At 68.1% G+C, this 41,625-nt stretch carries 40 protein-coding genes and 1 tRNA gene (1 of these 41 cut by a window edge); 24 read left to right on the forward strand and 17 right to left on the reverse strand.

The genetic code is table 11. The annotated features are described in order from the left end of the window. Both mltA and apaG read right to left on the reverse strand, forming a co-directional pair. Positions 1-545, reverse strand: partial view of a murein transglycosylase A gene (gene mltA, locus A7V84_RS04675; protein WP_025515136.1) — the 5' end (the start) only. Its footprint begins 742 nt before the window's first position; the window shows 545 of its 1,287 coding nt (coding positions 1-545); it begins with the start codon at positions 543-545; its stop codon lies beyond the left edge, outside the window. Positions 546-564: 19 nt separating this feature from the next. Further along, a complete protein-coding gene (gene apaG / locus A7V84_RS04680; protein ID WP_025515135.1) occupies positions 565-939 on the reverse strand; it encodes a Co2+/Mg2+ efflux protein ApaG in 375 nt (124 codons plus the stop codon). 92 nt (positions 940-1,031) lie between these two features. Between apaG and rpe the strand changes: the two genes are divergently transcribed. The 7 genes from rpe to adhP all read left to right on the forward strand — a co-directional run bounded on the left by rpe (position 1,032) and on the right by adhP (position 7,841). Then, the gene (gene rpe, locus A7V84_RS04685) at positions 1,032-1,757 is read left to right on the forward strand and encodes a ribulose-phosphate 3-epimerase (RefSeq protein WP_033534375.1); all 726 of its coding nucleotides are present in this window, start codon (positions 1,032-1,034) and stop codon (positions 1,755-1,757) included. A 13-nt stretch (positions 1,758-1,770) separates the two neighbouring features. Next, on the forward strand, positions 1,771-2,448 hold the full coding sequence (locus A7V84_RS04690) for a phosphoglycolate phosphatase (RefSeq protein ID WP_025515132.1): 678 nt from the start codon (positions 1,771-1,773) through the stop codon (positions 2,446-2,448). A 248-nt stretch (positions 2,449-2,696) separates the two neighbouring features. Continuing rightward, positions 2,697-4,217 (forward strand): anthranilate synthase component I family protein, encoded by a 1,521-nt coding sequence (locus tag A7V84_RS04695; RefSeq protein ID WP_025515131.1) that lies wholly within the window; start codon positions 2,697-2,699, stop codon positions 4,215-4,217. 44 nt (positions 4,218-4,261) lie between these two features. After that, positions 4,262-4,825, forward strand: a complete 564-nt coding sequence (locus A7V84_RS04700) for an aminodeoxychorismate/anthranilate synthase component II (protein WP_025515130.1) — start codon at positions 4,262-4,264, stop codon at positions 4,823-4,825. A gap of 16 nt (positions 4,826-4,841) precedes the next feature. Further along, positions 4,842-5,873, forward strand: a complete 1,032-nt coding sequence (gene trpD, locus A7V84_RS04705; protein ID WP_025515129.1) for an anthranilate phosphoribosyltransferase — start codon at positions 4,842-4,844, stop codon at positions 5,871-5,873. Then, positions 5,870-6,658: an indole-3-glycerol phosphate synthase TrpC gene (gene trpC / locus A7V84_RS04710; RefSeq protein ID WP_025515128.1), complete on the forward strand. Its 789-nt coding sequence runs from the start codon at positions 5,870-5,872 to the stop codon at positions 6,656-6,658. Before trpD ends, trpC begins: the two co-directional genes overlap by 4 nt. 148 nt (positions 6,659-6,806) lie before the next feature. After that, complete coding sequence (gene adhP / locus A7V84_RS04715; RefSeq protein ID WP_025515127.1) at positions 6,807-7,841, forward strand: alcohol dehydrogenase AdhP; 1,035 nt, start codon at positions 6,807-6,809, stop codon at positions 7,839-7,841. A gap of 2 nt (positions 7,842-7,843) precedes the next feature. Here adhP and A7V84_RS21415 read toward each other — a convergent pair whose 3' ends face one another. After that, positions 7,844-7,999: a hypothetical protein gene (locus A7V84_RS21415; RefSeq protein ID WP_162835203.1), complete on the reverse strand. Its 156-nt coding sequence runs from the start codon at positions 7,997-7,999 to the stop codon at positions 7,844-7,846. Positions 8,000-8,066: 67 nt separating this feature from the next. Next, positions 8,067-8,681 (reverse strand): 2-hydroxychromene-2-carboxylate isomerase, encoded by a 615-nt coding sequence (locus A7V84_RS04720; protein ID WP_025515126.1) that lies wholly within the window; start codon positions 8,679-8,681, stop codon positions 8,067-8,069. 140 nt (positions 8,682-8,821) lie between these two features. Here A7V84_RS04720 and A7V84_RS04725 point away from each other — a divergent pair, with 140 nt between their 5' ends. Beyond that, complete coding sequence (locus A7V84_RS04725) at positions 8,822-9,727, forward strand: LysR substrate-binding domain-containing protein (protein WP_025515125.1); 906 nt, start codon at positions 8,822-8,824, stop codon at positions 9,725-9,727. A 9-nt stretch (positions 9,728-9,736) separates the two neighbouring features. On the opposite strand, the gene selD is transcribed toward A7V84_RS04725, so the two are convergent. The 8 genes from selD to fdnG form a co-directional block, all read right to left on the reverse strand. Continuing rightward, the gene (selD, locus tag A7V84_RS04730) at positions 9,737-10,792 is read right to left on the reverse strand and encodes a selenide, water dikinase SelD (RefSeq protein ID WP_063491626.1); all 1,056 of its coding nucleotides are present in this window, start codon (positions 10,790-10,792) and stop codon (positions 9,737-9,739) included. A 44-nt stretch (positions 10,793-10,836) separates the two neighbouring features. Further along, positions 10,837-10,932 (reverse strand) — tRNA-Sec (locus A7V84_RS04735). A gap of 30 nt (positions 10,933-10,962) precedes the next feature. After that, the gene (gene selB, locus A7V84_RS04740) at positions 10,963-12,885 is read right to left on the reverse strand and encodes a selenocysteine-specific translation elongation factor (RefSeq protein ID WP_063491627.1); all 1,923 of its coding nucleotides are present in this window, start codon (positions 12,883-12,885) and stop codon (positions 10,963-10,965) included. Beyond that, positions 12,882-14,297 carry an L-seryl-tRNA(Sec) selenium transferase gene (gene selA / locus A7V84_RS04745; RefSeq protein WP_025515122.1) on the reverse strand — a complete coding sequence of 472 codons (1,416 nt, stop codon included), beginning with the start codon at positions 14,295-14,297 and terminating at the stop codon, positions 12,882-12,884. The genes selB and selA overlap by 4 nt, the downstream gene beginning before the upstream one ends. Next, positions 14,294-15,232 carry a formate dehydrogenase accessory protein FdhE gene (fdhE, locus tag A7V84_RS04750; protein ID WP_033534373.1) on the reverse strand — a complete coding sequence of 313 codons (939 nt, stop codon included), beginning with the start codon at positions 15,230-15,232 and terminating at the stop codon, positions 14,294-14,296. The genes selA and fdhE overlap by 4 nt, the downstream gene beginning before the upstream one ends. 98 nt (positions 15,233-15,330) lie before the next feature. Continuing rightward, positions 15,331-15,978, reverse strand: a complete 648-nt coding sequence (locus tag A7V84_RS04755; RefSeq protein ID WP_025515120.1) for a formate dehydrogenase subunit gamma — start codon at positions 15,976-15,978, stop codon at positions 15,331-15,333. Further along, entirely contained in the window at positions 15,971-16,870 is a 900-nt protein-coding gene (gene fdxH / locus A7V84_RS04760) for a formate dehydrogenase subunit beta (RefSeq protein WP_025515119.1), read from the reverse strand. The genes A7V84_RS04755 and fdxH overlap by 8 nt, the downstream gene beginning before the upstream one ends. Before the next feature lie 10 nt (positions 16,871-16,880). Further along, positions 16,881-19,946 carry a formate dehydrogenase-N subunit alpha gene (fdnG, locus tag A7V84_RS04765; protein WP_147297401.1) on the reverse strand — a complete coding sequence of 1,022 codons (3,066 nt, stop codon included), beginning with the start codon at positions 19,944-19,946 and terminating at the stop codon, positions 16,881-16,883. Between the two features lie 282 nt (positions 19,947-20,228). Between fdnG and A7V84_RS04775 the strand changes: the two genes are divergently transcribed. Next, on the forward strand, positions 20,229-21,629 hold the full coding sequence (locus A7V84_RS04775) for a DUF1254 domain-containing protein (RefSeq protein WP_033534371.1): 1,401 nt from the start codon (positions 20,229-20,231) through the stop codon (positions 21,627-21,629). 43 nt (positions 21,630-21,672) lie between these two features. Continuing rightward, positions 21,673-22,185: an acyl-CoA thioesterase gene (locus A7V84_RS04780; RefSeq protein WP_025515115.1), complete on the forward strand. Its 513-nt coding sequence runs from the start codon at positions 21,673-21,675 to the stop codon at positions 22,183-22,185. Here A7V84_RS04780 and A7V84_RS04785 read toward each other — a convergent pair. Genes A7V84_RS04785 through A7V84_RS04795 form a run of 3 tightly spaced genes read right to left on the reverse strand, consistent with a single transcriptional unit; the run spans position 22,142 to position 24,968 of the window. Beyond that, on the reverse strand, positions 22,142-23,161 hold the full coding sequence (locus A7V84_RS04785; RefSeq protein WP_025515114.1) for a sterol desaturase family protein: 1,020 nt from the start codon (positions 23,159-23,161) through the stop codon (positions 22,142-22,144). The genes A7V84_RS04780 and A7V84_RS04785 overlap by 44 nt on opposite strands. Positions 23,162-23,167: 6 nt before the next feature. Beyond that, entirely contained in the window at positions 23,168-23,983 is an 816-nt protein-coding gene (locus A7V84_RS04790; RefSeq protein WP_025515113.1) for a polysaccharide deacetylase family protein, read from the reverse strand. Further along, on the reverse strand, positions 23,967-24,968 hold the full coding sequence (locus tag A7V84_RS04795) for a YVTN family beta-propeller repeat protein (protein WP_101605323.1): 1,002 nt from the start codon (positions 24,966-24,968) through the stop codon (positions 23,967-23,969). The genes A7V84_RS04790 and A7V84_RS04795 overlap by 17 nt, the downstream gene beginning before the upstream one ends. 237 nt (positions 24,969-25,205) lie before the next feature. On the opposite strand from A7V84_RS04795, the gene A7V84_RS04800 reads away from it, so the two are divergent. The 8 genes from A7V84_RS04800 (at position 25,206) to A7V84_RS04835 (ending at position 36,096) form a co-directional block, all read left to right on the forward strand. Beyond that, positions 25,206-25,718 carry a sigma-70 family RNA polymerase sigma factor gene (locus tag A7V84_RS04800; protein WP_025515111.1) on the forward strand — a complete coding sequence of 171 codons (513 nt, stop codon included), beginning with the start codon at positions 25,206-25,208 and terminating at the stop codon, positions 25,716-25,718. Then, positions 25,715-26,644, forward strand: a complete 930-nt coding sequence (locus A7V84_RS04805) for a DUF4880 domain-containing protein (protein ID WP_063491628.1) — start codon at positions 25,715-25,717, stop codon at positions 26,642-26,644. The genes A7V84_RS04800 and A7V84_RS04805 overlap by 4 nt, the downstream gene beginning before the upstream one ends. Before the next feature lie 102 nt (positions 26,645-26,746). Beyond that, complete coding sequence (locus A7V84_RS04810; RefSeq protein ID WP_025515109.1) at positions 26,747-29,305, forward strand: TonB-dependent receptor; 2,559 nt, start codon at positions 26,747-26,749, stop codon at positions 29,303-29,305. Between the two features lie 55 nt (positions 29,306-29,360). Continuing rightward, a complete protein-coding gene (locus tag A7V84_RS04815; protein WP_033534368.1) occupies positions 29,361-30,407 on the forward strand; it encodes a hemin-degrading factor in 1,047 nt (348 codons plus the stop codon). Between the two features lie 7 nt (positions 30,408-30,414). After that, complete coding sequence (locus tag A7V84_RS04820; RefSeq protein ID WP_025515107.1) at positions 30,415-31,248, forward strand: heme/hemin ABC transporter substrate-binding protein; 834 nt, start codon at positions 30,415-30,417, stop codon at positions 31,246-31,248. Then, complete coding sequence (locus A7V84_RS04825) at positions 31,232-32,242, forward strand: FecCD family ABC transporter permease (protein WP_033534367.1); 1,011 nt, start codon at positions 31,232-31,234, stop codon at positions 32,240-32,242. The genes A7V84_RS04820 and A7V84_RS04825 overlap by 17 nt, the downstream gene beginning before the upstream one ends. Then, positions 32,239-33,024, forward strand: coding sequence for a heme ABC transporter ATP-binding protein (locus A7V84_RS04830; protein WP_063491629.1), 786 nt, complete (start codon positions 32,239-32,241; stop codon positions 33,022-33,024). Before A7V84_RS04825 ends, A7V84_RS04830 begins: the two co-directional genes overlap by 4 nt. A gap of 366 nt (positions 33,025-33,390) precedes the next feature. Beyond that, positions 33,391-36,096: an autotransporter family protein gene (locus tag A7V84_RS04835; protein ID WP_063491630.1), complete on the forward strand. Its 2,706-nt coding sequence runs from the start codon at positions 33,391-33,393 to the stop codon at positions 36,094-36,096. Between the two features lie 9 nt (positions 36,097-36,105). Here A7V84_RS04835 and A7V84_RS04840 read toward each other — a convergent pair whose 3' ends face one another. After that, on the reverse strand, positions 36,106-36,597 hold the full coding sequence (locus A7V84_RS04840; RefSeq protein ID WP_063491631.1) for a 2-thiouracil desulfurase family protein: 492 nt from the start codon (positions 36,595-36,597) through the stop codon (positions 36,106-36,108). Between the two features lie 291 nt (positions 36,598-36,888). On the opposite strand from A7V84_RS04840, the gene A7V84_RS04845 reads away from it, so the two are divergent. Genes A7V84_RS04845 through A7V84_RS04870 form a run of 6 tightly spaced genes read left to right on the forward strand, consistent with a single transcriptional unit; the run spans position 36,889 to position 40,649 of the window. Beyond that, entirely contained in the window at positions 36,889-37,617 is a 729-nt protein-coding gene (locus tag A7V84_RS04845; protein ID WP_063491632.1) for a 2OG-Fe(II) oxygenase, read from the forward strand. Position 37,618: 1 nt separating this feature from the next. Beyond that, complete coding sequence (alkB, locus tag A7V84_RS04850) at positions 37,619-38,260, forward strand: DNA oxidative demethylase AlkB (protein WP_025515101.1); 642 nt, start codon at positions 37,619-37,621, stop codon at positions 38,258-38,260. A gap of 1 nt (position 38,261) precedes the next feature. Beyond that, complete coding sequence (locus A7V84_RS04855; RefSeq protein ID WP_063491633.1) at positions 38,262-38,831, forward strand: methylated-DNA--[protein]-cysteine S-methyltransferase; 570 nt, start codon at positions 38,262-38,264, stop codon at positions 38,829-38,831. Continuing rightward, positions 38,828-39,883, forward strand: a complete 1,056-nt coding sequence (gene ada, locus A7V84_RS04860; protein WP_033534366.1) for a bifunctional DNA-binding transcriptional regulator/O6-methylguanine-DNA methyltransferase Ada — start codon at positions 38,828-38,830, stop codon at positions 39,881-39,883. The genes A7V84_RS04855 and ada overlap by 4 nt, the downstream gene beginning before the upstream one ends. Before the next feature lie 3 nt (positions 39,884-39,886). Next, positions 39,887-40,393, forward strand: coding sequence for a 2OG-Fe(II) oxygenase (locus A7V84_RS04865; RefSeq protein ID WP_025515098.1), 507 nt, complete (start codon positions 39,887-39,889; stop codon positions 40,391-40,393). Then, entirely contained in the window at positions 40,386-40,649 is a 264-nt protein-coding gene (locus tag A7V84_RS04870) for an Ada metal-binding domain-containing protein (protein WP_025515097.1), read from the forward strand. Before A7V84_RS04865 ends, A7V84_RS04870 begins: the two co-directional genes overlap by 8 nt. A gap of 15 nt (positions 40,650-40,664) precedes the next feature. Here A7V84_RS04870 and panB read toward each other — a convergent pair whose 3' ends face one another. Continuing rightward, on the reverse strand, positions 40,665-41,528 hold the full coding sequence (gene panB, locus A7V84_RS04875) for a 3-methyl-2-oxobutanoate hydroxymethyltransferase (protein WP_063491634.1): 864 nt from the start codon (positions 41,526-41,528) through the stop codon (positions 40,665-40,667). Positions 41,529-41,625 lie beyond the last annotated feature (97 nt).

Raw genomic sequence — 41,625 nt, forward strand, 5'->3', positions numbered from 1 at the left:
TCCGGCACGGCGTACAGGGGCCATTGATAGCGCCCGCCGCGTTCGCGCGAGCCGCGCACCAGCGGCTCGTAGTAGCCGGTGACGGTATTGGAGGCCGGCCGTGCATCGGCGCCATTCAGGCGCCAGGGCTGCAGATGAGTCTGCAGAAAGCGGCGGACGGCCGCGGCGTCGCCGGGGGCCGGCGCGCGCGCCGGATCGGCGGCGGCCGCACAGACCGGCTGCCAGGCGCGCGGCGTGGCGCGCGCCGGGGCGGCCAGATTGCCCGAGGTCGGGCGCATCAGGCCCTTGCAGTTGCGCAGCACCAGCGGCCACAGGCGCGACAGGTCGTCGCTTTCCCAGCCCGGCAGCTCCGACCAGGCGGCGCGTTGATAGCGCCCGGCCAGCGCACGCGGCGCCGTGTCGGGCAGCGAGGCCAGCGCGGGCACCCGCAGCGGGCCTTCTGGCAGGCTCGCGGCCGGGCCCTCGCCGGCAGGCGGCGCCATGTCGGGCGTGGAGCATGCCGCCAGCAGCGCCGACAGCAGGGTCAGGGTAAGAAGGCGTTTCATGGTGGCGAAAGACATCCGTTCAGTGCAGCGTGCGCGGCATGGCCAGCACGAACTCGGCGATCGGCACCTCGAAGGGGATGCCGTTCTCGCCGACACAATGGTAGGTACCGCGCATCGTGCCTACCGGGGTCGGCAGGGGACAGCCGCTGGTGTATTCGAAGGTTTCGCCCGGCGCCAGCAGGGGCTGCTGACCGACCACACCCAGGCCGCGCACTTCCTGCACCTGCTGGTTGCCGTCGCTGATGATCCAGTGGCGGCTGATGACCTGGGCCGGCTGCGCACCCGTGTTGGTGATGCGCACCGTGTAGGCGAAGACATATTGCTGCTGACTGGGATCGGACTGCTCCGGCACAAAACGCGGGGTCACGGATACGGTCAGATCGTAAGGTTTCACAGGCCTTTCCCGGAATTGGACATTCAAGATTGGCGGGCGCGGCCGGCAGCCGTCACACAGTTCTGCACGCCAAACTACAATAATTGCACATTATGCCCCCGGAAATCCCCAACATCATGTCCTCCCAGGCCCGCTGCCGCATCGCTCCCAGCATTCTATCCGCCGACTTCGCCCGCCTGGGCGAAGAAGTGCGCAACGTCGTCGACGCCGGCGCCGACTGGATCCACTTCGACGTCATGGACAACCATTACGTCCCCAACCTGACCATCGGCCCCATGGTCTGTGCCGCCATCCGGCCCCACGTGAGCGTGCCCATCGACGTGCATCTCATGGTCGAGCCGGTCGACGAACTGATCCCCATGTTCGCCAAGGCCGGCGCCGACATCATCACGTTCCACCCCGACGCCAGCCGCCACGTGGACCGCACGCTGTCGCTGATCCGCGACCACGGCTGCAAGGCCGGCCTGGTGTTCAACCCGGCCGAATCGCTCAGCCACATGGATTACGTGATGGACAAGCTGGACCTGGTGCTGCTGATGTCGGTCAACCCCGGCTTTGGCGGCCAGTCCTTCCTGCCCGCCACGCTGACCAAGCTGCGTCAGGCGCGTGCGCGCATCGACGCCTGGACGGCCAGCGGCGGCCAGCCCATCCTGCTGGAAGTCGACGGCGGCGTGAAGCCCGACAACATCGCCGAAATCCGCCGCGCCGGCGCCGACACCTTCGTGGCCGGCTCGGCTATCTTCGGCCAGCCCGACTACAAGCAGGTCATCGAAGCCCTGCGCAGCGAAATCGCCAAAGGCGAATCGCTGCAGGCCTGAACGGAGACCGCCCATGACGTCATACCGCGCCGCGCTGCTGGACCTGGACGGCACGCTGCTGGACTCCATTCCCGATCTGGCCATGGCCGCCAACGCCATGCGTGTCGAGCTGGGCATGCCGCCCCTGCGCGAAGACGTGCTGGCCACCTTCGTGGGCAAAGGGGTCGACAACCTGGTGCGCCGCACGCTTGCCGCCAACCTCGATGCCGACACCCTGGACGAAGCGGTGTTCGCGCGTGGCCGGGCCTCGTTTCATCGCCACTATCACCTGGTCAACGGCGACCGCGCCCGGGTCTATGACGGCGTGATCGATGGCCTCAAGCGCATGCGCGAGACAGGCCTGCGCCTGGCCGTCGTCACCAACAAGCCGACCGAGTTCACCCTGCCGCTGCTGCAGCGCACCGGCCTGGCGGGCTTCTTCGAACTGGTGGTCTGCGGCGACACCTGCGCACGCCGCAAGCCCGACCCCGACCAGGTGCTGCATGCCTGCGAACAAATGGGCATCGACCCGGCGCAAGCCGTCATGATCGGCGACTCGGTCAACGACACGGTGGCCGGCCGGCGGGCGGGCACGGCGGTGCTGGCCGTGCCTTATGGCTACAACGAAGGGATGGACGTGCGTTCGCTCGAAGTCGATGGTATAGTGGATTCACTTGTCGAGGCCGCCGACTGGATCGGCCGGCAAGCCTGATACCCGATACCTCGTATCCGACCACCCAAAGAACGCTGCTTTCATGATCGCCATCTCCCTGACCCAAATGCGCAACGCCTCGTGGCGTTGGTGGCGTTTGTCTTCCGGGTGGCGATAAATCCTTCCCGGCCCTAGACGCGTGCACCGCGCCGCGCTAGAGCCAGCAGCCAAAGCCCGGAACCTTCAAAGGACCGGGCTTTTTTGTTTGTGTGTCTGGTCCTTCGGCAACCCTGATCCCGAGACCCGACATGACCGAACTTGAATTCAAAGCCCTCGCCGCCCAAGGTTACAACCGCATCCCGCTGGTGGCCGAGACCTACGCCGACCTGGACACGCCGCTGGCGATCTACCTGAAGCTGGCCCACAGCGGCCCGCAGAACGGCCGCATGAGCTGCCTGATGGAGTCGGTGGTGGGTGGCGAACGCTTCGGCCGCTACTCCTTCATCGGCCTGCCGGCGCGCACCGTGATCCGCGCCAGCGGCACCCTCACCGAAGTGCTGCGCGACGGCGTGGTGGTCGAGACCCACGAAGGCGACCCGCTGAGTTTCATCGAGCAATACCAGGCCCGCTTCCGGGTGGCCCTGCGCCCCGGCATGCCGCGTTTCTGCGGCGGGCTGGCTGGCTACTTCGGCTACGACACCGTGCGCCACATCGAACCGCGCCTGGGCCCGGCCACCAAACCGTTCCCCACCGGCATGGAAGAAGGCACGCCCGACATCATGCTGCTGCACGTCGATGAGCTGGTCATCGTGGACAACCTGGCCGGACGCACCTATCTGATGGTCTACGCCGACCCGGCCGAGCCCGAGGCGTACACCCGCGCCCAGGAACGCCTGCTGGCGCTGCGCACGCGCCTGCGCAAGCCGGTCGACATCCCCTACAGCCATCCCAGCCTGCAGACCGAGGAGCGACGCGACTTCGCCAAGGAAGACTATCTGGCGGCCGTACGCCGCGCCAAGGAGTACATCGCCGCCGGCGACCTGATGCAGGTGCAGGTCGGCCAGGTGATCGCCAAGCCGTTCCGCGATGCGCCGCTGTCGCTGTACCGCGCACTGCGCTCGCTCAATCCCTCGCCCTACATGTACTTCTGGAACTTCGGCGACTTCCAGGTCGTGGGCGCCTCGCCCGAGATTCTGGTGCGTCAGGAGCAGATCCAGGAAGATGGCCAGGCCAAATCGCAGATCACCATCCGACCGCTGGCCGGCACCCGCAAGCGCGGCGCCACGCCCGAGCAGGATCAGGCCCTGGCCGCCGAACTGCGCGCCGACCCCAAGGAAGTGGCCGAACACGTCATGCTGATCGACCTGGCCCGCAACGACGTGGGCCGCGTGGCCGAGACCGGCTCGGTGCGCGTGAGCGACACCATGGCCATCGAGCGCTACTCGCATGTCATGCACCTGGTGTCCAACGTGACCGGCAACCTCAACCCCGGCATGAGCAGCATGGATGTGCTGCGCGCCGCCTTCCCCGCCGGCACCCTGACCGGCGCGCCCAAGGTGCGCGCCATGGAAATCATCGATGAACTCGAGCCGGTGCGCCGCGGCATCTATGGCGGCGCGGCCGGTTACCTGAGCTATGGCGGCGAAATGGACGTGGCCATCGCCATCCGCACCGGCGTCATCAAGAATGGCACGCTCTACGTGCAGGCGGCCGCCGGCGTGGTGGCCGACTCCAGCCCCGAGCTGGAATGGGCCGAAACCGAAGCCAAGGCGCGCGCGGTGCTGCGCGCCGCCGAGCAGGTCCAGCACGGCCTGGACGAGCCCATCTGAGCCCCGACCCGAACCGCCCCCTCATTTTTCAAGGTTGCACTCCCATGCTGCTGATGATCGACAACTACGATTCCTTCACCTACAACCTGGTGCAATACTTCGGCGAGCTCGGCGAAGACGTGCGCGTGGCGCGCAACGACCAGATCACGCTGGAAGAGATCGCCGCCCTGGCGCCGGATCGCATCTGCGTCTCGCCCGGCCCCTGCTCGCCGGCCGAGGCCGGCATCTCGGTGCCGCTGATCCGCGAATTCGCCGGCAAGCTGCCCATCCTGGGCGTGTGCCTGGGCCACCAGGCCATCGGCGCGGCCTATGGCGGGCGCATCGTGCGGGCCCAGCAGATCATGCACGGCAAGACCGTCACCCTCAGCCATCGCGGCACCGATATCTTCCGCGATCTGCCGTCCCCGTATACCGTGATCCGCTACAACTCCCTGACCATCGACCCGGCCACCCTGCCCGAGGAGCTGGAGGTCACCGCCACCGCGCAGGACGGCGACATCATGGGCGTGCGTCACAAAACCCTGCCGCTGTATGGCGTACAGTTCCACCCGGAATCGGTGCTGAGCGAGCATGGCCATGCCCTGCTGCGCAACTTCCTGACCCTCTAAGAACAAGGCAACCACCATGACGATTACCCCCACCGAAGCGCTGACCCGCTGCATCGAGCACCGGGAAATATTCCACGACGAAATGCTGCATCTGATGCGCATGCTGATGCGTGGCGAAATGTCGCCGCAGATCTCCAGTGCCTTGCTCATGGGGCTGCGCGTCAAAAAAGAGACGGTGGGCGAGATCACCGCGGCGGCCGAAGTGATGCGCGAGTTCGCCACGCCGGTGGTCACGCCCAACCCCGATGAGTTGCTCGACATGTGCGGCACCGGCGGCGACGGCAGCCACACCTTCAACATATCCACCACCGCCATGTTCGTGGCCGCCGCTGCCGGCGTGCCGATTGCCAAGCACGGCAACCGCAGCGCCTCCTCGTCCAGCGGCAGCGCCGATGTCCTGGAGGCGCTGGGCGCCAACCTCGTGCTCTCGCCCGAGCAGGTGGCCGAATGCATCCAGGCCACCGGCATCGGCTTCATGTTCGCGCCGGCCCATCACGGCGCCATGAAAAACGTCATGCCGGTGCGCAAGGAGCTGGGCGTGCGCACCATCTTCAACATCCTGGGGCCGCTGACCAACCCGGCCAATGCGGCCAACCAGTTGATGGGCGTGTTCCACCCCGACCTGGTGGGCATCCAGGTGCGCGTGCTGCAGCGCCTGGGCTCGCGCCACGTGCTGGTGGTGCACGGCAAGGACGGCATGGACGAGGCCTCGCTGGGCGCCTCCACGCTGGTGGGCGAGCTCAAGGACGGCGAAGTGCGCGAGTACGAGATCCATCCCGAGGACTTCGGGCTATCCATGATGTCCAACCGGACCATCAAGGTGTCCAATCGCGAGCAGTCACGCGAGCTGGTAATCGAGGCATTGGAGAATGTCGAGGGCACCGCCCGTGATATCGTCGCCCTGAACGCGGGCCTGGCCATCTATGCCGGCAACAAGGCCGCAAGCATCGAGGCCGCGCTGGCGCTGGCGTTCGAAACCATTGCTAACGGCTCGGCACGCGCCAAGCTGGAAGAATTCTGCGCCTATACCCGGAAATTTTCGACATGAACGATATTCTCGCGAAGATCCTCGCCATCAAGGCCGAGGAGGTCGCCACCGCCCGTCAGTTGCGCAGCGAAGCCGAGCTGCTGCGCGAAGCCCAGGCCCGCCAGGACGTGCGTGGCTTCGCCCAGGCCATCGAAGACAAGATCTCGCAGGGCAAGCCCGGCATCATCGCCGAAATCAAGAAGGCCTCGCCCTCCAAGGGCGTGCTGCGCGAAAACTTCGACGCCTCCGAAATTGCCTCGTCCTATGCAGTCAATGGCGCGGCCTGCCTGTCGGTGCTGACCGACGTGCAGTTCTTCCAGGGCTCGCATGACAACCTGCGCCGCGCGCGCGCGGCCTGCGCGCTGCCCGTGCTGCGCAAGGACTTCATCATCGATCCTTATCAGATCATCTCGGCGCGCGCCATGGGTGCCGACTGCGTGCTGCTGATCGTGGCCGCGCTGGCGCCGGCCCAGCTGCGCGATCTCGAAGCCCTGGCCATGGGCCTGGGCATGGACGTGCTGGTCGAGGTCCACGATGAGGCCGAGCTGGACACGGCCCTGGCGCTCAAGACGCCGCTGCTGGGAATCAACAACCGCAACCTGCGCACCTTCGAAACCAGCCTGGAGACCACGCTGCGCCTGCTGCCGCGCATCCCGGCCGGCAAACGGGTGATCACCGAGAGCGGCATCGTCGCGCCCGAGGACGTCAAGCGCATGCGCGACAACGGCGTGCAGGGCTTTCTGGTCGGCGAGGCGTTCATGCGCGCCCCAGACCCCGGCGTCGAGCTCGCGCGCCTGATGGGTTGACCCGCCGGCGCTTGCGATCAAGGCCCTCTCCGGAGGGCCTTTATTTTGTCTGAGCGCAAGCGCTGCGACAGCTTCCTGGGTTAATTTGTCAGATCCCGCGCTATGCGTATTTCCCTTCTTCGCGCGGGCCTACTCAGGAGGTCATCGCATGGCAACCACGATGAAAGCCGCTGTCGTCCGCGAGTTTGGCAAACCCCTCGTGATCGAAGACGCGCCCATTCCCCAGCCCGGGCCGGGCCAGATCCAGGTCGCCGTGCAGGCCTGCGGCGTCTGCCACACCGACCTGCATGCCGCCGAAGGCGACTGGCCGGTCAAACCCAACCCCCCTTTCATTCCCGGCCATGAAGGCGTGGGTTTCGTCTCGGCCGTGGGTGCCGGGGTCAAGCACATCAAGGAGGGCGACCGGGTCGGCGTGCCCTGGCTTTACTCGGCCTGCGGCTACTGCCGCCACTGCCTGGGCGGCTGGGAAACCCTGTGCGAGTCGCAACAGAATTCCGGCTACTCGGTCAACGGCGCTTTCGCCGAATACGTCGTGGCCGATCCCAACTATGTCGGGCACCTGCCGGCCAATATCGGCTTCGCCGAGATCGCGCCGGTACTGTGCGCCGGCGTGACCGTCTACAAGGGCCTGAAGGTCACCGACACCAGGCCGGGCGACTGGGTCGCGATCTCCGGCATCGGCGGGCTGGGCCATATGGCGGTGCAGTATGCGCGCGCCATGGGCCTGCACGTGGTGGCCGTGGACGTCGATGACGCCAAGCTGGAACTGGCCAAGCGGCTGGGCGCGGAGATCGTCGTCAACGCCAGGACGCAGCCCGACCCGGCCGCCAAGGTCAAGAAGCTGACCAGCGGCGGCGTACAGGGCGTGCTGGTGACGGCCGTCTCGCCCAAGGCCTTCGAGCAGGCCATGGGCATGTGCGCGCGCGGTGGCACGATCTCGCTCAACGGCCTGCCGCCGGGCGACTTTCCGTTGCCCATCTTCAGCACCGTGCTCAACGGCCTGACGGTACGCGGCTCCATCGTCGGCAGCCGCCTGGACCTGCAGGAATCGCTCGATTTCGCCGCTGACGGCCTGGTGGCCGCCACCATCGGCATGGCGCGGCTGGACGACATCAATCAGGTGTTCGACGACATGCGCCAGGGTCGGATCGAGGGACGCATGGTGCTGGATCTGGCCAGCTAGGCTCAACCCTTGCCGCGCGGCTCGTCCGTCGCCGCGGCGGGCGTGTCGCCCTGACGGTGGCGCCAGTGGAAGGTTACGCGCCGCAGGCGTGCGCCGCGGAATTGAAGCTGGGAGCGGCTGCCCGGCATGGGCGCACCGCGTTGCGTGCTGTTTTTCATTGCGGGTCTGTCTTCGCAAGACCAAAAAAAACCTGCCGGGGCCCCGCCCCGGCAGGCACAAAACCTGTCAGTGAACGCGTTCGCGCGCCCACTGCAGGGCGTCTTCCAGACGGTCGTTGCCCCAGAACATCTCGCCCTGAACCATGAAGGTCGGCGCACCAAAGATGCCCAGCTGACGCGCCTGATCCACCTGGCGTCGCAAGGCTTCCTTGCAGGCGTCGCTGCGGGCGCGCGCGAGCCAGTCATCGGCATCCAGGCCCAGGTCGGTCAGCAGGGTGTGCATGACATCCTCGGCCTGGATGTCCTGGTCGGCAGCAAAATTGGCGGCGAACACCGCGCGGCAGAAGTCCAGGCCCCAGGTCTCGTCCTGGCCCAATAGGGCCAGCCGGGCCGCCAGTACGCTCATGCGTGGAAAGATGGAGGGACGGCGATAGGGCAAGCCATATTTGTCGGCCAGCCGCGCCACGTCGCGCATCATGTAGGCCCCCTTTCCCGGGAACAGTCGGAACGGGCTGTCCTGCCAACCCTGGGTCTGGAAGATGGGGCCCAGCAGAAAGGGGCGCAGCACCAGCGTGACGCCCGCCTGCCGCGCCAGGGGCCCGACGCGGGCAATGGCCAGGTAGCTGTAAGGGCTGGCGAAATCGAACCACATCTGCACCGAAGGTGCGGGGTCAGGTGTCATGGCATGGCTCCGGCTGATGCGATCCGCCTGCCCCGGGAAAGGGCAAGGCGGGCCGCGAAGCATTCTGATCCATCCTATTGGACGCTGCAGGCTAAGATTGCTCAAGCAATTTCCACGCCCTGATGACATGAGCCATACGCATGCCAATCCCGCTCGCTAAACTGCCGCCGCTCGACCTGATACGCGGCTTCGTGGCAGTGGCCCGACGCATGAGCATCACGCACGCCGCCCACGATCTGCATCTGACCCAGTCCGCCGTCAGCCGGCAGATCCGGGCACTGGAAACCCATCTGGGCGTGGCCTTGTTCACCCGCGGCTTTCGCAGCATTGCCCTCACGCCCGAAGGCGCGCAACTGTTCCGCCTGGCCGATCCCTGGCTGACCCAGCTGGGCGAGCTGGGTGAACGCTGGCGACATCCCGGCCGACGCCAGCCTGTGACGGTGTCGACCACCATCGGGGTGGCGGCGCTGTGGTTGCTGCCGCGTCTGGGCGCCTTTCAGCAGGCGCACCCCGGCATCGACGTGCGCGTGGCCGCCGACAACCGGGTGCTGCCCCTGGGCCAGGACGGGGTGGACATCGCGATTCGCTACTGCCGTGGCCGGCCCGCCGGCGAACCGGCGCAGTGGCTGTTCGGTGAAGCCGTCGTCCCGGTGGCGCACCCGAGCCTTGCCGCTGCGCCCCTGGACGCCGCCAACCTGCCGCGACAGGTCCTGCTGGAATTCGATGATCCCTCGCGCCCCTGGCTGCAATGGGATGAGTGGCTGGGTTCCCACGGCATGCAGGCGCTGCGTCCGCGCGGAATGCTGCGTTTCAATCAGTATGACCAGGTGGTGCAGGCCGCGCTGGCCGGCCAGGGAGTGGCGCTGGGCCGCCTGGCCCTGGTGGCGCCCATGCTGGCCGACGGCCGGCTGCGCGCGCTGGGCGCAGCCGCGCCCGAACAGACGCCCCTGTCGTACTGGCTGGTGCGCCATCCGCGCGACCGTTCACCCGACACCGAGATCGTGGCGCAATGGCTGCTCGAGCAGGCGGAAGCCGGCCAGGCTTGAGGCCTGGGCTCAGGCCACCGACACGCGCCCGTCGCCCGGGCGCATTTCGCCGATGACGGCGGCCTGGCCGAAGCCCCCGGCGGCAAAGATATCCAGCACCTGTGCGGCCGCCTGCGGCGCGCAGGCCACCAGGAGCCCGCCGGAAGTCTGCGGGTCGGTCAGCAGATGGCGATCCGCCTCGCTCAGGCCGGGCGCCAGATCCACGCCCGCCCCGTAAGAAGCCCAATTGCGGCCCGAGGCTCCGGTCACCACGCCATCGGCGGCCAGCTCACGCACCCCGGCCAGCCAGGGCAGTTCGGCCAGGCGCAGCTGCGCCGTCAGGCCGGCGCCGCGCGCCATCTCCAGCGCATGGCCCAGCAGGCCGAAACCGGTCACATCGGTCATGGCGTGCACACCGGGCAGGGTGGCCAGCTCGGTGCCTGGACGGTTGAGCAGGGTGGTAGCCGCCAACATGGCCGCGTAGCCGTCGGCATCCAGGCGGCCTTTTTTCAGGGCTGCCGAGAGAATCCCCACTCCGAGCGGTTTGCCCAGGATAAGGACATCGCCCGCCTGCGCGGCGGCGTTGCGCTTGACGTGGTCGGGATGAACCAGGCCCATCGCGGCCAGGCCGTAGATGGGCTCGACCGAGTCGATGCTGTGTCCGCCCGCAATCAGGATGCCGGCCTCTTCGCAGACCGACTGGCCGCCGCGCAGGATCTCGGCGATCACCTCGGGCGGCAACACATTGATGGGCATGCCCACGATCGCCAACGCCATGATGGGCTTGCCACCCATGGCATAGACATCGGACAGCGCATTGGTCGCGGCAATACGCCCGAAGTCGAAGGGGTCGTCGACGATGGGCATGAAGAAATCGGTGGTGGCGATCAGGGCCTGCTGGTCGTTCAGGCGATAGACGGCCGCATCATCGGCGGTCTCGGTGCCGACCAGCAGATTGGGGTCACGCAGCTGAGGCGCAAAGCGCGACAGCAGATCCGACAGCACGCCCGGGGCGATCTTGCAGCCGCAGCCGCCGCCATGCGAGAGCGAAGTCAGGCGTGGAACACCATGGGCGGACTGGGTCATGCAGCTACTCCTTGAAGGGGAACGGACGCGGGCGCGGCCGGCAATGGCGGAAGGCAGCAGGAGTCGAACCTACCTGGGAACGTCTGACGTCCCCAACTGGGTTTGAAGCCCAGCCGTGCCACCGGGCACGCATGCCTTCCCTGGTGCGGCCCCGGGCCGCGAACGACTGCCTATGATAACGATTCGTCCAGATCCTGTGCAGCCAGGAGCCAGGCGCTGTCGGGGCGCAGGACATGGCTGTCGCGCAGCCGCCGCGTGTGACCGCTGCGGTCGAAGAACTCAAGCACCTGGATGGCGCGCTTGCGGCCCAGCCCGGTGCGGTCGCGAAACACGCCCGCCTGCACGCTGCCGTGCTGCCTGCACAACCCGGTCACCAGCGCGGCCAGCGTCGCCACGGTGGCGCGTGGATAGAAGAGATCGGGCACCACCTGGGCCAGTTCGCCGCGCCGCAACAGCTTGCGCAGCAGCTGCCGCATCTCGCCCTCGGGCACGGACAGAGCGCGTCCCAGATCACGCACCCAGGGCGGGTCGAAGCCGCCGGCCAGCAACAGCGCTAGCGCCTTGTCCGCCAGCGCCTGTTCCGCCTCGCCAAGCACGGCGCCCTGCCCGGGCAAGCGCCACCAGACCCCCTGGCGTTGCACCTGTTCCTGTGCCGCAGCCGCCTGCAGCACCGCCTGCCACAAGGTCTCGCCAGCCTGCGGGCAGGCCATGCGGCGCAGCCGCGCAGCATCTGCGCCGGGCTCATCGGGGAACTGGCGATGAAACCGTGCCAGCGCCTCCTGCAGCGTCGTCTGCAGAGCCTGCCAATGCCGCTGCGTGATCAGCACTCTGCCTCCCGCCTGCCAGCTCGCGCCCGGCGGCGCGCAATCGGGCGGCACCCCGCCCAGGCGCAGCACCTGCTCGCGCGTCAGGCCCAGCGGGGCCTGCGCCAGCAACGCCAGCCAGTCGCCCCCATCGAGAAAGACCGCCAATGCCTGCAGCCAGGCCAGCCGCTGCGGCTGACGCCGCTTGCGATCCGGCGCATTCGGGTCGAGCACCTGCGCCCCGCCCACGGTGGCGCTGGCCTGCGCATTGCGCAGGATGACGCGATCGCCCGGCATGGCGCAGACCGGCTGCGGAAATACCAGCTGCACCAGCCCCTGCGCGCCGGGCGCAAGCTCGGCGCCCTCCAGCGGGAGTGCATGCGCCAGCTGATGCGCCGCGCCCAGATGGACATGGATGGGCGTCCAGCCACGCAGGGCCGCCTCGCCCTGCCAGCGCAACTGGACATCGACATGACGGCTCGGCACAAAGCTGCGCGCATCGGCCACCCAATCGCCGCGCGCCACGTCCTGACGCGCCAGACCAGGCAGGTTGAGCGCGCAGCGCTGGCCGGCAGCGCCGCTGGCGCTGGCGCGGTTTTGCGCATGGATGCCGCGCACCCGCACAGGCAGCCCCGCCGGCATCAGCCGCAGATCGATCGTTTCGTCATCCAGCCGCAGGCAGCCGCCATGTACCGTGCCGGTGACGACCGTGCCATGCCCGGGCAGGGTGAACGCCCGGTCTACCGCCAGGCGAAACAGCCCCTGCGCGGTGCGCGGCGGCCGGGCCAGGGCCTGCGCCTGCAGCCAGCCCCTGAGCGCGTCCACGCCCGCATCGCCCTCACGGGCCGCTGCCACCGCGAAGCAGGGCGCGCCATCCAGGAAAGTGTCGCGTGCCAGCCGGGCCACCTGCTCGCGCACGACCTGCAGACGCTCGGCGTCGACGCGGTCGGCCTTGCTCAGGACCACGGCGCCGGCGCGCACGCCCAACATCTCCAGGATGAAAAGGTGCTCGCGGGTTTGCGGCATGACGCCGTCGTCGGCCGCCACCACCAGCAAGCCCAGATCGATGCCGCTGGCGCCGGCCGCCATGGTGTGCACCAGTTTCTCGTGGCCGGGCACATCGATGAAACCCAGCACCTCGCCATCGGGCAGCGGCACATAGGCATAGCCCAGCTCGATGGAAATGCCGCGCGCCTTCTCTTCCTTCAGGCGGTCGGTGTCCACCCCGGTGAGTGCGCGCACCAGCGTGGTCTTGCCATGGTCGATGTGACCGGCGGTGCCGACGATCATGCGGGCAGCGCCGCCAGCTGGGCGGCGAAGTCGGTTTCTTCCTGCGGCTGCAGACAGCGCAGATCGAGCCACAGCACATCATCGGCCACGCGGCCGATGACGGGCCTGGGCAGCCCGCGCAGGCGCGCCTGCAGAGCCTGCAAGTGGCGTCCGGCGCGCCCGGCGCCCTGGTGGCGCACGGTCAGGCCGCAGCTGGGCAGCTGGTCGACCGGCAGGGCGCCGCTGCCGATCTGGCTGAACATGGCCTGCACCCGGACCTGGAAGGCCTCGCCCAGCGCCTGCTGCAGCGGGCCGCACAGGCGCTCGGCCTGCGCCTGCATGTCGGCCTGCGCACGCGTGAGCAGGCGCAGGGTGGTCAGGCGCTCGGGCAGGTGTTCGGGTGCGCGATACAGCGCCAGCACCGGCTCCAGAGCGGCCAGCGTGAGCTTGCCGACGCGCAGCGCGCGCTTGAGCGGGTTCTTCTTGATCTTGCGGATCAGGTCGGCGCGCCCGACCAGCAGCCCGGCCTGCGGGCCGCCCAGCAGCTTGTCGCCGCTGAAGGTGACCAGATCGGCGCCGGCCTGCAGGGTCTCGCGCACGGTGTCTTCCTTGGGCAAGCCCCACTGAGCCAGATCCACCAGCGTGCCGCTGCCCAGGTCTACCGTGGCCGGCAGACCATGCGCGTGCGCCATCGCAGCCACCTCGGCCACCGGCACGCTCTTGGTGAAGCCGCTGATGGCGTAGTTGCTGCAATGCACTTTCATCAGCATCGCCGTGCGCGGGCCGATGGCGTTCTCGTAGTCGGCCGCGTGGGTGCGGTTGGTGGTGCCGATTTCAAGCAGGCGCGCGCCGGCGCGCTTCATGATGTCGGGGATGCGGAATGCCCCGCCGATCTCGACCAGCTCGCCGCGCGAGACAATCACCTCGCGCCGATCGGCCAGGGCATTGAGCATCAGCAACACGGCTGCGGCATTGTTGTTGACCACGGTGGCCGCCTCGGCGCCGGTCAGCTCGCACAGCAGGTCTTCGATCAGGTCGTCGCGATCGCCCCGCGCACCGGTGTCCAGGTCGAATTCAAGGTTGGCCGGCGCGCTCAGGGCACGCAGCACCGAGGCGATCGCCGCCTCGGGCAGCAGAGCGCGCCCCAGATTGGTATGCAGCACCGTGCCGGTCAGGTTGTAGACCGCCGTCAGGCGCGGCGCATTGCGGCGCGCCAGCTGGGCGCCGGTAGCCGCGGCCAGCTGGGCCACGGCCAGCTCCGCGGGGGGCAGCGCGCCTGCCAGAGCCCGCTCGCGCAAGCCCTGCAACTGCGCACGCAAGGCCGCCACCAGCTGGCTGTGCCCGTAGGTCTGCGCCAACGCCAGATACTCGGCCTGCTGCAGCAGGCGGTCCAGGGCAGGGATATCGCCTGGCCGCGCCGATGCCGCGCTCATTCGGCGGCCTCCTCGCCCTGCCACAGCAAGGGATTGCCGCTGGCACGCGCATACCCGGCCTCACCCATCAGCATGTCCAGCGCGAGGCTGGCCAGATCGTCGGCCACCGCCTCGACCTCCATGTCTTTCTCCTGATAGAAGATCTTACGGTAGCTGTGGCAATGGTCGCAGGACTCGGCCTTGATGGCCTGTGAACCGCCCTCGATGCTGTGATAGGCGATGCCCTCGGTGCTTTCGCACTGGCTGCAGACCACCCGCACCAGGTGCCATTCGCAGGCGCACAGGCTGCAATTCAGGTAGCGCAGGCCTTCGGCCTGCCCCCCCATGCGCACCACGCTGGCCACCGGCAGGCTGCCGCACAGAGGGCATACGCCAAAGGGGCTGGCCACGGGCATGTCCTGCAGATCGAAGCGGCATGCCAGGTCGGTCCAGTAGACCTGCAAGGCTGCCATGACCAGCGGCGCGGCTGCGCTGTCCACCTCGGCGTTGCGATCGGCCAGCAACGCGTCGGCCAAGGCCTCGACCTCATCCGGGCGCTCGCGCAGCGCCTGCCGCAGCCGCTCGCACACCGCGCGCGCCGCCCCGGGCGTATCAGCCGCAGCGGCAACGGCCTGCAACAGGCCGTCGAGCAGCCCGCGCCAGGCGGGGTCGCGCGGCCAACCCATGGCCTGCAACGGTGGCATGCCGTGGGCCTGGGCGCGATCGATGCCGGCGCGATCCGGGCCGGCAAACGCGCAATGATCCAGTGCTGCCTGCTGGGCCTGGGCCAGAGTGGCCATCAGGCTCAGGTAGCCGCCGATCGGGTTGTCGGGCGCCAGCGCGCGCAGGCGCCGGGCGCGCTCGGCGAATACGCTCGCCCGCTCGGGCCGACGCAGACGCGCGATGGCGGTATGGTCCAGGGATTCGATTTCCCCGCGCGGCAAGATACGCTGCAAAAGCTCTCTCCTGAAAAACGGGCAGGGCTGCGGCGCGCCTGCGTCGCAGCCCTGCGGCAACCCCGGCAAAGGGGTTTCAAGCAAGCCCGCAAGCGGCCTTACTTGCCTTCCGATGAGGGTTTGACTTCAGACCGGAACCAGGCCCGATGGTGCTTCCAGGCCCAACCCCAGGTGACGGTGCCGCGCAACATGGCGCGGAACGAACCCTTGACCCAGATCGCCGCATAGATGTGCACTATGATCGCGCAAATCATGATCAGCGCAAACGTTGCGTGCAACACCGAGGCCGCACGCAACACATCGACCGGGAAATACATCGAGAAATACTCGCGCCACATGATCAGGCCGGACAGGATCAGGCCCACCATGCTGATCACCAGGACATAGAACAACAGCTTCTGGCCGCCGTTGTAGCGCCCCACCTCGGGCAGTTTTTCCTCGCGGTTGTTCACCACATCGCCGAACTGGCGCAGCCATTGGACATCGGCCTGGCTCATGCGGTTGTGACGCCACATGCGCGCGGCGAACACCACGAAACAGAGAAACATCACCACCCCGATGAAGGGATGCAGGATACGCGTCCAGGGCCCGCCGCCCAGCAGGGCGTACAGCCACGAGAAGGCAGGGTGGAACAGCGCCAGCCCCGACAGGGCCAGCAGGACGAAGGTGATCGCGATCACCCAGTGATTGCTGCGCTCGCCGGCGGTATACCGCTGGATCAGCTTGGGACGATGGGGGTCAGCCATGACGCGCCTCCTCTTCGGCTTTGCGTTCGTCTTCCTCGTCCGTCTCGTTGGGACCGACACGGATGTAATGGAAGAAACCTGCCAGCGCGGTCAGCGCCATCGCCGCCACGCCCAGGGGCTTGGCCACCCCCTTCCAGATCGACACCATGGGGCTGATCTTGGGCTCGGCCGGCAGGCCATGGTAGAGCTGCGGCTGGTCGGCATGATGCAGCACATACATGACGTGGGTGCCGCCCACGCCGGCCGGGTCATACAGGCCGGCCTGCTCGAAGCCGCGCGACTTGAGGTCCTCGATCCGCTCGGCGGCATGTTGCTTCATGTCTTCCTTGGTGCCGAAGACGATGGCGCCGGTCGGGCAGATCTTCACGCAGGCCGGCTCCTGGCCCACCGCCACGCGGTCCGAGCACAGGGTGCACTTGTAGGCCTTGTGATCCTTCTGCGAGATGCGCGGCACATTGAACGGGCAGCCGGTGATGCAATAGCCGCAACCGATGCAGTGCTCTTCGTGGAAGTCCACGATGCCGTTGTTGTACTGGATGATGGCGCCCGGCGAGGGACAGGCCTTCAGGCAGCCCGGGTCCTCGCAGTGCATGCAGCCGTCCTTGCGGATCAGCCATTCCAGGTCGCCTTTGTCGTTCTCGTACTCCGAGAAGCGCATGACGGTCCACGAGTGCTCGGTAAGATCAGCCGGGTTGTCATAGACCCCCACGTTCACGCCGACCTCATCGCGCAGATCGTTCCACTCCATGCAGGCCACCTGACAGGCTTTACAGCCTATGCATTTGGAGACATCGATCAGCTTGGCAACGCTGCCGGTCGAAGGCTCACGCACCCCGGGCGGCGGGGTGGTGGTGGCGGAGCGGCGTTTGATGTCCAGGGATTGCATCGACATGTCTGTGCTCCTATGCCTTTTCGACCTTGACCAGGAAGGACTTGAACTCGGGGGTCTGGCTGTTGCCATCGCCCACCACAGGCGTCAGCGTATTGGCCAGAAAGCCCGGTTTCGCGATCCCGACAAAGCCCCAGTGGATGGGAATGCCGACCTGGTGCACGGTGCGCCCCTCGATGGTCAGCGGCTTGAGACGCTTGGTCACCAGCGCCACGGCCTTGATGTAGCCGCGGTTGGACGACACCTTCACTCGTGAACCGTTGGGGATGCCCAACTCCTTGGCCAGCGCCTCGCCGATCTCGACGAACTGCTCTGGCTGCAGGATGGCGTTGAGCAGCACGTTCTTGGTCCAGTAGTGGAAGTGCTCGGTCAGGCGGTAGGTGGTGGCGACATGGGGAAACTGCTCGACCTTGCCCATGGCCGCCAGGTCGTCCTTGAACACGCGCGCGGCCGGATTGCTCACCGCCAGCGGCTGCTTGGGGTGCAGCGGGTTGTAGCCCAGCGGATTCTCGAACGGCTCGTAGTGCTCCGGGAACGGCCCCTCGGCCAGGCCGGCACGGGCGAAGAAGCGCGCCACGCCTTCCGGGTTCATGATGAAAGGCCCCATGCCATCGGCCGGATTCTCATCGGCCTTGTAGTCGGGGACGTCCGCGCCGGTCCAGGCCTTGCCGTTCCAGGCGACCAGGCTGCGCCGCGGATTGAAAGGCTGACCTTGCAGGTCACAGGACGCGCGGTTGTAAAGCACGCGCCGGTTGGCCGGCCAGGCCCAGGCCCAGTTCAGCGTCTGCCCGATGCCGGTCGGGTCGCTGTTGTCGCGCCGCGCCATCTGATTGCCCGCCTGGGTCCAGGCGCCGGCGAAGATCCAACAGCCGCTCAAGGTGGAGCCGTCATCGCGCAGTTCGGCGAAGCCGGCCAGCTGTTCGCCGGCCTTGCGCAACACGCGCCCATCCTTGGGGTCGACCAGATCGCTCAGGGCGCGGCCGTTGTACTCCTTGGCCAGTTCGGCGGCCGTCGGGTTCTCCGGATGCACATAGGGCCACCACAGATTGACGATCGGATCCGGATAGGCCCCGCCTTCCTCCTGATAGAGCTGGCGCATGCGGGTGAAGAGATCGGCCATGATCTCGATGTCGCTGCGCGCCTCGCCCGGGGGTTCGGCGCCCTTCCAGTGCCATTGCAGCCAACGGCCCGAGTTCACCAGCGCGCCTTCTTCCTCGGCGAAACAGGTGGTCGGCAGACGGAACACTTCGGTCTGGATCTGCGTCGGATCGACGTCATTGTGCTCGCCGACGTTGCGCCAGAACTCCGAGGTCTCGGTGGCCAGCGGGTCCATGATGACCATGAACTTGAGCTTGGAGAAGGCGCTGGTCAGCTTGGCCTTGTTGGGAGCGGCCGCCAGCGGGTTGAAGCCCTGGGCGATATAGCCGTTCATCTGCCCGTGGTTCATGAGCTCATAGACCTGCAGCATGTCGTAGAGCTTGTCCAGCTTGGGCAGGTAGTCGTAGGCCCAGTTGTTTTCGGCCGTGGCCGCCGGACCCCACCATGCCTTCATCAGGCTGACGTGGAATTTCTTGTAGTTCTGCCAGTAACTCAGCTGGTTGGGCCGCAAGGGCTTGAGCAGGCGCTGGCCGATGTATTTGTCGAAGTCCTGCTCGCCTTCGGTCGGCAGGGTCATGTAACCCGGCAGCAGATTGGACATCAGCCCCAGGTCGGTCAGGCCCTGGATGTTCGAGTGTCCGCGCAGCGCGTTCATGCCGCCGCCGGCCACACCGATGTTGCCCAGCAGCAGCTGCATCATCGCGCCCGTGCGGATGATCTGCGAGCCGATGGAGTGCTGCGTCCAGCCCAAGGCATACAGAATGGTGGCGGCGCGGTCCTTGGTGGCCGTGGACGCCAGCGCCTCGCACACGTGCAGGAACTTGTCCTGCGGCGTGCCGCAGACGCGCTCGACCAACTCGGGCGTATAGCGCGAGTAATGGTGCTTGAGCAACTGGTAGACCGTGCGCGGGTGCTGCAACGTGGGGTCGGACTTCACATAGCCGTCGGCATCGCGCTCGTAATCCCAGGAGGCCTTGTCGTAGCTGCGCTTTTCGGCGTCATAGCCCGAGTACAGGCCGTCCTCGAACGAGAAGTCCTCGCGCACGATGAACGGGAAGTCGGTGTAGTTGCGCACGTACTCGTGCTGGATCTTGTCGTTCTCCAGCAGGTAGCGGATCACACCGCCCAGGAACACGATGTCCGTGCCGGTGCGGATGGGCGCGTAGAAGTCGGCCACGGACGCCGAACGCGTGAAGCGCGGATCCACGACCAGCAGTTTCGCCTTGTTATGGGCTTTCGCTTCGGTGACCCATTTGAACCCGCAAGGGTGGGCCTCGGCTGCGTTGCCGCCCATGATGAGCACGATGTCGGCGTTCTTGATGTCGACCCAATGGTTCGTCATCGCGCCACGGCCAAACGTCGGGGCAAGACCTGCCACCGTCGGGCCGTGTCAGACACGAGCTTGGTTATCGAACGCCAACATCCCCATGCTACGCACGACTTTGTGCGTGATATAGCCGACCTCGTTGCTGCTGGCCGAAGCGGCCAGCATGCCGGTGGTCAGCCAGCGGTTGACCGTCTTGCCGTCATCGGTGCGTTGCACGAAGTTGGCGTCGCGATCCTCCTTGAGCAGGCGCGAGATGCGCGTGAGCGCCTCGTCCCAGGACATGCGCTGCCAGGTATCGGAGCCCGGCGCGCGATACTCCGGATACTTGAGACGATTGGGGCTGTGAATGAAGTCGATCAGGCCAGCCCCCTTGGGACAGAGCGTGCCCCGGTTCACCGGGTGATCGGCGTCGCCTTCGATGTGAACGATGCTGGCTTTGGCGTTTTTGGCGCCATCTCCAAGGCCGTAGAGCAGGATGCCGCAGGCTACGGAACAGTAGGGACAGGTGTTGCGCGTTTCGGTCATGCGCGCAAGCTTGTACTGGCGCACCTCGGCCATGGCGGTGCCAGGCGCCGCGCCCAGCATCACCATGCTGGAGCCGGCCAGCGTGGTTCCTGTCACCTTGAAGAACTGGCGGCGGTTCATGTGGACCATGACGCACTCCCTTCTGGGTGAGAAAAGCGGCGCTGCGGCAGCCTTCGGCGAAGACCCCTGTGGCGTCGCTGTTATTCGCAGTATAGGGCGGGGCCCCTCACACCCGCAATCTGACAGAGCGGTGTGCGATATCTGACGTGGCTGCCCAAACGAATGCGCCAGGGAATGCCGGGTATTCGGCGCTTTCGCGTCCGTTCCGCGCTGCTAGGATGCCGCCAGCCCGTACCGGCCTGCGCCGCTGCAGCGCAGGAATAATCCGACCCCGAATTTCAGGAGCGCCGCATGCGCCGCCCGCTGTCCCTCGTCCTGCTGGCCCTGGCCGCCAGCCTCGCCGCCCCGGCCGTCCCGGCCCAGACTGCACTGGTCAACGCCACGACCGCCGCGCCACTGCAACAGGCTGCGCTGGACGCATATTTCTACCTCTACCCGCTGGTCAGCATGGACCTGGCGCGCCGTCAGGCCGCAGCGGCGGCGGCCACCGGCCAGCCGGGCGCCGCCGCGCCGAACGCCCTGGGCACGCCGCAGGACGATCAGACCTGGCCGCATGCCGGCATGCAGCGCGTGAGCGGTTGGCTGGACCTGCAGGACGGCCCCGTGGTGCTGGAGATGCCCGCCACCGAAGGCCGCCAGCATCTGGTGACGCTGTATGACCTCTGGAGCGAAGCGTTTGCGGTGCTGAGCAAGCGCAGCGCCCCCGCCTCCGCGGCGCGCTACGCCATCACGCCGCCCGGCTGGAACGGCGCGCTGCCGGCCGGCATGCAGCGGCTGGAGGCCCCGACCGTCCATGTGCGCCTGCAGGGCCTGGCCCCGGGCGGCGCCGATGCAGCCGGCTGGCTACGGGCCTTGCGGCTCACTCCCTGGCAGGCCTGGCACCAGGGCAGCACCCAGTCGGTACAACTGCGCGCCGATCCGCAACTGGATGTGCGCACGCCGCTGCGGCGACAACTGGCGACCATGCCGGCCGAGGCCTTCTTCACCTACGGCGCCGAACTGCTGCGCAAGCATCCGCCCCACGCCGCCGACCAGCCCATGCTGGCCAGCCTGCGCCGCGTGGGCATCCTGCCCGGCCGCCAGCTGGCCTTCGACAAACTCACGCTGCAGCAACAGCAGGCGCTGCGCCATGCGCAGCGCGAAGCCCCCGCTTACCTGGATATGCCCGGCGAAACCGCCGGGCCATTGGGGTGGGTGGCCGAACGCGACGCCATGGGCGCCTATGGCAGCGCCTATCTGAAGCGCGCCCGCATGGCGCGCCAGCGCCCCGGCACCGAGCTGCCGCAGGAGGTGCTGAGCTTCCGGCTGATGGCCGACGCCATGGGCCAGCCCATCGATCCGCAGGGCCGCTATGTAATGCGCTTCGAGGCCGATGCGCTGCCGCCGGGCGAGGGGTTCTGGTCGCTGGCGGTGTTCGATGCCGCCGGCCAGCCGCTGACCCACCGTCTGGGGCAGACCAGCCTGAGCGACCGCGATCCGCTGCGCTACAACCCCGATGGCTCGCTCGAACTGTATCTGCAGGACATCGCCGTGGCCGACACCGACCGGGCCAACTGGCTGGCGCTCGGGCCGCAGGCCGCCACGCTGCTGATGCGCCTGTACCAGCCGGCGCCTGAGGCGCTCTACGGCCGCTGGAACCCGCCTGCCGTGTTGCGCGTGGACGACGATGCACAGCCGCCTGCGCAGCCCTAGCTCAGTAGGCTAGGATTGCCCTTTTGCCTTTCTGCGACCCGATATGGACGATGCCTTCAGCCACCAGCTTTCAATGACCATCCTGATGACGCCCGACATGGCGAATTTTTCAGGCAATGTGCATGGAGGCACGATTCTCAAATACCTCGACCAGGTGGCCTACGCCTGTGCCAGTCGCTACGCAGGCCAATATGTGGTCACGTTGTCGGTCGATCAGGTGATGTTCCGCCAACCCATCCATGTCGGCGAGCTGGTGACCTTCCTGGCCTCGGTCAACTACACCGGCCGCACTTCGATGGAAATCGGCATCAAGGTCGTCACCGAAGACATCCGCAACAAACTGGTGCGCCACACCAACAGCTGCTACTTCACCATGGTGGCCGTCGACGAGCAGGGCCAGCCGACCTCCGTGCCGCAACTGGAGCTGCGCACCCTCGAAGAGCGTCAGCGCTTCGAGGCTGCCAAGCTGCGCCGCGCCCTGCGCCAGGAAATGGAAAACCGGCACGCCGTCATCAAGCAACAGGCGCACTATCCCTGTCCGCCGGATCAGGTCTGAGCTGCGGCGCGGGGGCCTGCCGGTCGCGGCCGGCCAGGCGCTTCAAGCCCAGCCACTGCTGGGCCCAGAACCCCCGACCGTAGTCACGCGCGCCCGCCTGCGGCAACTGGTCGTGGATGCCGGTCGGGCCATAGTCGCCGTCAAAGCGCGCCGTGCCGAACACCATGTCCCAGAGCGGGAAAAGCGGCGCGAAGTTGCAGCCGCCCGCCGGGCCCGGCGACGAGGCGTCGTAGGCAATCGAATGATGCTGGCGATGAAACCGCGGACCGACCAGCACGCGTGACCCCCAGCGCCCGAAACCCACCCGCAGATTGGCGTGCGACAGGCTTTCTGCCAATTGCATGATGACCACGATGGCCACGAACTGGCCCGGCGGCACCCCGATCAATTGCGACACCAGCACGATCACCACGTCGCGCAGCATGTCATCGAGCAGATGGTTGCGATTGTCGCTCCAGCAGGTCAGCTGGCGCTGGCTGTGGTGCAAGGCATGCAAGGACCACAGCCAGGCGTAACGGTGCTGGGCACGGTGGTACAGATAATCGACCAGGTCGAACACCAGCAGATAAAGCAGCAGGCTGGTCCAGGGGCCGTCGGTCACGCCGGGCCACAGCTGATCGAGCTGCCAGCCGTTCATGCCCCACAGGTGCAGCTTCCCGAAAGCCGCATCCCAGAGCGGCTCGATCGTGAAGAACAGCACCAGGCGAAACAACCCCAGGCGGTGGATCAGGGTGTAGAGCACATCGACCGCCACCTGCTGGCGATCATGCACGGGCTCGACCGGACGCCAGCGCTCCAGCGCGCCGAAACCCAGCGCCAGGATGAGGATCTGGATCAGGCCGACCAGCAGCCACATGGTGGCGTCGTAGGCATCCTCGATCAGGCTGGCCATGCCGAGGTGAAACAGCAAGGGCTGCACCGCGGTTTCGAACAGCCATTGCTGACAGAGGGAAAACCACTGGATAAGCGTGTCCATGGCGAATCAATGATGCGAAAGCAGCCACGCCTGGTAATCCGGGTGCTCCTGCAGCGTGGCAAAGCAGAAACCCTTGGCCTTCAGGCCGGTGATGAGCGGCTCCAGCACGGCAGGCGCCCAAGGGTCGCGGCGCGACCAGATGCCCAGATGCGCCAGCAGGACGTCGCCCGCACGGATGCTGCGCAGCGCCTGCTGCAGCAAGGCCTCGTTGGGATACCGCTCACTGGGCAGCTCATCGCCCAGAAAGCCCGCCGGCGCCCAGCCCACATGCGCGAAGCCACAGGCGCGGGCGGCTGCCAGCAAGGCCGGCGAGGTTTTGCCGCCCGGCGCCCGGAACAAGGGCAGCATCGTCTGCCCGGTCATCTCGGCAAAGCGCTGCGCAGGTTGGCGCAACGCCTCGCAATACTGCCCGGCCGTCCAGCTCTGGGTGACGCCGGCCTGCGGCCCGGCGCTGGGGCGCACCCGGAAGCCGCCTTGCGGCAGATCCGCGCGCCAGTAAACATGATCATAGGTGTGCGAGGCGAAGGCATGGCCGCGCGCGGCCATCGTGCGCCACCAGGGGGCCCACTGCGCATCCAGGCTGCCGCCCCCGTCCAGCGTCTTCTCGTTGGCCAGGAAAAACGTAGCGCGCACATCCTGGCGCGCCAGCACGTCGGCCACCAGCTCGGCCACACCCATATGCCCGGTATCGAAGGTCAGGTAGACCGGCTTGCCACAGGTCGTCGCGCCCGCCTGCGACAGGACGGGCGCCAGCGCCAGACACAGCAGCGCGCCGGCCCGCCAGGCGCGGCGCGCTCCGCGCGGGTCAACGCATCGGCGCATGGTCCAGGGTCCAGACGCCATGCGGCGACTTGCCCACGCGCACCTGCTGGCTGACCTTCTTGGTGTCCAGATCGATAAAGGTCAGCTTGCCGGCCCAGCGCGAGGTCACCAGCAACTGTTTGCCATCGGCGGTGATATCCATGCAATCGGGGCCACCCGGCGCCGCAAAGGTGTCGGTCACCTTGAGCGTGTCCAGGTCGATGCGGCTGATCGAGTTGGCGCCCCGGTTGCTCACGAAGAGGTGGCGATCATCGCCCTGGCCGCGGAACGCGTGCGCGCCGGCTCCGGTCTTGATGCGCTCGATCAGCTTCGGCGGCTGGGCCGTCAGGTCATAGGCCTCGACATAGCTGTCGCCGGTCAGGGCAACCAGCATGGTCTTGTCGTCGCGCGTGAGGAACACATCGGCCGGCGTGCTGCCGACCGGCAGCGTCCATAGCGGCTGCTGCGTGTTCAGGTCGATGGCAATCACCTCGTTGCTGTCCTGCAGCGTGACATAGGCCACCGTGCTCTGGCTGTCGATGGCGATGTGGCTGGGCGTCTTGCCGGCCGGCACACGCCTGGCCAGCGTCAGTTCGAAGCCCTGGCCCGGGCCCAGCGGTTTGTAGGCATAGATATCGATATGGTCCAGACGATTGGCGGCCGTGACGAACCACTTCATGTCGGGTGAGAACCGCAGGTGATAGGGATCGACGATCCCGGTCAGCGTGCGCTGGACTTCGCCGGTGCGCGGATCCAGCTGGGTGATGGAGTCGCCCAGCGCATTGGCCACCAACAGGGACTGGCCGTCAGGCGTCAGATAGAGATGGTGCGGCTCTTTGCCGGTCGGCACGCGCCGCAGCTCGGTAAAGCTGACCGGATCGATGACACTCACGTTGGCATTGAGCGAATTGAGCACGAAGATCGGCGCAGGGCCGGCAACGGCCGCAAGGCTCAGCGCCATCCCCGCGCTCGCCAGCGCGTAACGGAACAGGGGCAGGGGGTTCAAGGTCTGAAATACCCAAAAAGACAAGCGTCGGCGAGCGCCGGCGTCTGCGCATTTTGGCATAGGACTATGGCGGAAAAACGGCTCGCCCCGGGCTGTTGCTGACCTGCAACAAGGCGTATCGGCAGCGGCGGATCCCGGGTCGCGCACCCGGCCGGCCGTCGGGGAGCAAAAACCTGTTGCGGTTTTCTGCTCATTTTATAGAATGAGAGCAATTTTCATTCGCATTGGTAAATAGCAGTGCCCTATCCCAGCGCCATCCAGAACGATGTTCACCGTCTCTATGCCGATCATCATGGCTGGCTGCAGGGCTGGTTGCGCAAGAAGCTGGGCAACCACGCCGATGCGGCTGACCTGGCACAGGACACTTTCGTACGCGTACTACGCCAACGCTACGAGCTGCCCGGCCTGCGCGAGCCGCGCGCCTATCTGGTCACGATTGCCGGCCGGCTGCTGCTCAACCACTATCGCCGCCGCTCGCTGGAACGCGCCTACGACGACGCGCTGGCGGCCATGCCACCCGACTACGCGCCTTCGCCTGAACACCGCCTGCTGATCCTGCAGACCCTGGACCAGATCGACGCGCTGTTGGCGGCCTTGCCTGCCCGCACGCGCAGCATCTTCCTGCTGGCCCAGATCGAGCACCTGCCCCAGACCGAGATCGCGGCAAGGCTGGGTCTGTCGGTCCGCACGGTGCAGCGCCACATCCTGCAGGCCTACGAACAATGCATCATGGCGCTGGACGCCCCATGAGCGCCTTGACCCCGATCGATCGCCGGGTGGCGCGCGAAGCGGCACGCTGGATGCTGCATCTGTCTTCGGGGCAGGCCAGCCTGGACGACACCGCCGCCTGTGAACGCTGGCGCGCACGCAGCGCCATGCACGAGCAGGCATGGCAACGCGCCCAGCAGATCCGGCACCTGCTGGGCGGCCTGCCACCGGAGCTGGCGCGCGCCACGCTGGGCCGCCCGAACGGCGCACGGCGCACCGCGCTCAAGACGCTGGCGGCCCTCATCATCGCGCCGCCGGTGGCCTGGGCGGCCTGGCGCGGCGGCGAAGCCAGCGGGCTGCTGGCCGATGCCCGCAGCGCGGTCGGCGAACGTCGCGCGCTGACGCTGGCCGACGGCACCCCCGTGCGCCTGAACAGCGGCAGCGCCGTCGACCTGACTGCCGACGGCCTGCTGCTGCGCCAGGGCGAGGTCTATGTGCAGGCTGGCGCAAACCCGAGCGTGATCGCCAGCCGCAGCGGCGACGTGCGCGCGCGCCTGGCGCGCTACAGCCTGCGGCTGCTCGACAGCGGCGCCCGGCTGACCCTTTACCAGGGGCAGGCCTGGCTCAAACCCCGTCTGCACGCCGGTCAGACCCTCAGCGCACCGGCCGCCGTCTGGTTCGACGCCACCACGCTGCATCCCCTGGCCCCGCCCCCCGGCACCGAACCGGCCTGGACGCGCGGTGTGCTGCACGCCGACGGCCTGCCGCTGGCCGAATTCACCACCGAACTGGCGCGCCACCGCCCGGGCCTGGTGCGCTGCGACCCGGCGGTGGCCGCATTGCGTGTCTCGGGGGTTTTCCAGCTCGACAACACCGACGGCATCCTGCGGGCGCTGCCCGCACTGCTGCCTGTCAGCGTGCGCTATCGCAGCGCGTACTGGGTCGTGATCGGCCCTCGCGAGGTCTGAATGGGTGTTGTTACAAAAAAGTGAGGCAACTTTTGTCCGGTTTGAGCGCCTCGCGGGTCATGGAAGGTAACGGCAACCTCATACCTCCACCGGAACGACCACATGGCACCCGTCTCTTCCCCCTGCGCCAAAGCGGGCGCAGCTCCTCTGCTGGCGCGCTGCAGCGCCGCCACCCTGGCCGCCCTGCTGCTGGGCCTGACGCTGCCTGCCCAGACCCGGGCGGACGAGGCTGCGCACCAACGATACGCCATTGCCGCCGCACCGCTCAGCGAGGCGCTTACGCGCTTTGCCGAGCAGGCTGGCATCACCCTGCTGTACGAACCGTCGGCGGTGGCAGGCCTGCACAGCCCCGGCCTGCAGGGCGATTACAGCCCCGAGCAGGCCCTGCAACGCCTGCTGGCGGGCAGCCCCCTGAACGCCACGCGCCAGGCCGGCGGCGCCTACGTGCTGCGCCCCGGCGTGCCGCTCTTGCAGCCCATCCCGGTCGAAGGTCGATTGCCGCGCCAGGAGCCTGCCTGGGTCAGCACGATCTCGCGCCAGACGCTGGATGCCGCCATGGCGCGTAGCTGGAGCGACGTCGGCAAGCGGCTGGAGCCGGGCGTGGCCTTCAACCGGCAGAACAACAGCCTGAACATCCGGGGTCTGGACCAGGATCGCGTGGTGGCCCGCATCGACGGCATCCGCCTGCCGTTCCTGGACGACGGGGCGCGCGGCGTGAAGGGCGGCCTGGATGCCGTGGACTTCAACAGCCTGTCTCGACTGGACATCGTGCGCGGGCTGGACTCCGCCAAGACCGGCTCGGGCGCGCTCGGTGGCGTGGCCGAACTGCGCACCCTGGAGCCCGATGACCTGCTCACCGAGGGGCGCCGATTCGGCGGCCTGGCCAAGCTCGACTACGACTCGGCCGATACCAGCCGCAGCGCCAACGCAGCGCTGGCCGGGCGCGTGCATGACGACACCAGCTGGCTGCTGCAGGCCGGCGCCCGGCGCGGCCATGCACTGGACAATCGCGGCGATGTCGGCGGCTATGGCGCCGCGCGCAGCGAACCCACCCCTGAGCGCTACCGCCAGGAGCAATTCCTGGCCAAGGTGCAGCAGCGCATCGATGGCGGCCATCGCATCGGCCTGACGGGCGAGTACTTCAAGCGCACCGCCGACCTGGACAGCATGTTCGAGCAGGGCGCCGGCACCAGCTACCTCTACGGGGAAAACAGCACCCGCAAGACCGCCAAGCGCGAACGCCTCTCGCTGGACTATCAATATGCCGCCCCCCAGGCCGGCGGCCTGATCGACAACGCCAAGGCGGTGATCTACTGGCAACGCCTGACGCTGGGGCAGGCGCTCAACGGCGAACGCGGCGTGGATGCGCGCGCCAACGCCATTCCGGGCGACCCCTTCCGCTACGGCTATCCCAACGGCGCTTTCGGGCGCGACAACACCATCCGCGAAACCCGCTTTGGCGCAAGCGGCGAAGTCACCCGCCAGTTCGACGGGGCCGTCACCCAGCGCCTGACGCTGGGCGGCGAGTGGATCGGCAACCGCAGCGAGCAATATTCCGACGGCTACGACAATTGCCCGCCCATCCCCCCTGGCCTGCCGGCCCCCATGGGCCCGCGCGCCTGCGACATCCTGCACACCAACCAGGCCGACATGCCGCGCGTCAAGGGCAGCCAGTTCGCGCTGTGGGTCCAGGATGAATTCGGGTTCGACGGCGGACGCTACACGCTCACGCCCTCGCTGCGCTACGACCACTACGAGCAAAAACCCCAGGGCGGCGGGGGCTACGACAACAACAGCAACGCGGCGGCAAGCCTGCCGGCCGCCTCTTCGGGCGGACGCTTCTCGCCCCGACTGCTGGGCACCTGGAAGGCCCGCGAGCAGCTCACGCTCTATGCGCAATACGGCTTCGCCTACCGCGCCCCCAACGCCAGCGAGCTCTACACCAACTACGGCGGCCCGGGGACCTATCTGCGCGTGGGCAATCCGACGCTCAAGGCCGAGACCAGCAAGGGCTGGGAACTGGGCGCCAAACTGGGCGACGACACCCTGGGCGGCTCGGTGGCAGCCTTTGACAACCGTTATCAGAACTTCATCGACAAGGGCGTGCCGCTGGATCCGGCCTCGCCGCACTGGCAACCCGGCTGGAACGGCCTCTATCCGATGGGCGTGACCGGCACGGTCAACCGCGACCGGGTGCGGATCTACGGCGCCGAGGCCTCGGCGCACTGGAGCTTCGCTCCGGGCTGGCGCAGCTGGGCCTCGCTGGCCTGGGCCGTCGGCAAGGACCAGAGCACCGGCCGCCACGTGAACTCGGTGCCGCCGCTCAAGGCCATCGTCGGGCTGGGCTACAGTCGCGAGCACTGGGGCGTGCAGGCGCAACTGACGGCGGCCCGCCAGCGCGATCGGGTGGAGTACGGCGCCTCGGCCGCCAACCCCGATTTCCGTGCCCCGGGCTATGGCGTGACCGACCTGATGGCGTACTGGCGACCGACCAGCGTCAAGGGCCTGCAGTGGCAACTGGGTATATTCAACCTGTTCGACAAGAAATACTGGGAAGCCATCAACGTTCCCACGGCCGGGGCCATGGCGCTGCCGCGTCCTGCCGACTGGTACACCGAACCGGGGCGCAGCGCGCGTCTGTCGCTGACCTATCAATTCTGACCCCCCCTGGCGCGGGCGGGGTCGCCCCCGTCCGCCGGATTTAGGAGAAAGCCGCATGACCGATCAATCATTCGCCGAACGTGCCGCCGCCCTGCGCGCCCGCCATGACGCCCTTGTCGCCGGCCAACCCGGACAACGCGCCCGCAATGCCGCCCAGGCCCTGGGCGTGAGCGAAGCCGAGTGGATCGCCGCCGGCTGTGGCTCGGCCCGCGTCACGCGCCTGGAAGGCGAGCCACAAACCATCTTCCGCGAACTGGGCACCCTGGGCGAAGTGATGGCGCTGACCCGCAATGCCTGGTGCGTGCACGAGCGCCACGGCCGCTACGAAGACATCCAGGCCAAGGGCCCGGTCGGTCTGGTGCTGGGCCCCGATATCGACCTGCGGGTGTTCTTCGCCCACTGGAAGTCTGCCTGGGCCGTCTCGCAGGACGGCCGTGACAGCCTGCAGTTCTTTGACGGCGAGGGCGTGGCCGTACACAAGGTCTACCGTCTGGAGCAGACCGATGCCCAGGCCTGGGAAACCCTGGTCGGCCGCTTTGCCGCCGAGCCGGCCTGGCCGCAGATTGCCGCCATCGAGGCCGCCGAAGAACGGCTCCAGGCCGAAGATCCGCAGGCCTGGCGCGACGCCTGGCTGGCCATGACCGACACGCACGAGTTCTTTCCCCTGCTGCGCAAGTTCGGGCTCAGCCGCCTGGCCGCACTGCAGGCAGCCGGCAGCGACCTGGCCCAGCCGGTGCCTGCCGATGCCGTCGAACGCATGTTGACCCAGGCGGCCGCCAGCGGCCTGTCCATCATGTGCTTCGTCGGCAATCGCGGCATGATCCAGATTCACACCGGTCCGGTGCAGACCCTGCGGCGCACCGGGCCCTGGTTCAATGTGCTCGATCCGCGATTTAATCTGCATCTGAACACCGACAGCATCGCCCAGAGCTGGGTGGTCAACAAACCGACTTCCGACGGGTGGGTGACGTCGCTGGAACTCTATGCAGACAATGGCGATCTGATTGTGCAATTCTTTGGCGAACGCAAACCCGGCAAACCGGAATTGCCTGCCTGGCGCGAGCTGATGCTCGGGCTGTGCGCGCAGCCGCTGGCCGCTTGAGGTATCTATGAAGAGACTGCTGGGCGTATTGATGGGGGCCTGCCTGGGCCTGACGGCACAGGCGGCCGAACGCGTGGTGACACTGGGTGGCAGCGTCACCGAGATCGTCTATGCCCTCGGCCAGCAGGACAAGCTGGTGGGCAACGATCAGTCCAGCATCTATCCTGAAGCGGCCACCCGCCTGCCCCGGGTAGGCTATTACCGCAACCTGCCCCTGGAGGGCGTGCTGGCCCTGCGCCCGGATCTGGTGCTGGCCTCCGAGCAGGCCGGCCCGCCCGACACACTGGAGCGGCTGGCCGCCGCCGGCGTCAAGGTGCTGCGCGTCTCGGACGCGCCATCGCTGCAATCGCTGGAAACCCGCATCGGCCAGATCGCCGAGGCATTGCAGGTGCCCCAGGAAGGCGAGCGGCTGCTGACGCAGGTCCGCGAGGATCTGCAGCAGGTCCGGGCGCTGCCGGACGCCGGCGCCAGCGCCGCCCTGCTCATGAACCGCAGCGGCACGCCCCTGGCCGCCGGCGGCGACACCGCAGCCAGCCTCGTGATGGCGCTGGCAGGCCTGCAGAACGTGCTGCAGGCGCAGCAGGGCTACAAGCCCGTGTCGGCCGAAGGCATCGGCGCGCTGGCGCCGCAAGTGCTCATCATCACCCGTTCCTCGGCCGAGGCCTCGGGCGGCGTGCAGGCGCTTGCCCGCAGCCCCGGGCTGGCCCAGACGCCAGCCGCGCAACGCAACTGCATCGTGGTCATGGATGACCTGTTGGCCCTGGGCACCGGCCCGCGCCTGCCGCAGGCCGTACGCCTCCTGAAACAGACCCCCTGCATCCAGCATGCCCGCCCTGACTGACCCGGCGCGACGCGCGCATTGGGTATTGGCCGGCCTGGCGCTGGCGCTCATCACCGTGCTGCTGCTGGCTACCGCTAGCGGCGCCGTCCCGATTCCCCTGGCAGCGCTGCCGCGCCTGCTGGCCGGCGCAGTCCAGGGCCAGGACGCCTTGTGGCACAACATCATCTGGGACATCCGCCTGCCGCGCGTGCTGTTCGCGCTGATGACCGGCGCGGCCCTGGCGCTGTGCGGCGCCGTGATGCAGGCGCTGTTTCGCAACCCGCTGGCCGAACCCGGGCTGGTGGGCATTTCCCTGGGCGGCGCCCTCGGCGCGGTGGCCGCCATCGTACTGGGCGCGGGCGGCTTCGCGCTGACCGCTGGCGCAGCCTTTGTCGGCAGCCTGCTGGCCACTGCCTGCGCCTATGTGCTGGGCCAGCGCGCGCCGGGGGTGGCCGGGCTGCTGCTGGCCGGCATCGCCATCAACGCCATCTGCGGCGCCTTCATCGGCCTGTTCACCTTCATGGCCAACGACGCCCAGCTGCGCGACCTGACCTTCTGGAACATGGGCAGCCTGGGCGCGGCGCGCTGGTCGCTGCTGGGTTTCCTGGCTCCCTGGACGCTGTTCTGGTGCCTCTGGCTGATGCGCCAGTGGCGTGCGCTCAATGCGCTGCTGCTGGGCGAGCGCGAGGCCCAGCACCTGGGCTTCGCCCTCGCTCGGCTGCGCCGGCGCCTGATCGTGGTGACCGCGCTGGTGGTCGGCCCGCTGGTGGCAGCCACCGGCGGCATCGGCTTCGTCGGCCTGGTCATCCCGCATCTGGTGCGCATGGTGCTGGGCGCCGACCATCGCTGGCTGCTGCCGGCGAGCATGCTGGCCGGCGCGCTTGCCCTGGCCCTGGCCGACTGGCTGGCGCGGCTGGTGGTGGCGCCCGCCGAACTGCCCATCGGCCTGGTCACAGCGCTGGTGGGCGGCCCCTTCTTTCTATGGCTGCTGGCTCGCGGACGCCGAATCGGATGACCCTGCACGCACAAGACCTCACCCTGGCCCGGGGCGGCCAACGCATCCTCACACAGGTATCCCTGACGCTGCAGCCCGGCGCCATGGTGGGCCTGCTGGGCGCCAACGGGGCCGGCAAATCCACCTTGCTGGCCGCGCTCAGCGGCGAGCTCAAGCCCGACTCGGGCAGCGTGCTCCTCAACGGCCGGCCGCTTGCCCAATTGAGCGCTGCGCAACAGGCGCGCCAACGCGCCGTGCTGCCGCAAAAGCCATCGCTCTCCTTCGATCTGGGCGTGCGCGAGGTAGTCGCCATGGGCGCCTATCCCTTCCCCGAGCTAAGCCCCGCGCAGCTCGACCAGCTCTGCGCACAAACGCTGCAACAGGCCGGCGTGAGCCATCTGGCGCAACGGCGCTACCTCGAACTGTCCGGTGGCGAACAGCAGCGCGTGCAGTTCGCCCGGGTGCTGGCGCAATGCCAGGCCGCGCCTGGCGGCCAGCCCCGCTACCTGATGCTCGACGAACCCATCTCCAATCTCGACCCCCGCCACCAGATCGATCTGTTGCGCACGGCGCGCGATCTGGCGCACCAGCAGGGCGCGGGGGTAATGGTCATCGCACATGACGTCAATCTGGCCGCGCACTGGTGCGATCGCCTCATGTTGCTGGCCGATGGCGCGGCGGTAGCCGAAGGCACGCCGGCCGAAGTCCTGACGCCGGCCAATCTGCGCCATGTCTATGGCGTTTCCGCCGACGTGATCCCGCATCCGCTGGACGCCGGCGCGCTGCTGGTGCTCATGCGCTGACGCACAGTCTGCGCGCCCGCAACCCCGACAGAATGCGCTGCGGCCGCCCCGCTCAAGCCGGGGCGAGCCGCCTTCCGCCGATCCTCTGAGACGCAACGAAGTCTCCAGCGCTATCGAGCGACGAATCCGAGAAACCGGACACCCCATCGATCTGGTCTGCTTTGCTCCCCTGGTCTGGGACGCAAGGCCGTCGTGGTTTTTATCTTCTCAGGCTACGTCGTCGTTCATCACTCGCGCCCCCAACCATGCCGATCGCAGACCGCAGCCGAGCCTGAACGGCTCCCCCTCCTTCTCTCAACCTGACTGAGGCAAGCATGACCCTGGGGTCGCGTTTGCTTTTTTATTCCCTATTTCCGGAGAAGACGCATGCCGCTTGCGCCCGCATTCCCACTCAAGCCACTGGTCTGGCTGATGCTATCCCTGCCCCTGGCCGCGACTGCCCAAGAAAGGGTCACGACTGCCGAAACCGAAGAAAAGACACTGAACAGCACCAACGAGAAAATCGAGAGTGGCGACCACACCTACCAGACCCTGACACTCAAGAACGGCACCCTGAATATCCTCGGCGGCGCCAAGGTGCGCAGCATCGGCGCCTTCAAGATCACGGACAGCAGCCACGGCGCCAGCACCCTTAGCCTGAGCGGCGCGGGCAGCAAGCTGGCCGTCGAAGGCGAGACCACCGTGGCCGGCAGCGCCGACGCAGGCGCCAGGCCCGCCGCCCTGCTGGTCCAGAATGGGGCGACACTCGACCTCTCCCATAAAACCGCGTCGTTCAGCAACAGCGCGCTCACGGTCGATGGCAAGGACAGCGAGCTGCTATTTTCCACCGCCGGAATCAAACTGAATGCGAGCACCCTCAAGGTGTCGAACGAGGGGGTGGTGACCCATGCGGGCGAGGCCGTCGACAGCCAGGGCGTGATCACGCTCGAGGGCACCGGCCTGAACCAGATCCTCGTCGAGCGCGGCGGCAGCCTGTACGCCACCAAGCTCACGGGCGGCGACAACACCAAGGCCCGGATCGTCCTCAAACAAGGAGCGACGCTGACGGTCGGCCAGGACAAGAACCCCGAAGACGAGTCGGTGTCGCTCAAGGACCTGGATCTTCACATTTCCGGGGCAGATTCAAAACTGGTCAGCCTGCGCCTGAAGGCCAGCGGCAAGGCCATGATCGTCCTTGAAGATGGCGGCACGCTGCAGCTGAACAAGACGCTCACGCTCAGCGGCGAGAACGCCACGCTCGTCATCGGTGGCCGGCAGGCCGCCGCCGCCCCCGGCATCCTCATCACCGACGAAGAGGGCAGCCACACCGGCAACGATGGCATCAAGTTCGAGCACGATGGCGGCAAGCAGAAACTGATCTTCAATCACCTGGATACATCGGGCCAGTATCGCTTCACGGCCAAGATCGACGGCAAGGCCGCCATCGAGCAAAAGGCCGGCTACACCGTGCTTGCCGGACAGACCCTCACCGGCGCAACCACGGTCACGGGCGGCACGCTGGCGCTGGAGCAGACCACGCTCACTGGCGATCTGTCGGTCGGCCAGGGCGGCACTCTGCTGTCCGGCAGCGGGAAGCTGGGCAACACCACCATCAACAAGGGCGGCAGCCTCGTCGTCGGCGCCACGCCGGCCGACGTCAACGGCACCTTCACGCTCGCCCCCGGCGCCTTGCTGGCCGTGACGCTCGATGGCCGGCAAACGCCGCAGCTCAAGGCCAGCGGCGCCGCAAAGATCAACGATGCCACACTGAGCGTGACCGCCAGGGGCGATTTCGAGCTCGGCCAACCGTATACCGTGCTGGAGAGCCCGACCCTGACTGGCACCTTCAAATCGGTACAGACCCATAGCGCGGGCGCCTTCCTCGCCAGCACCGTCGGCTACACCAGCAAAACCGCCACCGTCACGCTGCACAAGAAAGCCAGTTTCGATGCTGTGGCCTCGACCGGCAACGCACGATCAGCGGGGCGCGGTCTCGAATCGCTGAACCAGAATGACCCGCTTTACCGCCATGTGCTGACGCTTGCCGAAGGGCCCGCGCCGCAAGTTCTGCAACAACTCTCCGGCGACTCGCTCACCTCGGTCGCCTCGGCCCTGCAGGGTATGGCTGCCGCTTCGCCGCAGTCCGCCTTGCCCATGAAGTTCCTGCGCGCCAACCTGAACGCCGGCCTGCTGCCCGGGGCTGCGCTGGCGCAATCGTCCGGCGGCCTGCCGGCCTCGGCCCTGCCATCGTCTGCCGCGCTGCCCATGTGGGCCGAGGTAACCGGCATCTGGCAGCGCGAAAATGCCCGGCAAGGCAACCCCGAGGTCCGCGCCAACACCGGCGGCGTGTTCATCGGCACCGACCGCGCCATCTCGCCCCAGTGGCGCCTGGGTGCGGCAGTGGGCCTGACCCACACCGGGGTCCAGGTCAGTTCGCGCAGTGCCAAAGCCGCCATCGACAACTACAGCGCCTCGCTCTACGGCGCCCGTCACTGGGACACGGGGCGCGGCCAGCTGAATCTCATCCTGGGCACGGCCTATACCTGGCACGACATCAACACCCGACGCGACATGGCGCGGGCCGGCCTGCCGGCCACGCTCAGGGCCCACCACGGCGCCAGCACCTGGCAGCTTTTCACCGAGCTGAGCCACTTCATGCCGCTGTCGCCGCGCGCCAGCCTTGAACCCTATGCCGGCCTGTCATGGAGCAACCTGCGCACCCGGGCTTTCAACGAGACCGGCGGCATCGCCGCCCTGCAAGGACAAGCCCAGAGCCAGAGCAACCTCAGCACCACGCTGGGGCTGCGCGGCATCTGGAATACCGAGGTCGGCAGCAAAGCTGCCGCACTGCGTGCCAACGTAGGCTGGCGCCTGATGACCGGCGACCTGACTCCGCGCAACACGCTGGCCTTCAATGGCGGCCAGCCCTTCACGGTGGCCGGCAACGGGATCGCGCGCAATGCCGTGCTGGTGGAACTCGGTGGCGATCTGGCCCTCAACCGCCGCGCCACGCTGGGCCTGGACTATGGCGGCGAGTTCGGTGCCGGCTCGCAGCAACACCGCGCCACGTTACGAGCCCGCTGGGCCTTCTGAGGCGCGCGCTCAGCCGGCAGCGCGCAGGCAGGCGTCGGCGGCCTCGAGCTGGTGTTCGCTGAACACCGGCAAGCCGGCCTGGGCCAGACAGGCTGCCGTCACGCCCATGGCGGGCACCCGCCCCCCCTGGAAGCGGCCATCATAGATGTAACCGCTGCCGCACGAGGGGCTGCCCTCCTTGAGAACCGCCACGGCGATATCGTGGCGGCCCACCAGCGCAAGCGCCTGGCGGGCCCCCTCCAGAAAGGCCTCGCTGACGTCGCCGCCATCGCGCACGCGCACACGCGCCAGCTCCTGCCAGACCGCCTGGCCATCGGCGCCGGGCTCGATTTCGGCAGCCGGACGGGGAATGGGCAGGCCGCCCGCCACCTCGGGACAAAGCGCCACGATGCGACCTTCGTCGGCCCAGCGCTGCAGAATGGGATGCGAGCGCGCGGCATCGCGGCCGTCGTAGCGCACGGCCTGGCCCAGCAAACAGGCGCTGACAAGCACCCGCCTCATGATCCGGCCCTCATGGCCGGCGCGCATCGCGACCAACCCCGGGCGCGCCACGCGCGCTGCGGCAATGGGCGCGGGAAGGCATCGGCCCATTCGGGGCCGACGGGGCAGGCGAAGGAAATGCTGGCGGTGCTCACGGCTATCCTGACGTCATGGCGCGAAGCGCTATTTTCCCCGAAAAGCCCTGGGGCAGGCGCGGCGACGCGGCACCCATGACGGAATTCGAACGCAAGCGGCGGGATGCGCCGGCGCGCACGGCGGTCTAGACTGATGTCGAACCTCTGCCCTGTAGCCATGTCCGACGATCTCGCCCAACGCATCGACCAACGCCTGCGCGCCCATGACTGGGACGCCTTGCGCCACAGCCTGGAGCGGCATGGCCGGGCCGTGCTGCCCGCGCTTCTGCGTCCGGCCGAGTGCCATGCCCTGGCGCAGGCCTACGACGCTGCGCCCGGGCGCTACCGGCAGCGCATCGTGATGGCGCGCCACGGATTCGGCCAGGGGGAATACCAGTATTTCGCCTATCCCCTGCCGCCGGCCCTGGCACTCTGGCGGGCGGCGCTGTATCGCCGCCTGGCGCCGCTGGCGCGCGAGTGGGCCGCGCGCCTGGGTCAGGCTGCCGACTTTCCGCAGGAACATGCCGATTATCTGGCCCGCTGCCATGCCGCCGGACAGACCCGGCCGACTCCGCTCATCCTGCGCTATGGGCCCGGCGACTACAACTGCCTGCACCAGGACCTGTATGGCGAATGGGTTTTCCCCCTGCAATGCGCCGTGCTGCTGTCGCAGCCCGGCCTTGACTTCGAGGGCGGCGAGTTCGTCATGACCGAACAGCGCGCCGGCCATCCTGCGCAGGCCGACGTGGTGCCGCTCACCCAGGGCGACGCGCTGATCTTCGCGGTGCGCCACCGGCCGGCGGCCGCCGTGCGAGGCTGGCAGCGGCGCACGCTGCGCCATGGCGTCAGCACCGTGCGGCGCGGACAGCGCCATACGCTGGGCATCATTTTTCACGACGCATCCTGACATGCAGGCCGATCTGTTCGCCGACAGCGATACCCGCATCCCCCTGGGCCCGCAGGCCTGCGTCCTGCCGGGCCTGGCCCTGCCGCATGTCGACGCAATACTGGCTGCGCTGCAGGACATCGAAGCGCTGGCCCCGCCGCGCCACATGACCACGCCGGGCGGCTTCCGGATGTCGGCGGCCATCACCAATTGCGGCCGGCTGGGATGGACCACCGACCGCCGGGGCTACCGCTACCGCCCGGAAGATCCGCTGAGCGGCCAGCCCTGGCCAGGCATGCCGGCCCTGTTCATGCAGCTGGCTGCCGAAGCGGCCGCGCATGCCGGCTTTGCAGACTTCCAGCCCGACGCCTGTCTCATCAATCACTACGCGCCGGGCGCGGGCATGAGCCTGCATCAGGACAGCAACGAACGCGACTTCGACGCGCCCATCGTGTCGATCTCCCTGGGCCTGCCGGCGACCTTTCTGTTCGGCGGCCTGCAACGCAACGTCAGGCCCGGGCGCATCCTGCTGCAACATGGCGACGTCGCAGTCTGGGGCGGCGCCGACCGGCTGCGCTTTCACGGCGTGCTGCCACTGGCCGACGGCCTGCATCCGCGCCTGGGCCGCCAGCGCATCAACCTCACGCTGCGCCGGGCAGGCTGACATGCTGGGCCGGCAACGCCACCATCTCGACACGCCCCTGGGCGCGGTGCTGCTGGTCAGCGATGCGCAGCAACGGCTCCATGCGCTGGAGTTCCTGGATGCGCCGGCACGCCGACCGAGTCTGGCCGGCTGGCTGGCGCTGCCCGATGCCGCCGTCCCTGCCGCCCTGGCCCAGGCGCTGGCGGCCTACTTCGCCGGCCGGCTGGACGCCCTGCAAGCCCTGGTCCCGCATCTGGCCGGCAGCGACTGGCAGCAGACCGTCTGGCGGGCAGTCAGCCGCATCCCGCCCGGGCAGACGCGCAGCTACGGGGCGCTGGGTGCGCAACTGGGCCGCCACCCGCGCGCCGTGGGCAATGCCAATGCCGCCAACCCCATCGGCCTAGTCATCCCCTGCCACCGCCTGGTCGGTCATGATGGCGGGCTGGCCGGCTATGCCTGGGGCGTGGCGCGCAAGGCCTGGCTGCTGCGCCACGAAGGCGTGCCCGGAATTCAATCGCAAGCCGCGGAGTGCGCCGGGCCGACCGGCACCGTAAAGTGCAGCCATCCCGATCCCCATGCGAGTGCGCCATGACTGCCAATGCCACCGAAACCGATCCGCGCTGGGCCGCCGTGCTGGCCCGCGACGCCCGCGCCGATGGGCAGTTCGTCTATGCCGTGAAGACCACCGGCGTCTACAACCGCCCCAGCAGCGCCGCGCGGCTGCCGCGCCCGGAAAATGTCGAGTTCTTCGCCAGCGCCGAAGCCGCCGAGGCGGCCGGCTACCGTCCCAGCAGGGCTGCCGACCGGCTGCGCGTGGATCAGACCCGCGCCGACTGGGTCGCACAGGCTTGCCGCCGTATCGAGGCCGCCGAACAGCTACCGTCGCTCAACGCCTTGGCGCGCGAGCTGGGCGTCAGCCCCTATCACTTCCATCGCGTCTTCAAGGCTGCCACCGGGCTGACGCCGCGCGAGTACGCCCAGGCCCATCGCGCCCGGCGGGTGCGTCAGGAACTGTCCGATGGCACGTCGGTCACCGAGGCGCTCTACGCCGCCGGCTTTCAGTCCAACAGCCGCTTCTACGCCGCCGCCGACGGCATGCTTGGCATGACCCCGCGCGACTACCAGGCCGGCGGCGTGAATGCCGCCATCCATTTCGCCATCGGCCAATGCTCGCTGGGCGCCATCCTCACTGCGCAAAGCACGCGTGGCGTCTGCGCCATCCTGCTGGGCGATGATCCCGCCGCCTTGCTGCAAGAACTGCAGGATCGTTTCCCCAACGCCGAACTGATCGGGGCAGACGCCGGCTATGAGTCCGTGATGGCGGCCGTGGTGGGGCTGATCGAAGCGCCCGGCACACCGCTGGCGCTGCCGCTGGATGTGCGCGGCACCGCTTTCCAGCAACGAGTGTGGCAGGCTCTGCGGCAGATCAGGCCGGGCGAGACCGTCTCCTATTCGGAGCTGGCGCGACGCATCGGCATGCCACAGGCCGCGCGTGCAGTCGCCCAAGCCTGCGGCGCCAACCCGCTCGCCGTGGCGATCCCGTGTCATCGCGTGGTGCGCAACGACGGGGCGCTGTCCGGCTACCGCTGGGGCGTGGCGCGCAAGCGCGAGCTGCTGCGACGCGAACAGACCGGCGCGGCCTGATCCATGGACTCCCTGGAAACCGAACTGCTGCGGCAAGGCTGGGCGCTGCTGCCCCAGCCTCTGGATGACGCGGCGCGCGAGGCGATCAAGGCCGGCAGCCTGCCTGACTGGGCCGACGCCGTGCGCGAACGCCTGCAGGCCATCGCACAGCCCTGGGGCATAGGCCGGATGCAGGCGCGTCGGCCACGCCTGGCCTTGCAGGTACAAGACGCCGGCCAGGCACTGCCCCTGATGGCCAGCGAAACGCCTGACGGCTTCGCCTTGCATCTGGTGATGCTGCTCTCGGCGCCGGGCCGGGACTTCGACGGCGGCCACACCCTGGCCGTGCAACAGCGCCCGAGGCAGCAATCGCGCCCGATGGTCCTGCCGCTGACGCTGGGCAGCGTGGCCGTCTGCGCCAGCGCGCGCCACCCGCTGGCGGGCCGCCAGGGCGCTGTCACGTTGCGGTTGGGTGCAGGCACGGTGCTGCGCGGCCAACGGCTGGCCGCCACCTTGCACTGGCATGTCTGAGCCCGGACGCTACCGCCTGCTCGATGGCGAGGGCCGCCCTTATCGCAGCGACACGCCCGGCACCCTGGGCGGCCATCGCGCCGGCCGCCGCTATGGCCGGCTGGACTGCCCCGCCGCGCTGCGCGCGCTGGCGCGCGGCGGCTATCTCAGCCAACGGGTTTTCTTTGCCGATGCCGACACCGCGGTGCGCGCCGGCTACCGGCCTTGCGCCGTCTGCCTGCCGGCCGACTACGCGCTCTGGAAGGCCGCGCGCTGAGCGCGGCCGCCCGCCTTACCAGGCGTGCACCGCCTCATCGGGGAAGCGTTGCTCGCGCACCTCGCGCACATAAGCCTCGAAGGCTGCACGCACTCCGCCCGCCTCGGCCATGAAGTTCTTCACGAAACGAGGCGTCTTGCCCAGGCTGGCGCCCAGCATATCGTGCATGACCAGCACCTGACCGGCCGTGCCTGCACCGGCGCCGATGCCGATGGTGTGGCAGGACGGCATGGCCTGGGTAATGCGCGTCGACAGCGCGGCCGGCACCATTTCAAGCACCAGCAGGGTGGCGCCGGCCTCGGCCAGTTCGCAGGAATGCCGCATCAGCAGCTCAGCCGATGCCTCATCGCGGCCTTGCACCCGGTAGCCGCTCAGGGCTGCCACGGTCTGCGGCGTGAGGCCCAGGTGGGCGCACACCGGCACGCCGCGCTCGACCAGATAGCGCACCAGCGGCGCTGTCCAGCCGCCACCCTCGAGCTTGACCATCTGCGCGCCGGCCTGCATCAGCTGCGTGCAGCTGCGCATCGCTTCCTCGTGGCTGCCGTGATAGCTGCCAAAGGGCAGGTCGGCCAGCAACAAGGGCCCGCCGCCGGCTGCAGCCAGGCCGCGCGCCACGCTGGCGGTGTGATACGCCATTTCGTCGAGCGTGACCGGCACCGTGCTGTCGCGGCCCTGGGACACCATGCCCAGCGAGTCGCCCACCAGCACCATGTCCACGCCTGCCTGCGCGGCCAGGCCGGCGAAGGTGGCATCGTAGGCCGTGAGCATCACGATCTTTTCGCCCGCCTGGCGCATTTCCTGCAGGCGGCGTGGCGTGATTTTCCGAACCGGGCCCGCACCGCCGTAGGGCGCGGACGCAGCTTGTTGGGGCGACGTCATTGGGGTTTCCTCCTTGTGAAGATGGCAAGACTACACCAATGGCGCGGCGCCCCGCCCCTGTCAGGCGCAGGGGCGGGGCGCCGCGCCGCTTCAATCC

The sequence above is a fragment of the Bordetella trematum genome, assembly GCF_900078335.1.
GTDB classification, from domain to species: domain Bacteria; phylum Pseudomonadota; class Gammaproteobacteria; order Burkholderiales; family Burkholderiaceae_B; genus Bordetella; species Bordetella trematum.

What these genes read in the sequence shown, in the direction of transcription:
- rpe (WP_033534375.1), top strand. Translation starts at nt 1,032, where the DNA reads ATGCCCCCGGAAATCCCCAACATCATGTCCTCCCAGGCCCGCTGCCGC.
- A7V84_RS04690 (WP_025515132.1), top strand. Translation starts at nt 1,771, where the DNA reads ATGACGTCATACCGCGCCGCGCTGCTGGACCTGGACGGCACGCTGCTG.
- A7V84_RS04695 (WP_025515131.1), top strand. Translation starts at nt 2,697, where the DNA reads ATGACCGAACTTGAATTCAAAGCCCTCGCCGCCCAAGGTTACAACCGC.
- A7V84_RS04700 (WP_025515130.1), top strand. Translation starts at nt 4,262, where the DNA reads ATGCTGCTGATGATCGACAACTACGATTCCTTCACCTACAACCTGGTG.
- trpD (WP_025515129.1), top strand. Translation starts at nt 4,842, where the DNA reads ATGACGATTACCCCCACCGAAGCGCTGACCCGCTGCATCGAGCACCGG.
- trpC (WP_025515128.1), top strand. Translation starts at nt 5,870, where the DNA reads ATGAACGATATTCTCGCGAAGATCCTCGCCATCAAGGCCGAGGAGGTC.
- adhP (WP_025515127.1), top strand. Translation starts at nt 6,807, where the DNA reads ATGGCAACCACGATGAAAGCCGCTGTCGTCCGCGAGTTTGGCAAACCC.
- A7V84_RS21415 (WP_162835203.1), bottom strand. Translation starts at nt 7,999, where the DNA reads ATGAAAAACAGCACGCAACGCGGTGCGCCCATGCCGGGCAGCCGCTCC.
- A7V84_RS04720 (WP_025515126.1), bottom strand. Translation starts at nt 8,681, where the DNA reads ATGACACCTGACCCCGCACCTTCGGTGCAGATGTGGTTCGATTTCGCC.
- A7V84_RS04725 (WP_025515125.1), top strand. Translation starts at nt 8,822, where the DNA reads ATGCCAATCCCGCTCGCTAAACTGCCGCCGCTCGACCTGATACGCGGC.
- selD (WP_063491626.1), bottom strand. Translation starts at nt 10,792, where the DNA reads ATGACCCAGTCCGCCCATGGTGTTCCACGCCTGACTTCGCTCTCGCAT.
- selB (WP_063491627.1), bottom strand. Translation starts at nt 12,885, where the DNA reads ATGATCGTCGGCACCGCCGGTCACATCGACCATGGCAAGACCACGCTG.
- selA (WP_025515122.1), bottom strand. Translation starts at nt 14,297, where the DNA reads ATGAGCGCGGCATCGGCGCGGCCAGGCGATATCCCTGCCCTGGACCGC.
- A7V84_RS04755 (WP_025515120.1), bottom strand. Translation starts at nt 15,978, where the DNA reads ATGGCTGACCCCCATCGTCCCAAGCTGATCCAGCGGTATACCGCCGGC.
- fdxH (WP_025515119.1), bottom strand. Translation starts at nt 16,870, where the DNA reads ATGTCGATGCAATCCCTGGACATCAAACGCCGCTCCGCCACCACCACC.
- A7V84_RS04775 (WP_033534371.1), top strand. Translation starts at nt 20,229, where the DNA reads ATGCGCCGCCCGCTGTCCCTCGTCCTGCTGGCCCTGGCCGCCAGCCTC.
- A7V84_RS04780 (WP_025515115.1), top strand. Translation starts at nt 21,673, where the DNA reads ATGGACGATGCCTTCAGCCACCAGCTTTCAATGACCATCCTGATGACG.
- A7V84_RS04785 (WP_025515114.1), bottom strand. Translation starts at nt 23,161, where the DNA reads ATGGACACGCTTATCCAGTGGTTTTCCCTCTGTCAGCAATGGCTGTTC.
- A7V84_RS04790 (WP_025515113.1), bottom strand. Translation starts at nt 23,983, where the DNA reads ATGCGCCGATGCGTTGACCCGCGCGGAGCGCGCCGCGCCTGGCGGGCC.
- A7V84_RS04805 (WP_063491628.1), top strand. Translation starts at nt 25,715, where the DNA reads ATGAGCGCCTTGACCCCGATCGATCGCCGGGTGGCGCGCGAAGCGGCA.
- A7V84_RS04810 (WP_025515109.1), top strand. Translation starts at nt 26,747, where the DNA reads ATGGCACCCGTCTCTTCCCCCTGCGCCAAAGCGGGCGCAGCTCCTCTG.
- A7V84_RS04815 (WP_033534368.1), top strand. Translation starts at nt 29,361, where the DNA reads ATGACCGATCAATCATTCGCCGAACGTGCCGCCGCCCTGCGCGCCCGC.
- A7V84_RS04820 (WP_025515107.1), top strand. Translation starts at nt 30,415, where the DNA reads ATGAAGAGACTGCTGGGCGTATTGATGGGGGCCTGCCTGGGCCTGACG.
- A7V84_RS04825 (WP_033534367.1), top strand. Translation starts at nt 31,232, where the DNA reads ATGCCCGCCCTGACTGACCCGGCGCGACGCGCGCATTGGGTATTGGCC.
- A7V84_RS04830 (WP_063491629.1), top strand. Translation starts at nt 32,239, where the DNA reads ATGACCCTGCACGCACAAGACCTCACCCTGGCCCGGGGCGGCCAACGC.
- A7V84_RS04835 (WP_063491630.1), top strand. Translation starts at nt 33,391, where the DNA reads ATGCCGCTTGCGCCCGCATTCCCACTCAAGCCACTGGTCTGGCTGATG.
- A7V84_RS04840 (WP_063491631.1), bottom strand. Translation starts at nt 36,597, where the DNA reads ATGAGGCGGGTGCTTGTCAGCGCCTGTTTGCTGGGCCAGGCCGTGCGC.
- A7V84_RS04845 (WP_063491632.1), top strand. Translation starts at nt 36,889, where the DNA reads ATGTCCGACGATCTCGCCCAACGCATCGACCAACGCCTGCGCGCCCAT.
- alkB (WP_025515101.1), top strand. Translation starts at nt 37,619, where the DNA reads ATGCAGGCCGATCTGTTCGCCGACAGCGATACCCGCATCCCCCTGGGC.
- A7V84_RS04855 (WP_063491633.1), top strand. Translation starts at nt 38,262, where the DNA reads ATGCTGGGCCGGCAACGCCACCATCTCGACACGCCCCTGGGCGCGGTG.
- ada (WP_033534366.1), top strand. Translation starts at nt 38,828, where the DNA reads ATGACTGCCAATGCCACCGAAACCGATCCGCGCTGGGCCGCCGTGCTG.
- A7V84_RS04865 (WP_025515098.1), top strand. Translation starts at nt 39,887, where the DNA reads ATGGACTCCCTGGAAACCGAACTGCTGCGGCAAGGCTGGGCGCTGCTG.
- A7V84_RS04870 (WP_025515097.1), top strand. Translation starts at nt 40,386, where the DNA reads ATGTCTGAGCCCGGACGCTACCGCCTGCTCGATGGCGAGGGCCGCCCT.
- panB (WP_063491634.1), bottom strand. Translation starts at nt 41,528, where the DNA reads ATGACGTCGCCCCAACAAGCTGCGTCCGCGCCCTACGGCGGTGCGGGC.